The following is a 57,671-nucleotide window of genomic DNA, read 5'->3' as shown; positions in this document are numbered from 1 at the left end:
TCGAACCATAGAGATCACTTTTGCCATCTTCGTTCAAACACTGCCCTTCATTTGCCACCCCAACGGTAGGATCCTCAAGATTGAGGGTGTTAATCTTTTGTGGAATCATTGGATTGATATCGGCTGTGGAAGCACCCTCGGTAATCATCAGGACGTAGTTGTCCTGGCACCAGAACTGCACCGGATCCTCAAAGGTTGCATCCTCTCCAGCAGTTTTAAAATCGACCGGATCAATCCTGAAATTGGTGTTTTGCCCATAATAACCCAGGGCATTGAACATGGCCTCGGCAAGAGGCGTCCAGGCAGTAGCCCGGATATCGTTGATCGCCAGGGCCAGGTCCTCAACATGGGTTTTACCCGACGCTGTGGTTACTATGCCATCCCGGATTGGTGCGATAATCTTCGCTCCGTCTCGGTTGACATCCGGGCAATATTTAACGATGGTACTGTTGACAACTGTATCCTGGCATTCTGTATACGCGCCATTGCTGTTAAAAGCCATCGCGCCCATGCGCAGGTCTTTTTTCACCTCATGGAGCACGCCTTGCGGAGCAGTGGTTTGTTTGAGATAGCCCTTCATGACGATGAGCGGGCGATCGGTGCCAAACATTGCCACGACACCGGAGTCGATCATCGCACCAACCATTCCCCAAGTCTCGCCGGTATTGAAGATCTGATCGGAAGGATCAATAACCTCGGGTATCTTCAGAGAGCCGCAATAATCCCATAATGCCTCCTGAACACATTGTTCAGCGGTGTTGGGATTAACGTCGTTGGTCCAGGCGCCGGGCAAGACCAGTTGACTGGTGTCGCAAAGACCTGCGACAGCGGGGTCGTCCTCCAGCTTCAGCACCCATTTCTTATTACTCGGGCACTCGCCATCTTTATCGAGATTTCCTGTACAATCGTACAAATATCCGCCAAAACATCGCGGATCATTATTTGGCCCATACGCTGTATTGCAGGTTACTCCTAAACAACCAACGGGAGTGTTGCCAGACTCCCAGCACCGACCAATATACCCTGCCCGATCACTGCCCGTCCCAGTCGGGACGCGTGCGTCGGGAACGGTGCTGTTGTATATGCCATAACACATATACCCGCTATCATTGGGATCTATTGTTACTGGAGGGATCCCACTGTCATAGATATGCTGACAGGCGTTGTAAATATCACTGAGATTGCCGAGGTCGCTTGGTTTTGTGTAGCCTTTTTTGACAATAGACCAACAGGACTGGACTGAATGATTGTATGCCGCGTTAGATTCTGCCAGGACATTGTTGGTTCCACCATAGTCCAGGCAGGTCTTGACGTTTGTCTGGATTGTACCCAAACTGGCATTTTCGCCTTTGGCGACTTCATCAATAGCGGTCTGACAAGCAATCTGCCGTGGGCTGCCTATAAACCCGTCAGTGCTGACACCCAGGATGGAGATACGGGTGGTTTCATCGGTGCTGTCAATCCAGTCGTCATCTCCAGCACCCCCTATGGAGAAGGTGATCACGCTTGTCCCGCCGTTAACCGGCACCTCCTTGATAAAGCCGCGGGAGGAGCAACCGCGCCCCTGACTGACCAGCTCATCTTGCCAGTCATTGTACTTACCACCGGTCAGGATCTTCTTCTGAATGTCAAACTTTGATGCAGAGGCCCAGTTGAGGAAGTTACCGGTAGCCACGAAGGTGGTCACCCCCGATTGAACAGCGCCAACGGACTTGATTCTTACCAGCAGGCTATCCTGCTTATAATCGGCCTCGCCGGAGGCCGTTGCTGGCAGGGCGGCGGTCACGTCGCTTATCGTCTCATAGCTTGTCTCGTCATAATAGCCTTCATTCAACCTGACCCAGGTGACCCCCACGTCATCGGCCACACCGCTGCCATTTGATGTACCCCCTGCAACCGTACGGAACAACATTCCGTGATCACTGACAATGCTCTTTGCCGCATACAGCCGGTTATCGCGCCAGGTGGAATCAACTGGAACCCAGGGAGCAGGCAAATTATCGTCCTTAATAGATATGCCATCGGCCGTGTTCTGATCTTGGGCGGTCCTGGCTGCCACAGTATAGTAAAGCTGCTTGTCGTACTTGACAAAACTGCCGGCTGGATAGAAATTGCCGTTGGTCCAGGTTGGGATGTTGTAGACAACCGTCCAAGTGGCCGAGCCATCTTCATTAATGTTCGTACCAACCGAGGGTAAACCGCTCGCTGTTGTAGCTTGGTAAAATATACCTTCGGAGTATACATAACTATTCAGGGCATAGACCTTGCCGCTCTGCCACTGGGGAACCGCATCGGTCCATTTATACCATTTTTTCGGACTATAGAGCCCGGCATAGGTCTTCGTGGCGTCAAAGCTGTTATCGACACATTCGCCGACCTCCTCGACATAAGCCAAGTCAAGCATACTGCCAGAGTTGTCTAGAGCCAACAAAAGGTTGGGCTTTGCACCGGAGGACAAAAACGGCGGGACACCAGCTCCTTCCTGGCAAACCCCAGCGCTAGCGGTACTGCCGAGGCCCAATTGCATCATAAGCAATGCGCAAAGAAGCAGGAATGGCCGAAATTTTATTGATCTATTGCGAGTATTCATGTACGTCCTCCGGTACTTCAAATGTTGTGCACCTCTGCCAAAGGGTGAAAAAAATTAATCATATTTGCAGAAAGGATCTTCTCGACCAACCACATGACGGTATTCCACCCGGATCATGCTTTCGCTGTTTGACAGGCCAGTATGCCGGGCATCGATTTCGTATTCAAGAGTCACGCCACCGGCTGCCATGGATCGCCCAAGCCCCAGGTAACCACCAGCCTGAATGATTGATGAACCAGCAGTGAGATCGGCGATGCCTTCGACGGTAATATTGGTATGGGGGGCACCTGCCGCGTAGTTCACCGGCAGCCACATATCGCGAAAGGCGTCCGAGGGATAATTGTCGGCCACGGCAAACCCATCGTTGCTGTATTTCCCAATGGTATTTTGCCAAAGCTGCAGGCTGCCGTCATCAATAGCTATGCCGTTGTTGTTGGCTGCGGTGTAATCAAGGGCGATGTTGCCACCGCCTATGGCTTTGCTTCCCGCCGCATTGGCTGCAAAAAGAACGCAGGCGATATTTTGTTCAAGAACCTCCGCCGCCGCCTCCGTTGCCCCGTCTGCTTCATAAAAGGTCTGCTTATGCAATCTATCGTTGGCGGCGATCTGGATCTCAGTCGTGGTATTGCGATTCATGGCAATACCCATGACTGTCAGGATCATTAGAATCATCAGGGCAGCAACCAGGATGAAGCCCTCTTCGTTTCGATAATCTTGAGGTTTTGTCGTCATATTCCGTACTCCGAGACTTAATACAGCTTCTGTTTGAAATAATTCATCGTTACCTGCTTGTTAATCCCGTAATCGGTATGTTTGACGATAACCCGGATGGCCTTGACGGTTGACACCGTGGGGTCGTTTGGGTTGGGGCTAATGCGAGAGGCTATATTCCAGAATACCGTGTACCGCTGATCGGGGGACACCACCCTGCCATCGGGGGATTCCCCCGCGCCATCAGTGTGATTAAGGCCTGCGTCACCATTGGCTGCAGCAAGGGGAGCCAGATCGGTGGCGTCATCGTCGTCTCGTAGCAGCGGATCATCATAGTCGAGCGCCAATAGTTCCTCGATACGATCGGACGCCCAAGTCGAGGAAGTGGTCATGGCACTCGAAAAGGCATTGTATCTGATCGAAGTGGTTTGCATCGAATATAGGGCAAAGATACCGACCGTCAGAATGAAAATTGCGACAATCGTCTCAATAAGGGTAAACCCCTGCTCCCTCCCAATTAACAAACCATGTTGTTTCTCAAAGTTATCCTTCATAACCTAGATCCCCATATTTCGGCATTTTACAGTGGCTGTCAGCAGTCTCCGCCGGAAATTATCGTTAAACGGCCCCCATGCAACACCAGAATCAGTTGTATAAACAACTGCATCGGTATAGCCGGGGTCACGGTCTCCCACCCGGGCAAGTATCGAAATAGTCACGGAGCGAATATCGTCGGGAGTGCCTGGCGCTGTCGTTTTGGTGCCATCATCGAGGGTATAGTTGAATTCCATGGCATGAATATTTTCGGCAATCGACCGGGGCGTCACACCGACGATCATTGCCAGGGGTGCCGCACCGCTATCGGCAACACCATCTGCTGGCGCCACATCGACACCTGCCGGAAAACCAAAGGTAACATTCTCATTAGGACCGTCGAGAAGGCCGTCGCCATCGTCTGCGCCACCCAAGGTATCGGTTGTATCCTTAGTAATATGAAGAGCGGTTGCGGTCGCGGAGATAATTCCTGCATTGTTTGACCCTACCGGGTCGTAGCCGGCCATACGGATATCGTCCATCATAAAGTTGATCGCCGAGCGAATGTTTTGCTGCATCTCGACAACCTGCGTCTGGCTTGAATATTGCCGCTGATACGCAGCATAGGCTGTATAAACAACCCCCATGACGAACAACGATATACCCATGGTGATAATCAATTCGACCAGGGTAAAACCTTTATTTTCGGAAATTGATTTGAAGATATGGGAGGTAGCTCTTCTCATAATTGCAATCCTTTAATCAAGAGATACGCCGCCGGCGATACTGAGGGTTACGACACGGGTCCGGCCTTTATCGTTTTGCATGGTCACAGTGCCGCCAAGGAGGCCGATCGGGCGGCCGTTTGGGGTATAACCGGTGTAACCGGTCGCAAAACTATTAGCGCACACAGCTGCCCCCTGGGGCATGTTGATCTGTTTCAGCAAAGGCTCGGTACCATTCTGAATATTATCTCTAGCGACGCCTCCACCGCTACCATCATCGGCAAATATAGCGTAGCCTCCGCCAGGTGATGGGATACCTGGTACGCATACTTTGGTGTCTGGTCTCAAGACGACGTTTTTGTTACGCCGGATGGCCTCGGACTTGGCAAACTGAAAATCTGAGACGAGATCTTGCGCTGCATCCCGCAATCGAGCATTGGCAAGCCAGGTCAGAAAATTGGGGATTGCGATTCCCGTGATAATCGCGATGATCGTGATTACTACCATCACCTCGGTGAGAGTGAACCCACCTTTTGGGAACCTACACCCTAATGTTCTGCTGCTTGATTGCTCCATATTCATCATCAGGTCCTGTGTGAATTGGTTCATATATGTAAGCCTACCATCTTCTTGCATTTTTCGTGCCACCATTACATCAACTGCAGCGAGACGCCCCATACGGCATTGTATAATAAACCAACAACTTAATGCAATTTATTGTTGACGAAAAATATATTTAAACAGAGAGTGCTGAATTACAGTACCTTTTTTTGTCACCACCATGACAAAAATAGAAATATTTTTAATACCTGGTCGAGAAAATCCGTCATTTTTTGAAAAACTCACCCCGCAAAGCGCTTCCTCCTACCGGACTACTTTCATTCTCGCTCCTAACCATAACGTAATTGCTATGACCCAAATTTTCCTAATTGGGTATTTGCCTTGACCGGTATGGTTTTCAGAGATAAATCTCCATGTACACTTTGCATTACACCTCTCATTCAGGGCGGCAACTCAAAGCATGGAGACAACCTTTCCCTATGCTTTCCGTAAATTACAAAAGAAACAGGCTCCGTTTATCAGTTGACTTTGTCATAAAGAGAGTTTATGGTTGTTAACCATATCGTTAAATACTTTAACTGTTAACCCTTTCTATCCTTGGGGTATTGAAATGTAAGAGGACATGTGGTGATATCAAAGTGTTGTCATACCGATTCTACATTCTCAAAATAAAGACGATGAGACAGGAACAAGGAGCGTTATCTTTATGAAACTCAGACACGTAACCGCTTTTGTCAGCACCATGGCCCTCACTCTTTTCCTCGGCTGCCAGCAACAAGAACCTGGCAACGAGAAAATGACCGGCAAGCTCGAAACCGTCACGGTGAGCGTCGCCAAAGTGACAAAACAGATCGCTGGGAACCAAGCTGAGGTCGTCGGGACCATCCAGGCTGTTGATCGAGCCGAGATGTCCGCCAAGATCACCGGGAATATTATCACCCTGCCCGTCGATCTCGGCTCGCGGGTAAAACGCGGCGATCTCCTGGTTGAACTCAGTGCCGGCGAGATTTTTGCCCAGGCCCAGCAGGCCAGAGCCCAACTTGAACAGGCCAAACGAAATCTGGCCCGCGAAGAAAACCTCCTGAAGAAAAACGCCTCCTCTCTGGAAACAGTCAAGACCCATGAAGACAGTCTGCGAATTGCCGAAGCGGCATACAAGACGGCCCTGACAATGCTTGAATTCACCAAGATTACCGCGCCATTCAACGGCATAGTAACCCGCAAGCTCGTTGGTGTCGGCGATCTCGCTACGCCCGGCAAACCTCTCCTGCACATTGAGGAAGAAACCAACCTCCAGGTTTTAACCGATATACCGGAGGCAATGATTCTGAAAATCTCCAAAGGTGACAAGCTTCAGGTCTTTGTCCCGTCAGTGAAACTCGGGTTTGAGGGCACCGTTGCCGAGGTATCGCCTATTGCCGACCCATCATCGCGCACCTCACCGATCAAGCTGCGAATTCCCAACAATCCACAGCTCCGTTCAGGACAGTTCGCCCGAGTCACCCTGGCCCTATCCCAGGCCGAAACCCTGTCGGTTCCCATTGGTGCGGTTGTTCCCTTTGGCCAAATGGAGCGGGTCTTTGTTATTGAGGAAGGCAAGGCCAAACTGCGCCTTATCCGCAGCGGCGCCCAGGGCAACAACCATGTGGAGGTCCTGAGCGGCCTCATTGAAGGAGAAGTCGTGGCCATATCCGGCAATGGCAGCCTCCATGATGGTCAACCCGTCACCGTGCAATAATCTGCCTTCTTTCTGATATCTCAACCCAGTATCTGCCAATCATGCAAACGCCATCACCTACTACCCCCACCGGTTTTGCCGGCCGTCTGGCCCAGACCTTTGTCAATTCCAAGCTGACCCCGCTTGGCATCATTGCTTCGCTACTTCTCGGATTTTTGGCGATCGTCATGCTGCCAAGGGAAGAAGAACCGCAGATAAAGGTGCCGATGATCGACGTCATCGTCGCTATGCCCGGAGCGACCCCGAAAGAGGTTGAAGAGCGGATGACCATCCCCATGGAAAAGCTGCTCTACGAGTTACCGGGGGTTGAATACATCTACTCTACCTCAGCACCCGGCCAGAGCCTCCTGGTGGTGCGTTTTTTGGTCGGAGAGAATCTGGAGACCGCGATCGTCCGCCTCAACCAGAAGCTGGCCACCAATTTCGACCGCATTCCTCATACGGTGGAGATGCCGATCATCAAGCCCCATACCATCGACGACGTGCCGATCATGGCCCTGACCTTCCACGGCAAGGGATATGACCACTACACCCTGCGGCGCATGGCCGCTCAGGTCGATGACGCCATCAAGAGTATCATGGATGTGGCGGAAACAAAACTGATCGGCGGGACGAAACGCCAACTGACCCTGCGTTTTGACCCCCTGCTGCTCGCCTCACGCAACCTGACGGCCAATGAACTGGCGCCGAAAATCCAGGCGGTAAACAGCCAATCCCATTCCGGCACCCTCAAAGCCCTTGACCAGGAAATACAGCTGCAGACCGGAACATTCCTGAAGAACGCCGAAGAGATCGGCCGCATTGTCGTTGGTGTGTACGGCGGCAAACCGGTGTACTTGCATGAGGTGGCCGAGATCATCGACGGCCCTGCCGAACCCACTGACTACGTGCTGCATAGCAGCAGCGCCGCCAACAATCCCGAGGCGGCGGTCACCCTGTCGATTGCCAAGCGTCCAGGGGCCAATGCGGTGGCGGTGGTCAGTGACGTACTGAAAAAAGTCGACACCCTGAAGGGCAGCCTTATCCCTACCGACCTTGAGATCAGCGTCACCCGCGACTACGGCGCCACCGCCTCGGACAAATCGAACGAACTCTTGTTGCATATGGGGATTGCCGTCTTTGGTGTCGCCCTGCTCATTCTCTTTTTCCTCGGCTGGCGGGAATCGATAGTCGTCATGCTGGCCATTCCGTCGACGCTGGCCCTTACTCTGCTTGTCTTTTATCTCTACGGCTATACCCTCAACCGTATCACCCTCTTTGCCCTGATCTTTTCCATCGGCATCCTGGTTGATGACGCCATTGTCGTTGTTGAAAACATCGTCCGCCATCTGCGTCTGCCGAGCAACAGCGGCAGATCGAGCATCCAGGTGGCTATCGAAGCGGTCGGTGAAGTCGGCAACCCCACCATTCTTGCCACCTGGGCGGTCATAGCCGCCATCCTGCCGATGGCCTTTGTCGGCGGCTTGATGGGCCCCTATATGCGCCCAATCCCTATCGGATCTTCGGCGGCGATGGTCTTTTCTCTTGTTATCGCCTTTACCGTCACCCCATGGGCTGCGGTGCATATTCTCAAAAAATCATCTTCCGCCCACGGTCATCCGAGTGAAGACGAGATGCCCGATGACTGGTTTACCCGCATTTACCACCGGATCATGGACCCGCTCCTTGCTCATGGCGCCTGGCGGATGCTGTTTTTTGCGGTTATCACCGCCATGCTGCTCGGCGCCTGTTCCATGGTCTATTTGGGGTTGGTCAAGGTAAAGATGTTGCCTTTTGATAATAAAAGCGAATTCCAGGTCATCCTCAATATGCCGGAGGGTTCCACCCTCGAACATACCGCTAAGGTCGCCATGGAAATGGCCAGGGTGGTGGGTGAGGATGCGGCCGTCACCGATTACCAGATCTATGTCGGCACCGCCTCGCCCTATAATTTCAACGGTCTGGTCCGCCATTACTTTATGCGGTCTGGTCCGACCATTGCCGATATTCAGGTGAACCTCCAGCCGAAACACGCCCGCAGCCAGCAAAGCCACGAAATCGCCACCAGGATTCGTCCGCCGCTCGCAAAAATCGCCGCCAAATACGGGGCGAATGTGGCGGTCGCCGAGGTGCCGCCCGGCCCGCCGGTACTGCAGACCCTAGTGGCGGAGATCTACGGTCCGACCGACGAATCCAGGGTAAGACTGGCCAAAGAGGTGAAGGATATTCTTAGCGGATCAACCGGTGTGGTTGATGTCGATTGGTTCCGGGAGACTGAACGAAAGCGCCAGGTGTTTACCGTAGATAAAGAAAAAGCAGCCCTAAATGGCATTTCCGAAAAGCAGATCACTCGCGCAATTGAGATTGCCGTACAAGGATATTCGCTGGATCTCTATCACCAGCCAGTCGACAAGGAACACGTCGACATCGTTTTGGAACTGCCCCCTGAATATCGGGCGAGGATCGAATCAATCCTCAATATTTCCCTGCGCTCGGAGGACAATAAATCTGCCCTTCTCGTGCCCTTACGGGAGCTGGTCAAGGTCACTGAGCAAGCGGTGGAACAACCCCTTTACCGGAAAAACCTCAAGCCGGTGATTTACGTTACTGGCGATGTGGCCGATGTAGTTGAAAGCCCGGTCTATGCTATCTTTGAGATGAACAAGAAATTGACCGCTCTTGATGGCCGCAACTTCGGCGGAAACAAACAACAGGTTGAAATATTCAACCTTAATCAACCGTTCTCGGAAAACCAACCGGCGATGAAGTGGGACGGCGAGTGGCATATCACCCTTGAGGTCTTCCGCGATCTTGGGCTGGCCTTTTGCGTTGTCATGGTGCTTATTTATATGCTGATGGTCGGCTGGTTTAAAAATTACATCACCCCGCTGGTGGTGATGGCAGCCATCCCCTTTTCCCTTATTGGTATCCTCCCCGCCCATTGGGGCTTCGGGGCCTTTTTCACCGCTACCTCAATGATCGGTTTCATGGCCGGGGCAGGCATTGTGGTGCGTAACTCCATCATCCTGGTTGATTTTATCGAGCAGCGCATCCGCGAAGGACAGCCGCTGGCCAAGGCTGTGGTCGATGCCGGGGCAATACGCTTCCGGCCGATGTTGCTCACCGCTCTGGCCGTCGTTATTGGGGCCTCGGTTATTCTTGCCGATCCTATCTTCCAAGGTCTGGCTATCTCCTTGATGTTCGGAGAGATCGCCTCCCTGCTGGTCAGCCGTATGGCGGTGCCGGTACTGTATTTTGTAATAAAACGACATGAACACAAACACCAGGCGAACGGCAAAACCTCGCACAACCCAGCTTCATAACTGCCATGAGCAACCAAATCTTTGACCCATTCACTGACCGATTAAGCCGTGACCTGCGGAATGATCTTTCCACAGGACTCGCCCAGGCCCTCGATAACGGAGAATCAGGAGAGCTTGTCAATATCGTCGATTCCTACCGACAAAGGGCGCTCGCCGACTGCTACGGCAACTATCTCGAAGACCGGTACACCAGATATAAAAAGGCACTGTCGATCATAAAAGACGGAGGCATCACCGACCCGATCAAGCGCAGCTTGATACTCTGGGATCTCGGCCTTTTCTTTGAGGTGCACGAAGTCCTGGAAAATGCCTGGTATTCGGCAACAGGCTCCATGAAGCTTACCCTTCAGGCGCTGATCCGTGCGGCTGGGGTCTATATTAAAAGGGAGTACGGATATATGGATTCGGCGCGGCGAATCGGAGAAAAAGCGGTGCCGGTGTTGCAGGAAAATCGCGCCCTGCTCGCGGCCTATTTTGACCCGGACATACTAATAACCGCCTTGCGTGATCAAAAGTCCCAGCCACCGACGCTACAGCACTAACAAGAATTTTTTCAGCATTGGATCGGCAATTATTGCCTAGGTATTAAATGTCAGGCATACCAGCTCCGGCCGCAGATCCTTTTCTCCTTCTCGGTGCAGGGTTTTCTCGGTAAACTCTATTCTTCCCGATTCAGTGACGGTGATTACCGCGGAAGATCTGGTGCCGTAGTCGCTGCCATTTATGAAAATAGTGCCGAGCAGCCGTTCCCAGGCAAGCCCCACCCCGGTAGTCGGCAGCTGGTTATCCGGCGGTTGGTGGCGATCAGCCAGCAGCTCTAATAATTTCAAGTGATCAACGGGGTTCGCCTCGACCATATGGGGACGCAGCAACTCTTTGCCGCGGCGCACCTTGGGCCAGGGGGTGTCGAGCAGGTGATTGGAAAGACCGTAAAAGCCCGGAGCCAGTAGCTGGGGTGCATGCAGCCTGTTGGTATAGTAGTACAGCTCCCGGGAGTCGCCGACGATCAGGTTAAAGCCATTAAAAGCAGAGGCCTCCTGCGCCAAAATTTCCAGAAATTTTCCGGGGCTCTTTTTCCCCATCAAAAACTCCAGCAATATCCCGCCGCGTGAAGGTGCATCCGGCCGGTTGGCGACTGGATCGCGATAATTGGTTATGGCTGCAAAGCGCATCTCAGCGCTAATTCCGAGCCACGTCCCTCCGCACAGCTGGTCCCGGCCACCCAAAATGGTTTTTTCCGGGTCGAGATATCCCAAGGGAGCGGTCGACCGGGCCAAGAATTCATCGCGATTGGCCGCGACGACAAGTTCGTAGCCGGGAGTCGTCCGATATGAAAAAAACAGCAGGCACATGGAGTCCCTCGGCTTTAGTGCCTTTGCGGCCAGGCGACGTTATGTTCCTCTTCAATCAGATAGCAAAATGCCGCCCATTCAAATTCCCTTTTTGATACCGGGCATCTGAGGGTGATAGTATGCTCGCCAATTGCCGCAATTTCCCAATCACCCGCACGACGCGACCCCTCAATACGGATTTTTTGCCCAACTCGAAAAGGATATGGCCGGAATACTGTGACATCATGGCTCATGACTTGCTCCTTTGAAAGGTTTCCATAAATTCCTCGGTATCACGGATATAGTAAGTATACCACCTCCCACAAGGATTACTATGCGGAATACCGGTAAACCTGACGAGGCGACAAGGCCTTGCTTTTCATCTAAAAGAGGGTACTTTGTTGAAAGAGTACTTGAAGGCTGAACCTAAACCCTACAACCAGCAAAGAGCCGAATCCGCCATGCTAATCCCCCCCCAGGAAGGCAGTGCAGCCGTTGCCATCATCCGTTGTTGCACGCCTCGGGATAGTTATTTAATCCTCAGGCGAGCAGCACATCCCAAAGATCCTTGGTCAGGACATTTCTCCTTTCCCGGCGGCAGAAAGGATGCAGCAGATGCAGACCTCTTGGCCACCTGCATCAGGGAGACCGCCGAAGAAACCGGGATTATTCTCAAAAATGACCAATTGCAGCAAAGTCTGGTTCTCGAGCCCGCCGGCAGGTTAGTCCATCAGCCACTTTGGGTACAACCCTTCCTTTTCACCCTCGCCGAACCACCGTTGCTTCGCCTTAATCCCCGTGAAATCCAAGGTGCATTATGGCTGGACACCGCCCAGTTTCAAGAACCACAATTGCATCGTCAGGTGGAGATGCTGCCCGGTCGCTTTTTCCCGGCCTATCCGGTTGGCGATTATTTTCTCTGGGGTTTTACCTACCGCCTGCTCCGATCAATTCTTTTCATCAACGATCCTCTAGAAAAGGAATTGACGGTTTTTTCTCAATAAAGAATATAGACAGATCTGTCGCACCTCGCAGTTGAAGAGGCAGTGAGTGTACTTGCCGACCGCCCGAGCAATCTCGTGCCAGGCTCATGAATATAATAGAACAAGGAAGGATGTATGACCTCACAGAAAAACGTTCTCGGCACAGCACTGGAGATGTGCAGCATCGAACCGATGACCGGCTTTACCCGCGAAGGCAGCTGCAAGGTAACTGCCGATGATTACGGCGTGCATGGAGTTTGCGTCGAGGTTACCGAGGACTTCCTGGAATTCTCAAAAATACGAGGCAACGACCTCTCAACGGCAAATCCGCTCGGTGGCTTTCCCGGTCTGCGCCCCGGTGATCGCTGGTGTCTTTGTGCCGCAAGGTGGCGTGAAGCTTTGGAGCATGGAGTGGCGCCACGGGTGAATCTGGCGGCAACCCATGAGATTGCGTTGAATTATGTGTCTCTTGAGGATCTCCTCGCCTATTCGATCGAAAACGGATACAGCTGACACCAAGAAAATTGCCAGGAATCAAATTGCCATGCCCTTGGCCACTGCCTGTTTTTTCTCCGAACCCATGACCATACCGAGGAGGGCCAAGGAAAATTCAATAGAGGTGCCCGCTCCTCTTGAGGTGACACAATTTTTGTCGACTACCACCCTTTCGTCGGCATAAGCCTGCGAGCTGAGTTTCTCGACAAAGCCGGGATGACAGGTGGCATTCTTACCTGCCAAGAGCCCATGATGCTCAAGCACCAGGGCCGGTGCCGCGCAGATTGCCCCATACAGCCTGTTGGCACTCTCTTGATTTTTCAGGAGTTCCACGAGGAGCTCCGATTTTTGCAGGTTCTGCGCCCCGGGGATACCGCCGGGTAATACAATCAAGTCGTAGATTTCGTTACAACATTGAGCAAGAAATAGATCTGCCGTAACCGTAACGTGATGGGAAGAGGTTACCTGCAGATCTTCACCGACGGCGGCCAAGTCGACGTGAGCACCGGCCCGGCGAAAGACGTCGACAATACTCAGTGCCTCCAGCATCTCAAAGCCTTCGGCCAAGGGTACGAGAATTTTCTTATCCATGAGGGTCTCCAGAGGTAACGGGAATGTCATGCAATATTTGGCAAGGTCTACCGGGACAGTACTGCTGTCGTACATCGAATTGCTGGCATTAGGCCCCAGACAGTCTCCATTCACCTGTTATTGAAGAGCGGGACACTTGCACTAGAATACCCACTAATAGCTATCCTGGTCAAGATCGATCGGCGGCATCACATTGACCTCGCCATACAGTTCTTGACAAAAACGGCTGAACCGATATCATCTGCCACATTGAACAACCTGGCACTCTTACCCGCTTTTATCGCACATTTTTTGCGATGCTGACTGGCCGGCAATTCCAGCCAATTAAAGGCGCAAGGTGCAACAATTGCGACGACATGAGTGCGTCACTGGATAAATACCCACGGTGGTACGCTGTCACCCGGAGGTCTTCATGCCGAACGAATTCTCAGTTGAGATACATAAGCACCTCAGTCAAAAAATCCTCGCAGCGGAACAAGCCGCAAAAGCCGACGATGCAAAAACCGCTGCATACGCCCGGGGACAACTTGAGGAACTGCGGTGGATACGCAAATATCTTCAGGAAAACATTGATCTTAAAAACTTTATTTACTACTAACCGGCAACTCCACCATGGCCTATAATTATCTTCTCGATCTGTACCGGGTACTGGCGGAACGGCAGGCGGAAATTGAAAAATCTGCGGGCGCGCCTGAGGCATCTTTGACGGAGGAACCCTACAGGCAGGGCCGTCTCGCCGCCAATCAGGATTTCCTTGCCTTTCTTAAAGAAAATTATCACGCAAAACTGCCGCGGCGAATGCAAAAAGGGTAGTGTTCCTTTCTTCCTCCAACAGAAAAAATCCCAGCAACCACAGGAACAGTCCATGGCAAAGACCCAAGATCTCCTTAAGAAAATCAGCTACATCGAAGCAGACATAGAAATCCACAAGCAAATTCTTTTTTCCCTGCCCTCCGATCAACGGCAAGAGATGGAAAAAACCGTGCAGCTCATCGCCGCCAAAAAGAAGGAAATCGAGGAATTGCTTCAGGAAATCCGCGAGTCAGATCCGGAGGAGTTTAACCGGATCCTTGCCCTTGAGAAAACCATTGATCAGTTCAGGGAGCTTACCAAATCCCGCCAATTCACCGCCATCACCGGCCGGAATATCAACGAGCCCTGCGTTCTATCTCTGCAAAACGGAGATACTATTGAGTGTCTGGTGAAGGCTTGCGACAGTGAAGGCAACTGGACAGTCATTACCCTGGAAGGGCAGCTCCGCGAATACCCGGGGTCCGATGTTGCCGAGAAACCGGTAACGGTCCCCGTTCATTAAACAATTCCGGCGGCTTTCAGATGAAGTTCGGGTCGGTGACCTTGATCATGGCGAAGCCACCTTGGACGTTGCGGGTGTTAGTGATGCCCTGCGCGGTCAAAAACACCTGGGCTTCGTAGGATCTCGGCCCAGTGTCGCAAAGCAGGAAGAATGGCTCGTCTTTTGGTATTTCAATAAATCTGCGGCGCAGCTGATCCTGCGGGAAATTCAGCCACCTGGAGCCGTATTTCGCCTTGAACGGCGCCGCCTCCTTCTCCCCTCGAATGTCGATAACCCGGGTTGGCTTATGGGCGAACTCGTAAAGAAAATCAGCGGCATCGATCGGCCGATTGCCACCGGCCAAGATATTGTCGAGGGCATTACCAGCGTTATTGATCACGTCCATCGCCGAGGCAAAAGGTGGGGCATATCCGGTTTCCAGACTGCAAATCTCATCGACATCGACACCATGGCCGAGGAGTACGGCAACGGTATCCACCCGCGACTTCACGGCATCACCGTTTTTCCCCGCAGCCTCGATACCGATAATCTTCCGTGACTTTCGGTCGGCAAGCAGAGAGATATACATAAGCTCGGAACTCGGGTAAAAATGGGCATGATCGGCCTGGGATACGACGCCATACACCGGATCAAAGCCGGTTTCCCTTGCCTGCCGATAGGTGAGCCCTGCCTTGCTTATCCCCAACTCAAAGAGTTTTAAACAGAAGGTGCCAACCGTTCCCCTGAAATGGCTCTGCCCACCGCTTATATTGGTGGCGATAATCCGACCCTGCCGATTGGCCAGCGATCCAAGGGCCATGAGCATGTTTTCCCCACTGATCAGGTTGCGGATCTCCACGCAATCGCCACCGGCATAGATCGATGGATCGCTGGTTCGCAACCGCCGGTCGACGCTGATCCCTCCCGAAGCCCCCAGGGCCAATCCGGCCTCCCGCGCTAATGATGTATTCGGCCTTACACCTGCAGCCAGAACAACAATGTCAACCTCTAACGATTTCCTCGAGGTCCTGACTATCAAGCGTCCAGTCTCCTCGTTTTCCGAAACCGCCAGCACCTTCGCTTCAAGGAGCAGCTCAACACCGTGACGCTGCAGCTCTACGGCGGCCACCCTGGCAATACATTTACCGAGCAGGGTGGGCAACACCTGATCTTCCATTTCCACGAGCGTTGTCTCAATGCCCCATAAATCAGTCAGTGCTTCGGTAATTTCCAAGCCCACTGCACCCGCCCCGACAACGACAGCCTTATTGACCTTGCCTGCCGACATCAAGGTCTTCAAGGTCTTGGCATCGTGCAGATCTGATACGGTGAAGACCCTCGACAGATCAGCTCCGGGAAATGGCGGACGAACTGCTCTTGCCCCTGTAGCCAGCACCAACTTGTCATAATCAAGGAGATTTTCTTCGCCGGTTTCCAAATTGCATACGAGCACCTGTTTTTCCCGCCGCAAGATCGCCCTCGCCTCAACCCTGGTGAGAACCCTCAGCCCTTTACAGCTCTCAAAAAAGGCTTTATCCCTGATAGCATGCGACGTTGTCTTGCAGAGATCTTCAATATCATTGATATCACCGCCAACATAGTACGGAATCCCGCATCCTCCATAGGAAATAATATCATCCCGGTCGACAAGGGTGATCTCAGCCTCGGGATCAAGACGTCTCAATCTGCAGGCAACCTTAGGGCCCAGAGCCACCGCACCGATGATCACCACTTTCTTCGCCATAACCATTCCTCATCTTGGTGTATTGTATTGCTTCGTCACCACCAGACGGTGACGCGATACGCAAAACATTGTAGTAGGTTTGACGAAACAGGCAATACCACAATGTGTGTATTTCCGTATATTTCCATATTTTTCATAATTCCTGAACAGAACCTGTGAGGCGTTGTTTGATCAAGATATGCAAGAAGAATTGCCCTCCCAAAAAGTTCTCTGGCCGATAGCGGCCACGCTTTATTAATTCCCTTATGCAGTTTGCATCTTCTCTTTCGCCTGAACGTAAAGCTGTCCCAACGAGCCATCATCGGATATTTGAACTGTTTAGACTTCAGACACAAAAAGTACCCGCATCCTCCCGTTTTATTTCTCTGGTAACTTTTAAAAATTCTTACAAAACTCCCTTATTAAAACCGATTGATAATCGCAGCTGTTTATGGTACGAATTTCCTGTTATTTGGGCATCAAAGCGAACTGTCTTCACTAGCCCAGCAAGAAATTATTCGAGTTGTACCTTGAAAAATTGTGCCTTTTTGTCGGCTTGTTCCACCTACCTCCAGCACTGCGATGACTGGCGAGGATTTCGTGTCAAAGTGGCGGCATTTGTCACCTCATTACCAAAGAATACGCTGGAGACGCTGTAACTCTTTCACTGGCTCGAAGAGGGCCGCAATTTAACAAAGGAGTGTACCATGGTTTTAGATCCTACCAAGCATGCGGACTGGGAAATTGCACAAGATGCGGAAAAAACGATGTTAACGATCTATGAGATCGGCGAGAAACTCGGCTTGACCAAGGAAGAGTTGCTCCCCCAGGGTCACTACATTGCTAAAATTGACTTCCAAAAAGTACTCAAAAGATTGAAGGACAAACCGGACGGCAAATACATTGATGTTACAGCAATTACCCCAACCCCGCTTGGCGAGGGAAAATCTACCTCTTCCATGGGCCTGGTTCAAGGCTTAGGCAAAATAGGCAAGAGCGTTTGTGCCGCGATCCGTCAGCCATCCGGTGGCCCGACCATGAATATCAAGGGATCGGCAGCCGGTGGTGGTCTTGCCCAGTGCATTCCGCTCACCCCCTTCTCGCTCGGCTTCACCGGCGACATCAACGCCATCATGAACGCCCACAACTTAGCGATGGTTGCTTTGACCTCCCGTATGCAGCATGAAAGAAACTACAACGACGAACAGCTGGAAAGATTGTCCGGCATGAAGCGTCTTGACATCGATCCTACCAACGTTGCTATGGGTTGGATTATGGATTTCTGCTGCCAGGCCCTCCGCAACATCATTATCGGTATTGACGGGGTTAACGGCAAAACCGATGGCTTCATGATGAAATCCAAGTTCGGTATCGCCGTTTCTTCGGAAGTTATGGCGATCCTCGCCATGGCCACCGACCTGAAAGACATGCGTGAAAGAATGGGCAAGATCGTTGTTGCCTACTCGAAAACCGGCAAAGCAATCACCACTGAAGATCTGCAGGTTGCCGGAGCAATGACCGCATGGATGGTTGATGCCATCAACCCGTCCCTCATGCAGACCCTCGAAGGCCAGCCGGTTATCGTTCATGCCGGACCTTTCGCCAACATCGCTATCGGCCAGAGCTCTATTATCGCCGACCGCATTGGCCTTAAACTTGCCGATTACCATGTAACCGAGTCCGGATTTGGCGCCGATATCGGCTTCGAGAAATTCTGGAACCTGAAATGCCGCTACTCCGGCCTTATTCCCAATTGTGTAGTTATCGTTGCCACAATCCGGGCACTCAAATGCCACGGTGGTGCACCCGTTCCCGTTCCCGGCAAACCAATGCCGGCCGAATATAAAACCGAAAACGTTGACTGGGTTGCCAAAGGTTGCGCCAATCTCATCCATCATATCCGCAATGTCCGCAAGGCCGGTATTCCCTCGGTTGTCTGCATCAATGCCTTCTACACCGATACCGACGCGGAGATCGCCAAGGTTCGTGAGCTGTGTGAAGCGGAAGGCTCCCGCGTTGCACTGTCCAGGCATTGGGAGAAAGGCGGCGAAGGTGCCATCGAATTCGCCAAGACCGTTGTAGAAGCCTGCGAAGAGAAGTCCAACTTTAAGTTACTCTATAGTCTTGATATGCCGATCAAGGAAAGAATTGAGCTCATCGCCAAGGAAGTTTACGGCGCCGACGGTGTCGATTATTCCGGCGAGGCCAACAAGGCAATCGATAGGATTCAGGCCGATCCAAAACTTGCCGGCCTCGGCATGTGTATGGTTAAGACCCACCTGTCACTCTCCGACAACCCGGCCCTGAAGGGTGTGCCCAAGGGCTGGCGGTTAACCATCCGGGAAGTTCTCACCTACGGTGGTGCTGGATTTATCGTTCCCGTTGCCGGAACCATCAGCCTCATGCCCGGCACAAGCTCCAACCCGGCGTTCAAGCGCGTTGACGTCAATCTGGAAACCGGTAAGGTTGAGGGTGTATTCTAAACAATTATGTGCAGCACAAGGGCGGAAGAGACTGAACCTTCCGCCCCTCTTTTTCTTGATTGAATTGACCCAGGATTTTTATCCCCGTAAACGGGGTAAGTACCTTCACGAAATTCTTTTCAAAAAATGAATTTCTACTGTACTAAAAAGGAGCTCAAGCGATATGACTGCTGAAATTATTAGTGGAACCAAGATTCGAGAAGAAATTCTTGCCGAATTGAAACAGGAAGTCGAGGCGATGAAAGCCAAAACCGGCAAGGTCCCGGGCCTGGTGACCATCCTCGTCGGCAAAAGCCCCGCCTCCATCAGCTATGTCACCCTGAAAGTAAAAACCGCGATAGGCCTCGGATTCAATGAAATCCAGGACGATCAACCGGATACCATCTCCGAAGAGGCCCTGCTCGCCCTGATCGACAAATATAACAAAGATCCGAATATTCATGGCATTCTGGTGCAGTTACCCCTGCCGAAACACATCGATGACAAGAAAGTTCTTAACGCTATCGATCCCGACAAGGACGTTGACGCCTTCCATCCGGTCAACGTCGGCAGATTAATGATCGGCGGCGACGAGGTTCGCTTCCTGCCCTGCACGCCGGCCGGTATCCAGGAACTCATCGTTCGTTCCGGCACTGAAACCTCCGGCGCCGAGGTGGTGGTTGTCGGCCGTTCGAACATCGTCGGCAAGCCGATTGCCATGATGATGGCGCAAAAAGGCAAAGGTGCCAACAGCACCGTTACCATTGTTCACACACGCACCAAGGACCTTGCCTCCCACTGCAAACGCGCTGACATTCTCATCGTCGCAGCCGGTGTTCCGGATCTGGTAAAACCGGAATGGATCAAACCTGGGTCAACGGTTATTGATGTCGGTGTCAATCGTGTCGGCATGAATGAGAAAACCGGAAAAGCCATTCTCAAGGGCGATGTTGACTTTGAGAAAGCTAAGGAAATTGCCGGAAAAATCACACCGGTACCTGGTGGAGTCGGCCCAATGACCATCACCATGTTGATGAAAAACACCCTCGCCTCAGCCAAGAAGAGCCTCGGACTGTAAACATCTCCTCTCCAACGATCAATAGAAGCAAAAAAGGCGGAAGAATCGAGGGATCGATTCTTCCGCCTTTAATCTTTCTACTTTAAGAAACTCAACACTCCATGAAGCCGTTCGCAGTCGGCCAGAAGCGTTTTAGTGATGGTGATGACCACCGTCATGGTGGTGATGATGGTGGTCATCATCGTGCTTTGTACCTCCGGCCTCTTGAAGCGCCTGTCCAAGTTCGACATTGACCGAGGCCATAAGTTCCATAGTTCGCTGTATATGACCGGCAAGCGACTTCCGTCCTTCATCGCTCATGGTTGTCCGCCATTTTTCGAACTCATCCATGTGACCTTTATTGTGCTCTATCCAGTGCTGCAGCATGACCCGCAGCTTTTCGACATTGTCCATTCCATCTCCAATTCTTTGAACCTAAAAATATTTTTCAGGTCATCACTTTCGGTATAGATACACCTTACCGGCAGAAAAGTCGATACGACGAATCGCCACCCCCGGCCATGAAGTCGTACCCTCAAACAAGGTGGTAATACTTAAACTGTCACTTAACACTTCAAGGTTTGTGACATTTTCCAAAAGCAACTCCACGCCACCATCTTTTTCCATCATTACGCTTGTCTGACACATACCAACCTCTCTGCCTTACTGCACCGAACTCTACTCAACGACCGGTCGTGGATACAGACCAGATCTTTCAACTATCTCGGGTACTTTGTCTTCCCACTCAATAGCCATAATATGGAAGCCACTGACTCCTTTGCATTCCTTCAAACGCTGAATAGACTCAACAGCGATAGTGATTCCCTCTTCCGCCTGCTTTTCTTTGGGAACTCCCGAGAGTCGCTTGATAAGCTCCTCGGGTACATCCATTCCCGGTACGGCGCGGGCCATGTATTTTGCCATACCCACTGACCGCATGGGGGTGATACCAGGCATAATATACACCTGCTCATGCAAGCCCCTTTCGACAACACCCTTCATCCACAGTTCAAACTTGTCGAGGTTGTAGACACACTGGGTTTGAATGAATTCGGCACCAGCGGCGATTTTTTTAGCCAGACGCGGAACCCTGATCTTGAAGGGATCAGCGAAAGGATTAGCCGCCGCACCAACGAAGAGGCTGGGGGGGCGCTTGATTTCCTCGCCACTGAGGAACTTGCCCTCATCGCGCATATGCCGGACAGTCTGAACAAGCTGCATGGAATCCAGATCAAAGACATTCTGCGACTTTGGATGATCACCGAAACTCTGATGGTCGCCGGAAAGGCATAGCACGTTATTAATACCAAAAGACGCAGCACCGAGTATGTCGGCCTGCAGGGCAATCCGATTCCGGTCACGCACAACCATTTGCAAAACCGGCTCCATTCCCTGCAACTTTAGATGGATACAGGCTGCAAGGCTGCATAGCCTGGTAACCGCTGTCTGATTGTCAGTGATATTAATAGCATCGACATGATTTTTTATTATATGACCCTTGGCGATGATATGGGCAGGGTCACTTGAACGGGGCGGACCGCACTCGCTGGTAACCGCCATAACACCACTCTTAAAGATTTTCTCAAGTTTGCTGTTGGTTTTGGTTTCCACGATTAAAAGCCCTCCAATTTAAATGACCGAGGCCCGCCTGCACGATCTTTCGACCAATCTTTAATAGGGGTTATCTTCTCATAATCATTAAGTTTGCCAAGGGCTTCGAGGCGATCGACAACCAACTGCCAGGCACAATCCAATTCCTTGGAAATCTCGCATTTGCCCTTGGAAGACCCTCCACACGGACCGTTGAAGAGTCGCTTACAACAACGGCTGACCGGACAGACACCGCCGGTGATACCGAGGATGCAATCGCCACAGGCTTGGCATTTTTCAGTAAAATGCCAGTCGGTCTTTACATCACCGAGAAACGTGGTGTTCAAAGCCGGATACACTGGGGTACTCATATATTTTTCAGCGACAAACTGCACACCGATACCACAGGCCATGCTGAGGATCGCCTCTGAACTATCCAGAAGATCTTTGGCTGACTCGAAGAACGGATGTTCGCACTGTCTCTCAATACCGCCGTTCTTAATTTCAATCTCGACACCTTCCTGGGTAGCCCGCATCCGCAACAGGGAGGCGAGAATCTCCGCCTCTTTGTTGCCACCTTGGTGGCACACGGCAACGCAGGTATTACACCCGAATACGGTGAGCTGTTTATGGTCCTTAACCATCCCCCATATTTCATCAAACGGTTTTTGCTGTCCTACTATCATAGCCTCTCCACTCCTTCGTCAGTAAAACGGTAGTTCCGCCACAGGACATATCAGGCGGCCTGTTTTTCATTCTCCGTGGACACTTTTTTCTTTTGAAGGGCAAACCATATGGGCGATGGTCCCATTGCACTGATTTTTTTACTAAACTCAGTGCAGATCTCGGCCCACCTTGGTCCCTGCGCAGCAGAAAGGTTAAAAAACTCCAACCGGGCCGGATCAATGCCGATCATATGCAACATGTCTTTGACCTTCTTAACTCTTTTGGCAGCATTCAAATTTCCTTCCAGGAAATGACATTGTCCCTCAAGTCAGCCGGCGGTAAAGACACCGTCGATGCCACGCTCAAAGGCTCGCAAGATATAAACCTGGTCGAGCTTGCCAGTGCAGGGCAGGCGAACCACTTTGACATTGGGTGGATACGACAAGCGCATGACCCCTGCCAGATCAGCGGCTGCAAAAGCGCAATAATGACAAGCAAAAGCAATTATGTTGGCTTTCCAGTCGGAGGGAATATCCTGTTGTTTTTCCGGACTTTTCGGTTCTTCAATTTTTTCTGCGTCAATCCCCATTATCCATTCCTTCTTGTTGACTTGACCTTCTGAATAATTGTCTTCCCCAAACTCCGCTATCTCTCGTAAAAGCTACTGAATATCAATGCATCTCGGTAACCGATTCGATCATAGCAAGAAGCTGATCGTCCCGGAAATAATTTACCTGATAGGCCTTGGCAGGACACACTCCAGCACAAATCCCGCAGCCGGTGCATTTCACCTCGTTGTGACTGACCCGGCCATCGGTATCGATAAACGGCGCACCGAACGGACATTTCTTTACGCAGGCCAGACAGGACATGCATATATTGCGGTTATGCTTGGAAATGACACCGGAAACGGTCAGACTCTCGTGCGACAGCAAGGCCCCGGTACGACCAGCGGCGGCCAAAGCCTGACTCACCGTCTCCTCGAGATTCTTCGGTGCGTGCGCCAGTCCGGCCAGGAAAAATCCTTCGCTGGGGAAATCGACCGGGCGCAGCTTGACGTGAGCCTCAAGGAGAAAACCATCAATATTGCAAGTAAGCTTGAACTTTTTGGCAAACTCATCGCCATCCGGCTGCGGCCTAAGTCCTGTTGAAAGGATCACGTGGTCGGCATCGATGACCATCTCCCGGCCAAGCACCTTGCCTGCCAAGGTCACCCTGACCTTATCACCGGCCGGCTCAACCTGTGGTTTTTCCTCCGGAACATAAAGAAAGAACAGCACACCAAGATCGCGTGCCTTACGGTAATATTCTTCTTTGAGGCCATACGACCGCATATCCCGATAAAGCACCACGACCTGAGCATCAGGAGCCTTTTCCTTAATAGCAATGCTGTTTTTCAGTGCATCCTGGCAGCAGATCCGCGAACAGTAATTATTGGGTTCCTCGCGTGAGCCAACACACTGAATCATCACATAGGTCTTCTGGTTGTCCGGTCCCTTTTCAGCCAGCAGGGTTTCGAGTTCCCGCTGGGTGATAATCTTTTCGGAATCCTTGTAGCCGTATTCTTCCGGACTGTACTCCGTTCCACCGGTAGCAATGAGAATGGCCCCATGGTTGACGGTCTGACCATTGGTCAACGTTGTCACAAAATTTCCGACAAAACCATCGACCTTGTCTACTGTCGCCGACAAGTGAACGGTTATCGCCGGGCTACTCTCGACTTTCTTAATGGTATCGGCAAGAAATGCCTTGACATCATCGCCCTCAAGATTGGCACGCACATTCCGCAACAGTCCTCCCAATGTCTCGGACCGCTCAACCAGATGTACCCCATAGCCCTGGTCAACAAGAGAAAGGGCCGAGGTCATGCCGGCAATCCCACCACCGATGATCAAGGCGGTGTGGGTGACACCAACCGACGCTGAGGTCACCGGTAAAAGTCGCTTGGTTTTGGCAACGATCATATTGACGATTTCAATCGCCTTTTTGGTGGCATTCTCGTTGTCGTGCATATGACACCAGGAACACTGCTCACGAATATCCGCCAATTCAAACAGAAACCTATTGAGGCCAACCTCGCGGATGGTATCCTGAAAAAGCGGCGAATGGGTTCGTGGCGTGCACGATGCAACAACAACCCGGTTCAAACCCTTATCCTTGATGAGATCCCGAATCTTCTGCTGACCGTCCGGGGCACAGGCGTAAATGATTGTCTCGGCATGAACAACGCCCGGCTCCTTTGCCGCCGTCTCTGCCACCCGCTTTACATCGACAGTACCGGCAATGTTCGTGCCGCAATGGCAGACAATGACGCCGACCCGTGGTTCTTCCGAGGTAATGTCCCGTTCATCAGGCAGTACTACCTTTGTTACCTCGGTCCCCCGGCGATCTCCGAGTAAAGCCATGGCCCCTGCCGCAGCGCCGCTGCCCTGGATGACCGTCTCCGGGATGTCCTTTGGTCCCTGGTAGGTACCCGCCACATACACCCCGTTCCTGGAGGTCTCGACCGGCCGTAGTTTCGACGTCTGGGCAAAACCGTAGGTATCCGTATCGATACCAAAGATCTTTGAGAACTCGGCGGCGTCGTTGCGAGGTTCAAAGCCGATGGAAAGAATGACCATATCAAATTCTTCGTGTACCACCTTGCCGTCTTCGCCGACCGAGTGGATGAGAAGATTACCGGTCTTTGGGTCTTCTATAATCTCGGAGATCATAGCTCGTTTGTAAATGACCCCGGCATCCCTCTTGGCCTTTTCAATATACTTGTCAAAATCCTTGCCAAAGGCTCGCAGTTCCATATAAAAAACGGTGGACTGAACCTCTTTATCATGCTCCTTGGCAATAATCGATTGTTTGGCGGCGTACATGCAGCACACCGAAGAGCACCAGGGGTTGGCGTTGTGGGAGTTTCGAGAACCCACGCACTGCACCCAAGCCAGCCGTTTGGGATGGCGGCCGTCCGAAGGCCTGGCAACAACGCCACTGCACGGACCGGAGGCAGAAAGAAGCCTTTCAAACTGCAGCGAGGTGACGATATTTTTTGCCTTGCCATAGCCGAGTTCCTGACGGATCTCCGGCTGGTAGGTTTTCAGACCGGGGGTAAGGACAATCGAACCGACCTTTACGTCGAACTGTTTGTCCTTGTCTTCGTAATTAATAGCCTTAGCATCGCAGACCTTCTCACATTTACGGCAGACGCCCTTGGTGAGATATAAACAATGAGCGGCATCAATCGCCCGGGTATTGGGCACCGCCTGGGGGAACAAGGCGTATATAGCCTTTCGTTTATCGAGGCCCTGATTGAAGAAATTGGATACCTTTGAAGGACATTCCGGCTCGCAGGCACCACAGCCGGTGCAACGGTCGGGATCAACATACCGGGCTTTCTGTTCGAGGGTCACGGTAAAATTACCTTCCTCGCCGGAAACCTTCAAAACCCGAGTCATGGTGTGCATTTTAATATTGGCGTGGCGACTTGATTCAACCATGCGCGGTGAAATCATACACATGGCACAGTCGCCGGTGGGAAAGGTTTTGTCCAGCCGGGACATCGTCCCGCCGATCGAGGGCTCATCATTGATCATGTGAACCATCAGGCCGCTGTTGGCAAGATCCAGGGAGGCCTGCATACCTCCAATACCTGAACCAACCACCAAAACTGCACCTATCCTGTCCTTGTTGTCTTGCTGCGGAGTAATCCTGGTCACTGCAAAAACCTCCATGGGAAGAGCCCTGATTGGTAATCGCCAGCCATTCAACCTGCACCAGCAATTCAACACACATGCATCAAGGCAATAGGGTGAGATAATGCATCAGTAAAGGATTCGATCGTCTGGCATTATAATAGATAAATATTGTTATCATAGCTTTTTTTCTCTTTTTTGAGCTTTTCGCCCGTTTCCCTGCCCCGGTACACTTTCTCAACATTTCAAGTTGACTATTTCGCTAAAGAAGGACTACAAGACCCTTTCGCGCCATAATTCCGATCACCAGCCATGACCATCGATTCTCTTAAAGTATTTTATTAAAATTCAATACGATCGAATCAACATAGGATTGTCGGTCAGAATCCATGATGGATAGCCAGCTTCTCTAGCATCTGCGCAATCCCGGTTCCAAGCGAAAAGGCCAGGTCGGCACCAATATTTGCTCCGGCACTTCTATCGAAGAAGATATTGAGGCTCGAAGCCAACCCTTCATCGGCCCGCCAATAACATATCATTATAGGAACCAGTGGCAGGGGATGCAGAACAACGGAAACGTCCGACTCAAATTGTTTTTCCACCTCCCGACCATCAAACATGTGTAAAATGTCGTCGAAAAAATCAGTATATCTATCGGCAAGTTGCAGAAGCACCTCTTCTCCACGCTTTTTAAATAGGGCATATTTTTCCTTGCCGCCGGGAAGTTCTCTATAGGAAAGCCATTCACCAGACACCTCACTCCCCTGGCAGTTTAAGACATAATGAAGCAGAGGGACAACTACCCATGGAAGCAGATGCAAGTCCGTTTTAAAACTGCCGTCCTTCAGAATAGAGAAATACTTCCCGAGCATTTTTACATGCAGGGCATCGTCCTTGACATGAGCTCCGATGCGTTGGGCAGTAGCCACGAAGTCCAACTGGCATATCTGTTTTTTTAATCCCGCGACCATCCCTTCGAGGTCGTTTTCCAAGCCATACTGGCTTTCTCCCCCTGAAGCAAAATGCTCAAGGGCCGGGCCAAGCAACCTGGGGCATTCGGCTATCCTTCGCGTTCCACAAAATACTGCTCCCGCAAATGCTAAACAGGTTTTTTCTCCACATTCCCGGCAATTGCTTTTTTCAAGTACCGTGAAAATTTCCATAACATTCTTGGCAACCGCCATATTTTCTCTAACCTCCACTTTTTCGAGTAAATCAGACTTTTAAGAGCAAGCCAAGTTCCTCTCCAGTGAACTTTTTCGACGGAAAAATCGCTCCTGGCCATTTCCCGCAACCAACTCTTGACGAAAACTTATCAACTATAGTATCACTGCGACGTTATGTCATAAGATAATAGTGAACAAAGGGTTCTTAAGCATCTTCCTTTGTTCTCCAAATATCATCACTTCAACCGTCAACTCGCTATGAACCTTAATACCCTGATACGTAAAACTGCAGTTCCCCTTCTTGCCCTCTCTTTGTTCAACCCATTTCCGGCATTTTCACAAACCGGCCTGCCGGTGGAAGATACTGGCGTTCCTGCCCCCCCGCCAAACGCCCCCGGCCCGACAGCGGAGGATGGCTGGTGGACCAGACAGCCCAAGGAAACAAAGATGCTCTATACCAATCTCACCGCGGCAGCTCTTATCGGCGTATGGGGCTTGATTGAGTGGGACTATGGGTCGGAAGGTTGGGTTGACGCCGACGAGGGTTGGTTTGAAAAAGATTCCAAATATGGTGGTGCCGATAAGGTGGGCCATTTTTGGTCAACCTATGCCTTCTCCGACGCCCTGACCGGTCTGTATAAAAGCTGGGGCTACTCATCCGACAGGGCAAATTTATATGCCGCACTTTCTGCCTGGACTGTCCAGATGGCCATGGAAATCGGCGATGGCACCAGTGACTCGCAAGGTTTTTCCTATGAAGATGTAATTGCCAACAGCCTGGGTGCTTTGACCAGCGTTGTCATGGAGCAATTCCCCGAACTTGACCGAAAAATCGACTTCAGGGTCGAATATGTTTTTGAAAATGATGTCAACGGCATCTTTGACGATTATTCAAACCACTACTATTCCATGGTCTTGAAATTTTCCGGATTTGATACCTTTGAAGACAATTTCCTGCAATACCTTGAGGTGCATGGTGGATACTACACCCGTGGATATGGTGAACCTGATGAAGAGGACAGCAGGTCCTTCTATGGAGGTATCAGCATCAATTTCTCCAGGATTTTACAGCAGAATGGGTGGGAGAAGACAGGCAAGACCCTTGAATATCTCCAACTTCCCTATACCGTGCTGAAAGCATCTCATGATCTCGACTGAGATGGACGCTAACAGCCAACGAAAAGCCCAACTTTTTATAGTGTTTTCATTCGTTGAGGCGAGGACCCGACACAACACACCGATACAGTCAACTACAACAGGAGACATCAATGAAAGCAACGATTTCTAAGGAATGCATGGGTGACAGAAATTGCAATAAACTTTGTCCGGAGGTATTTGCCTACGATGAGGACCAGCTGCTCTCCATAGTTAAATTCGATGTTATTCCGCAACATCTCGAAGGCATAGTCCGAAGAGCGGCCGCCGAATGCGGCGCTAACGCCATCACCGTTGAAGAATAGCGGAGATGGCTATGGCCGGATTCCGTACCAGCAGAACCGCACACAACCTTCTTCTGTCTTACTCAGCGGAAGCACAGGCAAGGACTCGGTACAACTTCTTTGCGGAACAGGCCAGAAGTGAGGACCTTATCCATATTTCTAGGATTTTCGACGAAACCGCCGAACAGGAATATGCCCATGGATTACGGTTTTTCAAGTTTTTTAACGGTGGCGAACTGGAAATAACCGGGACCTTTCCCGCCGGAGTCATCAAGGACACTGTTGCCAATCTTATAGCCGCTGCTGATTTGGAACGGTTTGTCCATGACACTATGTACAAGGTGTTTGCAGAGGTGGCGGCAGAGGAAGGATTTCTTCGAGCCGCGGAGACCTTTACCGCAATTAATGTTGCCGAAAAGCACCACGAGTTGCTGTTTCGTCAGCTGGCCGATGACCTGACCACCGGCCGCGCCTTTAAACGCAGTAAAAAAGTCATCTGGCGTTGCCTCAACTGCGGTTACCTGCATGAGGACTATTCGCCGCCTGACAAGTGCCCTGCCTGTGTCAAGCCACCGGGGTATTTTGCGGTGCTATAGGAGAAATGGTAAAAAAAATAGGCCAACGCCCTGCGGTGTTGGCCTATTTTTCTACCCAGCAACTTGCCAAATATCCTTATTCAATCCTCTGCTGTCTCCAGGACAGAGAGCACCTTGTCGATTGCCTTTTGCAATTCCTTGCTATGGATTTTTCCAGCGAAATGTACAGGGCTTTTTCCATATATTGGATCCCAGCCACTCGGGTCGGCTGAACAGAAAAACTGGGTTTCCAAACCAATCTTCCGCACCGCATCATCCACGGGATGGCCAATCAACCTTTTCACCGCGGCCCAAGTCGCACCGCAAGGAGCCCCGCGTACCACCACTACCTCGGTGATTCTTCCATCCTTGATTGCCACGGTAAATTCCGGTGCACCAAAGTGTTCACCATAGCTTCCAAGGCCGACCTGCCTTGGCAAACCACATCAGGTTGGCGGGGTAAAGAGACCTTGACAGGTTATCTTTTTCCCCGAGGCAATAACCGGAATGTTCTTTTTGGCGCACAGCGCAGCAAGATCTGTCGACAGATCGTTATGCTTCAAGAAATCCAACACCAGATCGCCGTCAATATCTTTGGGCAGATACGCGTCGGTATTATCAAGAATTGGCGGCAAAATCCCATTGATATTGTAGACACGGAGGTCGAACAGATCACCGCCATACTCCTTCAGCCCGGCGATCTTCTGTTCACCACTACCGTTTTGCTGAAAAACAATCAGTCTTTGTTGAGTGGACAAGCCTGGATCTTTCACTATCAACCCCATTATCCCAAAATCAATCGTTTCATATATCGAGCCGAACCCATCTGGTACAATATCGATAGGCGGCTTCAATGAGCTTCTTATGGTTTTGTCCGCACTGGGCCAAAACGCCCATATCACCGTTTTGGTTGAGATAGAGTATCAGTCCGCCCTGTAATTCAGTGCAATCTGAGGCGTAACAAATAGTCACAGGGGAGTCTATTGCAGTGATCTCCATGTCCCCATCCTGAAGGCGAAAATACACCATCTGGGCCAGGGCATGAAACTCGTGTTTAGCGTTGCCGACCTCTTTTCTAGAAAAGGTTTTTATATAACCGGCTTCTGTAGCGGCAATCTCCGGGACAACAATAACGGTTTCGCAATCGCTGATTGTTTGTTCAATTCCTTTAATTACAACAAAATCAGACATATTCTCAAAATATCCAATGATCATCAACGAACTTGCCTCCCCAGTCCCGGCGAAAGGAATGGGGAGGCAGAGTTGAATTGAGCAGCGTGTCAGCTCAAATGAAACCAATACCCTTACAGTCCAAGTTTTTGATCTATCTCGCCTCCAGCTTGACTGCGCAGACCTTGGCCTCCATGATCTTGCATACCGGATCCATTGCGTCGCTGGTCAATAGATTAGCGGCGGCCTCCCGGTAGTGGAAGGGGATAAAGACCACCTGCGGCGGAACGATATCGCTCACCTTGGCCTTGAGGCGAATCATCCCCCGCCTTGAGCTGACCGTCATCTGCTGCCCGTCGCTCACCCCCATCGCCTCGGCATCGACCGGATTGACCTCAACAAAGGCCTCCGGCGCCACCGCATTCAGGCCCGCTGATCTGCGGGTCATTGTGCCGGTATGGTAATGAAACAGCTCTCGACCGGTTGTGAGAACAAACGGATATTCTTTATCCGGGAGTTCGCTCGAAGCAACATGTGGTACGGCGGTAAACAGCGCCTTCCCTCCTGGCCGGTTGAAGCCTTCTTTAAAAAGATATTCCGTTCCCGGATGATCCTTTGTCGGACAAGGCCACAAAAGGCTTTCTGTCTCTAAACGCTCATAACTGATACCGGCGATACCAGGCCAAAGACCTGTAACCTCTGTAAATATTTCCGCAGGCGACGGCGTCGTATCAAGATCGGTACGGCCATCGATGCGTTTATAGATCTGATCAATAATAGCAAGATCAGCCTTCGCTTCGCCAGGGGCGTTGACCGCTTTTCTGACCCGCTGGACACGCCTTTCCGAACTGGTAAATGTGCCTTCCTTTTCAGCAAATGATACACCCGGAAGCACTACATCGGCCAACTGCGCCGTTTCGGTCATGAAGATATCCTGGACAACCAGGAACTCAAGGTTGGCAAAGGCCTTCACCGAATGGCTGGTATTAGGATCAGACAAGGCAGGATTTTCGCCGAAGACATACAGTCCCTTCAATTGTCCGGAGAGCATTGCCCCGGTCATCTCAGTTGCCGGCAAACCAGGTTTTCCGGACAAGGTTTTTCCCCATGCCTTCTCAAATTTCTCTCGAACAGTTGGGTCGTCAACCTTCTGATAGCCAGGATACACATTGGGTAGGCCACCCATGTCGCAGGCCCCCTGGACATTGTTCTGTCCACGCAACGGATTGACACCGGCTGCGCGTTTACCAACATTGCCGGTAAGGAGCGCCAGATTGCCGACGGCATGCACATTATTGGTCCCCATGACATGCTGGGTGATGCCCATGGCGTAGTAGATCCCTGCATTTTTTGCCGAACCATAGATACGTGCGGCCTTACGGATATCCCCGGCCGGGACCCCGGTGATTTCTTCACCGAACTCAGGGGTAAAGGAAGCAAGAGACTTTACAAAATCGGCATATCCTTCCGTTTTTGTGTCGATGAATTCTTTGTCTTCCAACCCTTCGGCAAGAATGGCATTCATAATGGCATTAAGGAGAACCGAGTCGGTTCCCGGCCGATGCCGCAGCCAGAGAGTGGCAAACTTCACCAGTGGTATCCGCCGGGGATCGGCGACAATCAGCTTTGCTCCCTTTGCCACCGCCTCTTTCATCCGCAAAGCAATTATCGGATGATTCTCCGTGGTGTTGGAGCCGATAACGAGTAACGCCTCGTTCTCAGCAATTTCGGCAACCGAGTTGGTCATTGCTCCTGATCCAAACTTTGCGGCCAGACCGGCCACAGTTGCACTGTGTCAGTAGCGTGCGCAGTGATCGACATTGTTGGTGCCGATCCCAGCGCGCATGAGTTTTTGAAAGAGATAATTTTCTTCATTGGTACATCGCGCTGAACACAGTCCACCAAGGGCATCGGCACCGTGTTTCGCCTTGATCTCAGTCATCCGTTTGGCAACATAATCAAGGGCCTCATCCCATGTTGCCTTCTCAAACTGGCCACCCTTTTCCCGCCGGATAAGCGGGCTCTTGAGTCGGTCGGGATTGCCGATAAAGTCAAAACCAAAGCGGCCTTTGACGCAGAGCCAGCCACGATTATGGTTTTGAGGATTGGAGTCTACTCTGATAACCTGATCCGCATGGCTGCGCAGGGTCAGGTTACAGCCGCAACCGCAGTAGGTGCACGTGGTATCGGTGAGCTGAACCCCTTCCATTCGCGGTTTACCGGCCCAAAGCCGTCCCGACAATGCCCCGGTCGGACAAACGGAAACGCATTGGCCACAAAACTCACAATCCAGATCGGCACCAAAGGGCGGTGTCACCTTCGCCCCAAAACCCCTTTCCGCATAGCCGATGGCACCAACCCCCTGCACCTCTTCGCAGACCCGGACACAAAGTCCACACATAACACACTTGTTTTGCTCCCTGGTAATAAAGGGATTGGCATCAACACGGTTATGATCGCGCATCGCACCGTCAAAACGGTTTTCACGAATTCCATACGAGTAGGCCAACTCCTGCAACTTGCAGTCACCGGTACCAATACAAACCATGCAGTCATTCGGGTGATCTGAGAGGAGCAGTTCCACCGTCGTCTTGCGCAAACGATACAGCCTCTCGCTCTCGGTTTTCACCACCATGCCGTTGGTTGCCGGCGTGGTACAGGAAGTTACCGGTTTGGCCATCCCGGCTATCTCTACGATACACAGACGACAGGCTCCGTAAGGCTTGAGCCGGGGGTCGTGGCAGAGTGTTGGAACATCAATATTGAGCTGTCGAGCGGCCTCAAGGACGGTGGTACCCTCGGCAACTGCCACCTGTTGATCATTTATTGTCAAATTAATCATGGCTGCGTTACTCCTTTAATACCGCGCTGAATTTACAGGCATCGAAACAGGATCCACACTGAACACACAGGGAATGATCTATCTTATGGGCTTGCTTTTTCTCTCCGGTAATGGCACCAACCGCGCAAGCCCTGGCGCACATGCCACAGCCGACACACATATCGGCCCGGATAAAGAAGGTCAACAGCTTATTGCACACCTTCGCCGGACATTTCTTGTGCTTGATATGCGCTTCATATTCATGGCGGAAATAACGAATGGTGCTGAGAACCGGGTTTGGCGCCGACATGCCGAGACCACAGAGACTCGAATCGCGTACATCTTCGGCAAGTGTCTGGAGGAGCTCAATATCCCCTTCCTTACCATTGCCTTCGGTTATCCGGGTAAGAATCTCAAGCAAACGCTTGGTGCCGATCCGACAGGGAACACATTTGCCGCATGATTCGGCCTGGGTAAATTCAAGGAAGAACTTAGAGATGTTGACCATACAGTCGGTTTCGTCAAGGACTACCATACCACCGGAGCCCATCATCGAGCCAACCGAGGCGAGCCCTTCATAATCGACAGGCAGGTCAATGTACTGTTGGGGGATACAGCCGCCGGATGGTCCACCGGTCTGCACTGCCTTGAACAAACGATCCCCCTCGATTCCGCCGCCGATCTTGAAGATGATATCGTTGAGCGGCATACCCATGGGAATTTCGATAAGTCCGGTATTCCTAATCTTACCGGTCAGGGCAATAACCTTCGTTCCTTTGCTCTTTCCGGAGCCAACCGAGGCGTACCATTCCGCACCCTTGTTGATAATCTGCGGAACATTGGCAAAGGTCTCGACGTTATTGATGATCGTCGGTTTCCCCCATAGGCCTTTATTGGCAGGGAACGGTGGCTTGGCCCTGGGCATACCCCTCTCACCTTCAATAGAGGCGATCAAGGCCGTTTCCTCACCGCAGACGAAGGCACCTGCCCCCAATTTGACCTTTATCTTCAGATTAAAGTTGCTGCCGAAAAGCTTTTCGCCGAGATATCCACGCTCCTCCGCATGTTTTAAGGCAAGACGCAGGCGATCGACCGCCAAAGGATATTCGGCACGAATATAGACATAGCCAATGGAGGCACCGATTGCATAGGCGCCGATAATCATTCCTTCAATAACTGCGTGGGGATTGCCCTCAATAACGGAACGGTCCATGAATGCCCCTGGATCGCCCTCGTCGGCATTACAGATGATATAGCGTTGATCAGCTTGATTGGCAGCGCAGAAACTCCATTTTAAGCCGGTTGGGAAACCACCGCCGCCCCTGCCGCGCAAACCGGAATCCTTGACCACTTGAATGACTTCCTCCGGTCTCATGGTGGTGAGGGTTTTTTCAGCAGCTTTATACCCGCCAACAGCGAGATATTCGTCAATCGATTCCGGATCGATTTTGCCAAGATCGGCAAGAACCCGTTTTGTCTGGTTATCGTGGAAGGTGTGATAATCATCGCCGACCAGCCATTCCTTTATCGGCCTTGCCCCGATAACATGCTCCTTTATCAATCTCGGGACCATATCTTGCTGGATATATTGATATGTGGAAACAACGCCGTCCACAGCAATATCAACCAAAACATCCCGGGCACAGAAACCCCGGCAGCCGACTTTATGAAGCCGACATTTTTCCTTGACGGTGGCGTTTTCGATACCAGCTGCCGCGAATTCTTTGATAAAGGCGGCCATCACCAAGTCACCGCCGGCAGCGATGCCACCGGTACCCATGCACACATTGACCACTATTTCGCTGACCATTGTTTATCCTTTGTATTCACTGAGATTAGTAACGATTTAGTCTGACATCATTGTGTCAAACACCTTGTCGTTCAACCGAATCGGCGGGGTGGTACAGGACCCTGCACTGTCACCACCCGACAGTTACATACCTTACCACTCCGCTGCTATCATGATTACCCTGCGCTCTTGAAACGCCCGGACCGGAGAAGCATCTCGGCACACATTTTCCCGGCGATTTACTCCTCATACATAATCCGGGATTACCTTTGCTGCAAGAAACAATGAAGATTTACGAAGACGTCTTTTTATAACAACCCGACTGTCTCCCTGTTACGAGGAAACGACCCTTGTTCCTCATTTAAAAGACGTCAAAAAAGTGTTGCATCAGCACCGGATGAGCAAAATCCACCCAGCGCTCGCCATGTTACCATAGTTCCAGAATAATCAGAAAATAATTTATTAATTTCTGCCATATTTTGGAGCAATTTGACAAACCTGGGACTATCCTGTAAGTAATCCAAATCCAATCCCTCGACTCTGTTTTCCCAGGCCTGGCGCTGGAGCAGCCTTTGAGCTCCCTTCAACCATAGTCCATATCCCGATGAACAGCCCTCTACTTGCCAGCCCCTATCGAATAACCCTCGAGAAAAAAGGAAGTACCCGTTATACAAAACTGAGTTATCCGACACACTGCGGCATTTTCACGGAAATCGTCTCGAAAAGCTTTGTGCTTCATTTCAACCTCAACGGTGAAATAATCCGGGCCCAAAGAAAAGGCAAGGGTTGGGACCATCCACATGAATGGCTAAAAAGAACCAATGGAAATGACTGGATTTATTACTCTACTGGAGGTTATACCGGAGTTTTTGAAGCCATTGGGGAGTATTACCTACCAAACTTCACCTACCCAACGAACAACCTTTTAGGTGGACATCCATTTACCCACAGGGAAATTAATTCTTTAGCAGATTCATGGCACCAGATACTCAGCCAACTGACTGAAGATATAAAACATCCACCAGAGACGATCCAGCGCTTTCTAACGCAGGCCTTGGCCAATACCCCTGAGCGGCTGGAGGCAAAGGCCGAACGGTTTCGAACAATCGTCGGTGGACGCATCTCCGTCCTCCCTCCAGATGCCCGCCATGTCGACTACAACCTCATCCCCCTGACCATCGCCGATGGCTGTCTTTATAAATGCTCGTTTTGTAAAGTGAAAACCGCGAAACCTTTCACTGTTAAAACAACCGACGCAATTAAACAGCAAGTTGCCGACCTGAAAAATCTTTATGCTGCAGATCTACCTAACTTCAATGCGCTTTTCCTCGGAGAACACGACGCCTTGCAAGCGGGCACTGATCGTATCTGCTACAGCATTGAGGAGGCCTTTCGGCAATTCGGCTTTATTGATTCCTATATTGAATTACACAATACCTTTCTTTTTGGTTCCGTATCCTCACTGCTCGAATCACCAGAGCGTCTCTTTACCGATTTGCATGGACTGCCTGGTATGTTTTATATCAATATCGGTCTCGAATCCGCCGATCAGGCCACCCTCGACAGACTCGGCAAACCTATTTCCGCTCAATTAGTTCGAGAGGCATTTCGCCGCATTCAGGAGATCAACAATCGCTATAAAAATATTGAGATAACCGCTAATTTCATCATGGATGAAAATCTTCCAGCCAATCATTATCCGGCGATTCTCGAATTGATCAGGGAAACCCAGACGCACATGCACCCAAAAGGCGCGATTTATTTCTCACCAATTACCTTCAATCAGCCGTCCCGGGCGCGGCTCTTTGAGTTTCACCGCTTGAAGCTTCTCAGTAGATTCCCGACTTTTCTTTATATAATTCAACGGTTATAAACACAAACGGAGAAATACACATGACCAATGCCGCCATACTCAGAAAAACCATATTGACCACCCGCAACGGACTTTCCGATACAGAAATCACCAAGAGATCATTGGCAATTCAGCAAAGCCTTCTCACACTCGACCACATACGAAGCAGTCAGTCAATTTTCATTTATGTCAGTTTTCGCAGTGAAGTCAGGACACTAGACCTTATCAACAAGCTCCTCGAGATGGGCAAGATGATTACGGTACCGATTACACGGGTGCAAGAAAGAAGACTCGATGTCATCCGAATAACCAACCCAGCAGCAGACCTTCAGCCGGGTTATTGCAACATCCCCGAACCAAAGGAAGAACTCTGTCACACTAACCGAATTGCCCCGGAAGCCATCGAGACGATTATTTTACCGGGCTCGGTATTTGATGAACGAGGTGGTCGTTTTGGCTATGGTGGCGGTTACTATGACCGTCTACTTGCTGCAATTCCAAAGGCCACGCGCATCGGACTCGCCTTTGACCTGCAAATAGTTGAAAGAGCACCACTGAGTGCCCACGACCAGATTCTTGATCTGGTCGTGACCGAAAGCAGAATTATATCTGGGAGAAATCTCTGCAGATAACTACAGAATAATATATATATCAGGTGATTACCTGATATGCAGAAACGGAGACACCGTTTTTTATGGTGAGATTTTCGATCCTCCGGCATTCAAACATGCCGCCGAGGCGGGAGAAGGTTTCTTCGGATATGTAAATCATATCCCCTGGGCACACCGATTCAAGACTCGATGCCAGATTAACACCACTGCCGAGAACGGTATAGTCACAGAACTCTGTAGACCCGATGGTTCCAGCTACCACCTCATCGGTATTGATACCAATACCCATCATTATCTCGACACCGATCTTCTGCGCCCATTTCTTTTTCAACACCTGCATCATCGCCTGCATCTCGATCGCCGATTCGACCGCTTTTTCCGCATGATTTTCAAGTGCTACCGGATTACCCCAGACAACCATCATTGAGTCGCCGATAAGTTTATCGACAGTCCCGCCGTTCATCCTGACGATGGAAATAAATTTGCCAAAACAATCCCGCAACATTGCGATGACTTGTTCCGGATCAATAATCTCGCATAATCGAGTAAACCCCCGAAGGTCAGCGAACATGATAGTGACTGTTGTTCGCACCCCGTCTTGGTTGATGATATCTGGATTATTCAGCAGAATATCGGCTATTTGGGGCTCAACGAAAGAGCTGAAAGTTTTCCGCAATCCCTCTTGTTCTTTTTTCAGAAAGAAGTGCTCCCAGCCAATAACTCGCAGTGACGACAGAACACAGCCAATAAGCGGAGCAGCAAGCGGGATATAAAATGACAGACTGGAGCTATACGAATGGATGAGAACGGCGTAGAAAAACCAGATTACCATCGTGTAGATAAAACCCTTCGTAAGGCCTTCTTCCAAAATGAGAATGCCGGGTAAAAGGGTGTGAAACATGACAATCAGGACCATCAGCCCCGTCGGCAAAGTGGTGTAGCGTGTCCCAGGATTGAGAGACAATAACAGCGCGTCAAATTTAAAAAACACACCGGAAAACTGCAGGAAACAAAGGGTAAGGCCAACCAAGACAAAGGCCAACAGCAGCATCGGCAGTCCGAAGCTATTGTCTCTAAGGTGAGAATGAGTAGAAATGCCTTTTTTCAAGAGATTTGCAAGAATACCTTTTCGTTTGCCCAGATGGTCGGGAAATTCGGTTCTTGGAACGTTACAACTTGCAATAGTCATTGTCTACACATCCACTTGATTTGAATTACTTCAGGCCCCCATTTCTACTGCATGCGGGCAATGTTTTCAAGCGGAAAGAATTTCCCTACTTTGGGGAGTTATTGCGATTTCAAATCAAAAGGGAAAAGCGTGGCCAGCCAACCAATGGCGGCACGGTATATTGATGCTCAATAGGAAATGGCCTTTCATCTCTTCGCTCAATGCTTCTTGTTCGTTAAGATGGTGTACAGCTTAAACTACCGTCTGAAAATTTGGATCCACTATAATTACACAAAAGCATGGTTATCCTCCCCCTAATGACACCATAAAATCACTACTCCACCCCAAAAAAAAGGACCTGCAGACAATATCTGCAGGTCCTGAAATATGCTGGAGCCAGCAACCAGAATCGAACTGGTGGCCTGCGCTTTACGAGAGCGTTATTTAGTTTTTACCTGTTCTTACCGGATTGTTGTTTAATGTCATATATTCATTTACTTACAGAGCATATCTTTTACCTTGACTTACCGGGAAATACCCCTATATTGTCCCAATGTGTGGGGAATAGTGTGGGGAATAGATTTTCAGCTTAGGTGGAAACATGGCAACTAAAGAACGATTTAAAACAAATTATCCAGGAGTTTTTTTCATCGAAGGAAAAGCAGTGGGCAGGACCGGCACCGAGAAAATTTATTATATCCGCTACAGACATGACGGCAAGCTCACCGAAGAGAAAGCCGGTAGGCAGTATGCCGATGATATGACCCCTGCACGTGCTGCCGGACTCCGCGCGCAACGTGTTGAGGGCAAGCAGTTGAGCAACCAAGGGAAGCGAGATGAAGCGGTACAGCTTGCCAATAAGCATAACATCGCCTGGTTGTATTCAGAGTATCGCAAGATGCTCGCGAATCCGGAAAAAGCAGATGATGGCAGATTTCGTTTGTATCTGCAGAATGGTTTTGGCGAGAAAGAACCGCATGAGCTGATTCAGTTGGATATAGACCGAGTTGTCAGGAGACTTCTAAAAAGACTTGCCCCGCATACTGTATCCACAGCTATTACCCTCCTGAAACGAACTATCAATTATGGTGTTCGCCGCGATCTCTGCAAGCCATTGTCATTCAGTATTGATCTTCCCAAAGTTGTAAAGAAGATTGATAATAAACGGAATCGATATCTCAGCGTAGAAGAAGCAGGTACTCTGCTAGAAACACTCCGACGACATTCAGAACAGACTTACCGCATGGCTCTTGTTTCCCTCAATACTGGTATGAGATTTGGAGAAATCGCTTCTCTGAGGTGGCAGCACATCGACATCAAGTCCAGGACGATAAAGGTGATGGACCCGAAGAACTCAGAAAACAGAATGGTGTTTATGACAGATGCTATTTTTGAAATGTTCGAAGGATTGGAAAAAGAAAAACCTGATAAGCTGGTTTTTCCTTCTCGAGTTGGAGGTATACAGTCTGATGCGTCCCATTCATTCCACAGGTCAGTGGATGAGCTTGGATTGAATGACGGTATCGATGACAGGCGTCTGAAAGTTGTTTTCCATACTCTTCGACATACGGCTGCATCTTGGCTTGTGAATCAGGGGATAACATTACCTGTAATTGCAAAAATCCTTGGTCACAAAACACTACAAATGACCGAGCGTTACAGCCATGTTAATGACGAATCGGTCAAGAAGGCTATGGCAACCTTTGACCAGCAGCAAACGAAAAAAGACAACGAAGAAACAAAATATAAACAGTATTCTTGATGGGTGAAGACAAAGCGGCAGCCGGACTACCCGCCGACTTCCGGCCCCTTCATGGTTTGCGGCACGTTTACGCAACAATGTTGGCAAGCTCCGGTAAAGTGGACATGTTTACCCTGCAAAAACTTTTGACCCACAAAAGCCCCCAGATGACGCAACGCTATATACATTACCGCGATGAGGCTTTACGCCGGGCCTCTGATACTGTTGACGATATTTTGTCGGATGCGATGAAGGCCGAAGGGGGGAATTCGAGCAATAAAATAATTTCCTTCCCGAGTGACAGTAGCTCCTGAAGAACTTCGAACCCTTGCAGCCTGCCTGGCAATTATTTTCAGGGTTCTTTTTATGGTGAATAATGAAGTGGAAAAAGATTCGTACCGACAAACACGGAGTAGAACATGGCTGAGAAATGACCGTTTCAGCCGAAAAGGAATTTCCTATTCGAAATTGCTAGGCTGGTGACATACCGGGTTGAAGATGTTGTCGGCTACAATCTTGGAGAACTGAAGAGTTTTTCATGACATGATTAAGAATCAACATGACACCCGAGGCAGAAAAGCCCCGAATGGTTTGCAGACTGTCCGTGGCTCATAACCCGAAGGTCACAGGTTCAAATCCTGTCCCAGCTACCATTGGAAATTCAATGGGTTAAGATTAAATCTTATCCCCTTTTTTTATACCTAAATTTTCTTTCCCCCATGCTCTCCCCCACACCGAACACCAAAGCAGCCCCCTGAAAAAATCCAATCAATATTTTGTGATAATTATTTTACCCGGTTGATCTTGGAAGGACGGTCTCATCTGATCAACTCTCGTTCTGCCGGCCGGGCTCTGCCGTCCGCACTCCAGCGACAAGGGGCGTCGATACCGATGACCTTGACCTGCATCTCGTTGCAACTCCCGCTGACGATTTCAGTCACATTCGTCGCTTGAAACCTGTCGCCATATAATCCATCACGAACACAACTGCATGAGACCCCTGACTGATGCCTCCTACGTCAATGCCGGCGACGATGATGGGGTGAGATCAGCCAACGGCCATTATTCACTGTAGTCGCGGTGAACTCAGCGACGGCTTCCATGACCCTTGTTGAGGTGACGCGGAATAGCAAGACGTATCCTGCCTTCACTTTACCACCTGAGCGGCCAGGCCCTATCTTTTCCTCGAATCAGTCCTGCAGCAGTAAGATATTTGTAAGGTTTCAAAGCTTATTATAGTCGGACATGGAGGGACATCAAGATGACTGCTGAAAGACAACGTTCCTTTTAAAAAAACAACCCTAACTTGAAAAAATTACACACCATGACTCAGAATCAACAACAGGATCTCTTGATTGAATGGGACCTCTACCAACCGCAACAACAGCAAGCCATTCTCTCCGAATTCCGTAGACGGTTTCGGGGCAACTACTCTAAAAACGACCTCTTTGAATTTCTCAAACAGAAGCTTGAAATTGAGGGGTACTGGAAAAAAATCGGATTGGTTTGAGCCGAGGTGTTTTTTTAGAGGCGAATGGCAAATGTACAGATCTGTCATTGAGTCCTATGCAAATCCGCGACACAACTATATGCGCGGCAAAATTATCGGAGAGGAGTAAATGAAACAACGAAATCATCCGCGACTAGAGATAAAGAACCTCTCTGTTGATGCTTCCGATGGAGTCGGCTTTTTTCAAGGGGGTGATTTCTGACGTGTCCAGATTCGGCGTATGCTTGACAGATCTGCCGAAGAAACTGAATGGGAAAGCAAAAATAATGACGGTTGTCGTCAGTGGCCAAGGGAAAAACTTTAAAATGAGTGTGAGGCCCAGATGGTCAAACATTGATGGCAACGGACGATCCGTTGGGGTTGAGATCTTGAATCCACCATGGGGTTGGACTGAGTTTATAATGCAATATGAACCGAAACTGCAGGACGATGTTTGGGCCACCGTTAGTCTCTGAGGCAGTCAGATGTTCTATGAAAACAAAAGATTCCTGCGTACAAGAGCACACTCAAGTTCGGTGAACATCAATGGCCTAGTCCTCCGGGATGTATGATTATTTGTGGAAGTCCTGCATTCTCACACAAATTGCAGAAGCGTTCTGATCTTCTCTATGGTTCGAGGTGCAGAACCCTCGTAATGATTGTTTACGTTTAAAAAGACCTGGTGTCGCCGTTCCCGCAGATCGATCACAATATTTCTCAGGTGTAAGAGTTCATCATCCCTTGGATCGACAATATTATCCCAGACATTTTTTGTCCGTTCTTCGATTCCCTGTCGATCCAAACCATGAAGTCTCAGCACTACCGGATCACTCAGTCTATCCTTGAACTTCCCGTACACTTCAAAAATCGAAGGCATGTAATACCCCTGCAGAAATACAGGACCCAGGTGATGCTCGGCGAGAAAATCAAAATACTCATCCTTTAGATAATTCGGATTTCGGATCTCGATGCAATACTTATATCCCGCCGGCAGACCCTGAAGGAAGACTTTAAACATTTCTGTGAAATGACCCAGGCTGGCCATTTTGTTTTTATTCAAGTACTCGAACTGAAACATCAATGGGCCGATATGATCGCCAAGCGGCTCCAAGGTCTGCAGGAATTTCCCCATTAATTCAGTGGAAAGGAAATGTGGGTTGGGGATCAGGGGTGCGTTTTTCTTTTTGTTGTAGTGGTGGGTCAAGGTGATGCTGTTCGGGACTTTGATGCTGAAGATAAATCCCGGTGGTACTGATTCCGCATATTCTCGGACAACTTCAGGTTTCGGAAGAACCACGGTATTTCCTTTGAACAGGGACCAGAACCATTGATCAACTTCGACGGTTGAAAAATGACTACTGTATTCCTTGAGGTAATTTATTTCTTTACCGCGAGGATAGACCAGCCCCTCCCAGGAGTCATACTTCCAGCTGCAGGTACCAATTCTGAGAAAGTCTTCTGTCGCCATAGTCAGAATGATAATATCTTTTTCAGCCAGAACAACAGAACTGCAATGTTGGAGGACACATCCCTGTAAAGAATTTGCCGATGATTCAAGTTTTGAGCGATCCTAATGAGAGGAAAAGATGGACCTGTGCTCTCTGTGTGTGGTTCAGCTGGAGAGAGTGGTCTTGTCAGATCGGAATTTCAAGGATAATTTCATACCGTTTTTTTGATTATCGAGTTAGGATAATTTGGAATTATGTGGACCTTGTCCGAAACAGGTTCAGAGAGCGTCCCCGATGAAAAAACAGAGATTTGGGTCTCTGGCATTCAGGTTCGTTTTGAGTCCCGGCCAGAAAGTTGATATGAGAACCTGCAAAATAGTAAGACAAATCGATCAAACGGATGATAACAAGCTTCTAGATATCACCAAAAAATACGTGTAACCAGTTAGAAACAGGCCTTCCATCAGCATTTTGATTTGTTAAGGCATGCTGGTCTTTGGAGATAGCTGGAAAACTAGACAATAACTTGTTGGGCCTAAAAAAACATGCCAATACAATACCTAATTGATCTTAAAAACAGGATTGAAACAACCTATAGCCTTATAGATGATGATTCTATTTATCACATAAATGGTATCATTCCATTATTGGAGTATGAATCACAATTGCTTGCAATTGTTGATTTACTAATCAGACAATATGAAGCAGATGAAGAATTAAGGGGGAAAATTGAAAAAGCTGACAAAGCAGCAAGGGAAGTTAATGGAGATAATGACGACTATGCTCAGTATTTGAGCGATAATAGAAGTGAATTAATACAAAAGTCAATATTTCAAGATGCTGCACATAGTATGTCAGCAATTGGCATGCTAGCTCCTTTCACAGAATCTTTATTCTTTCATCTATTTCATGGGGTAAAAGAAAATATATACACTATTTTAAATATAGTTCCTAGTAGTAAGAGGTTAGAGCGTACAGGTAAAAAAGTTTGGGACTGCCACTTTTTTTTTCAAAATGACAAATTTGAAAAAAATTTAGTAAGTGGAATAATTCAAATGAATACTGAGCTTGGAGTATCCAGGTATATACCAAATGATTTGGAACCCGCCTTAAAAATTCTGTTTTCATTCAGAAACTCTATGTTTCACTGTGGATTCGAATGGCCAATTAGCGAAAGAAAAAAATTTCAAACAAAGATTGTAGAAGAAAAATGGCCAGAAGAATGGTTAACCTGTTCTACTACCAATGACGAACCTTGGATATATTACTTAACAAATAAATTCATAAATAATTATTTAAAGTTAATTGTAGAGACATTAATCGGCATTTCAAAATACATTGAGATGCTGATCGAATTTAATTTAGATAATAATAAAAGCCCAACAAAACATTAAACAAGGACTCGCTGAAGCTCGCCGGTTAATTTCGCGTTCGGTGTAAAAAATACTGTAGTAGTAAGTATAAACGCTTTGATGAGGGGGATATCAAAGCCAGAAAAATCAATTTAAAGAAAACAATCAAAGCCTTCTTAATAATAATAAAGAGTGTTGAAAACCTGAAAAAGGAATGCATTGCTGTATTGTACATGCATTTTGCCAATACCAACATTTGTCCAGATTCGATAGAGGCATAGAAAAATGAGCATTCTGATAAAAACAGTTCGCATTTCAGGTTTTCGTGGCTTAGAAAATATTGAGGTTCCGCTTGAAGAAACCACAGTTCTGACAGGAATGAACAATACCGGAAAAACATCCTTTCTTAAGGCACTGCAATTATCATTGGGAAGTAGGCAGTTTGTTTCCCAGGATGATTTCTTTATCCATGGAAGCTTGATTTCCGATAAAATTATAATCGACCTATTGATTGTTCCGTTAAGCGACGATGGCACTCAAATGGAAGAATTTCCAGAGGAATGGGAGATACTTTTCACTACCGATAGAGTCCGTAATAATGCTGAAGGAGCAGCTTTCGTTCCGCTTCGAACAGTCATCACATTTGATATAATAAAAAACAATTACAATACTCAACAATATATCCTGCAAGATTGGCCTGAATTCGAACAGGATGATGGTTCTAAATGGTTTGAAGCTGAAGACGCTAAAAGAACAAATTTCCGTTTCGATGAAATACCGTTCTATTATATGGACGCCCAGCGGGACATCCTAGAGGACACAAAACTTAAAAATTCCTACCTTGGCAGGATGTTATCCAAGATTGAATACTCCCCTGGTGATCTCCAGGAAATCGAGGATCAGATAAAAATACTGAATGAAAAGGCCGTCAGTAGCAGCGATATACTGTCGAATATCAAGACGAATTTAAAAGAACTTAATACCGCAATGGATAGCCATGGTGACGGGATAGAAATAACACCATTCACGAAAAAGGTCCGTGATTTGAACAAAGGGTTGACAATTTATTACACTGACAACCGGGACAGCTTTTCGATGGAATATCACGGTATGGGGACAAGAAGTTGGTCATCTCTTTTAACGCTGAAATCGTTTATTACTCTGCTATCTAATAATGCCCAAAAAGATAAGTCTGTGTTCTTCCCTGTTCTTGCAATAGAAGAACCGGAAGCCCATTTGCATCCCAATGCCCAGAAGAAGCTTTTTAGGCAGATAGAAGCCATCGCAGGCCAAAAAATCATCTCAACACATTCGCCCTATATATCGGCTACTGCAACCCTTGCCCAGTTGCGTAATTTTTATAAGGATAGAACAGTGACATGTGGCAGGATGTTGGTGGATATCCTCTCTCCTGAAGACATCAGAAAAATTAATCGACAGGTCATCAACACCAGGGGTGAAATATTTTTCTCAAAACTGATCATATTCTTCGAAGGAGAGACAGAGGAGCAAGCACTGCCCATTCTTGCCCAAAAATATTTCGGAAAGACCCCTGTTGAACTTGCGCTCGACTTTGTGGGCGTAGGGGGGCATGGAGGTTATCTGCCTTTTATACGATTTGCTGAATCCTTTAATATCCCGTGGTTAATTTTCAGTGATGCAGAAAATACACCAGACAAAAATATCAAAGCGAGTGTTAAGGATCAATTCTCGAAATGCGGAAGCAAGAAAGACGAGACAGAGTGTGTTGTATTCCTAGATGACGGTAAGGACTTCGAAAGGCAACTTCTAGATGATGGTTATGGTGATGAAATCAAAAAGGCGATCATATCTTTAGATAATTATGCAAATAAGAAACACAAAGCGGCAAAAGTAAAAGAAATAGCAGATTACAATAATGAAAAATTATATGAGATCATTACTGGAACCAAGACTCAATATGGTCCCGCAATCGCAGAACAGATAATAGGCAGCGAAAAGGCACTGCCACCAAAGGTTGTTGATCTGTTTAGTAGAATATCTGCCATTTTACATTTAGAGGAGGCATAAGCATGACAATCGAAATCAATCTGTCTGAAAAGCAGAAAAAAATTGTCCATGCTGAAGACGGCCCAATTTATGTGAAGGCCAGTGCCGGAAGTGGCAAGACGAGAGTTTTAACGGAAAGGGTCCGTTATCTGATTAATAAATCGAAAAAAAAGATTCTTGCTCTTACTTTTACCAACAAGGCTGGCGAAGAAATCAAGGAACGATTAAGCGATATTTCTGAAATAGAGACACGGACGTTCATTGGGACATTTCATAGCTTTTGCCAGCATATATTGGAAAATCATGGCAATTTAATAGGTTTTTCGAAAATGCCTCATATTTTTGAAGACGAAGCAGATAGGATAGAGTTGGTCAGCCAGGCGATCCAACAGACCCCTTCTTATGCCATTAAATATAAGAAACAAGATGAAAAACAAAAAAAAGATTTCCGATATCGTGTCTTGAGTTTTATATCAGAGGTAAAACGAAAATTGATAGCTGAAAATGAACTCTATAAGCATACCGATGATGAAGATATCGTTTTATTGTATCAAAACTATCAGGATATCCTGCATGCTCAAAATGGGATTGATTTTGACGACTTATTGCTGTTCGCTCATAGCTTGCTCGTAAATTTTCCCAAAACTGCCGCTCTATATCGTCGGAGTTTCTATGCTATCTGTGTGGATGAGGCACAAGATTTAAATAATGCCCAATATCAACTATTGCTTGCTTTGGCTAATAATGAATTCACTAATATAATGATGGTTGGTGACCCGAATCAATCCATTTATCACTTTAATGGTTCTTCTCCTGACTATATGGATAAAATGTTTGTTCGTTTTTTTAAGCCCGTCATTTATGAGTTGAATGAAAATTTCCGGTCTTCAAAAGCTGTTTTGTCAGCAGCAGGCAAAGTTGTACCTGATGCAGAATATATTACTGGAACTGTAAAAGAAGGAATTTTTGATTTAAATGCTTTTTCAGATGAAGAAGAGGAGTCGCTATGGGTTGTTGACAAAGTAAATGAATTAATAGGCATGAAAAAGCATAACGATATTGAAGGGGATATTACCTCAGAGAGAATAGCAGTTCTTGCACGAAACAAGTATATTTTTAAGCCATTAGAAGCTCAATTACGTGACAGATCATTACCATTTTACTACAAGATGACGCCAGGAGCGATTCTGTTTGAGTCAGATTTAATGAAGATATTTGATCTTGCATTACGAGTAAGACTGAATCCACAAGATATCTTGCATAAGCAACGATTGTTTGCCCGTTTGAATATAGGAACTAATGAGAGCACCATTTTAGAAGATATAATTCCGCAAATATCTGATGAGTCGAATAAAGACCTAATAAAATCGGTCATAAAGTTGAATGATGATGGTAACAACCTAAAAAGAATCCTGGAGAAATTTAAGGAAAATTTGTTCATTGAGAACGAAAACGATAGGTTCATGATCTACAATGATATTGATGAGTTGCTGAAACACTGGCATAACTATGCCAAGAAGACAGACACCAAATCATTGCATCAGTTCAAAAACGCTATGGCTCTGGGGCAAACTCATCCATTGTCACAACATACTGGCATAACATTGAGCACCGTACACACGATGAAAGGTCAGGAATTCGATATTGTCTTTCTCATTGGAATGGATGATGAGACTTTCCCTGATTATCGTGCGGTGCGAAGCGGAGGCGTTGAGATGTCGCAGGAGAAAAACAACCTTTACGTCGCCTTCACCCGCGCAAAGCGATTTTTGTTCGTTTCCTGGCCACAAAAAAGAATGATGCCATGGGGCGATTATAAGGCTCGAAAGATTTCTCGATTTTTGAAGGACTTCGATAAAGATTGAAAACTTAGAATAAAAGTAATTTCACCGAACCAGTAAATTCAGCGGAAACCGCAAAAGGCGCGATTCACGCTAAACTTACGATTCTCGGCGACTGCGTCGCCGAGAATCGTGCCGCTGACTTCGTCAAGCACCTTGCCCTTGCGCCTTGCGCCAGAACAAGGTGCTTGGCCGGACACCGCACACCGATCATTCAAACGGGAATGGGGTCGGATCTTTGCTTGGCTGATCTCATATTTAAAATGACTTTAGATGGCAATTTTACAAAAGTTAAGATATCTCCTATCAATCCAGAGATAGTGGAAAGATGTTGTCTAGCGATTACTGATCAACCTTCAGTTTCATCATATTTCACAAAAAACACGCTGACAGCAGTTGTGTTGAATATTTCGAGGAACAGATCAGTGGATTTTGCTTTGAGAGATTGTAGGGCTATTCGAACGTTATTTTGTTGATCTGACCTGTTGAATTGATAATCACTCGATACCTCTACCAAGTAATTTTGTCATCAGGATAACTTAATGGAACCAAAGAATGAAAAAGCCATACAGGTTACTCAGAAACCAGTCAGGCGAACACTGACCTTTCCGCGAGGGTTGAGTGGTAAAGGCCACTTTTCTTTTAATGATAAAGAGAAGTCAGCAATTATATTGATTCTCGGCGAAGACCACTTTCAGGGAGTTGAAGTTGAGTCGATTAGTTATCTTTTACACAAACAATACGATAGTTTTAATCCTGTAGGGTTAAGAAATAAAGAGCTATTGAAAATCAAACACCATGTCGAGGCTTTGGTTGAACTTTTAGAAGATCAAGGAAATGCTAATCACTTATTGAACAATACTGTTGAACTGTTTGGTGATGATATTTGTAGGAAAATTGCAAAAGGTCCATGGACCCAGAAAACATCACTTGAAATCACCGATCACCTAAAACTTATCAAAATGGTATGTACAATTTTTGATTTAAGGTTGAAAGATCAACCTGGTAGACCAAAAGGTACAAAGAATAAAGCCGAATATTGGCTGCTAAATCAATTGTACTATAGATGCCAATTGGTTAACGGGGGGCATCTCACCACGAAACCAAACAACTTGCTTGAGAGGGTAGTAAAAATATTGAGCCAGCCTTTAGGATTTGGAGGTTATTTACCAGGAATAACCAGAAAGGTGATTGAGCAGCGTTCCTCAAAAGGATGAATGTGGGTAACTACCTGGAATAAAAACTGATATTAACGAGATCAGGCATATTTAATGATCCTGGCTAGAATGTCATGAATAATTAAACACTTATGTCTTTTTTGACCTCCTTGTAATTAATATCACATGATATGGATGCGTCAATTCAGCTATTGTCAAAGCATATGAGGCATTTTGGCTAGCAACAATTGACACTTGATTGGAGGCTTTCATGAACATCGAAATAATAAATCTTATAAAAGAACATTGGCATTACATGCTAATATTAGGAAGTGTATTGATATTGTTACGGTATCGAATCGAAATCAAGTATTCAAAGAATAATACAAAATTTGAGTTGAAGTTAAGTAAATGAACAAATTACACACAATGCTTTCATAGCAAATGGTTCGAATAAAACTGAGTCAGGCTTGGCTTATTGACAATCCTTCGTAAGTCAAGATATATCCTCTATGTCAAAACTTCACATGGCGAAACAATATAGCCCAGCCGGGATTCTTTCACCCTCCCTGGTATCTCCGATAGCAGATCCAGCTGAGACCGATAAGAGAAAGTACTATCAATCATCGACTACGGCAAAAATAGAGCAATGAGTAACCACCGGCAAAGCCGGTGGTATTAATATGTGAACCGCTCAAAGCGTTATGTTTAAAAGACTAACTGACCACCATTCGGTGGTCGCCTATTTAAATACCGACAGTTGTTCAACTCGATGGTCTTCCTTCTCTTGGTCTCTGATATAAATTCGTACAGTTTCTTCATCTGCTCCAACTGTGGTAACAAAGTAGCCCCTCGCCCAAAAACTCATCCCACTGTAGTTCTTTCTCTGGCCCAAGTAGGTCCGTGCAATATGTATCGCACTCTTTCCCTTCATATATCCTATCACTTGTGCAACAGAATATTTCGGAGGTATCGAGATCAGCATATGGATATGATCGGGCTGTAGATGACCCTCAATAATCTTGCTTTCTTTTTGCCTTGCCAGTTCATGGAATACCTCGACCAAATTGCTGCGAAACTCACCAAATAACGTCTTGCGCCTGTATTTTGGTATCCACACAACATGGTACTTGCATTCCATTTCGTGTGGCTTAAACATTGTATGTCGTTCATGAAGCCTCATTTTCCGTGACTTTGATCGGTTCACGGTCTCGGAGGCTTCATTATTTTGCTGGAACCGTCAAACTTTTATTGTCCCCCGGCAAAGCCGGGGGTTTACCTAAAGGAAATTATCTTAATTGGTTTTCTGGAAGAAGCTGTGATCTTGAAAATGCATCCTTCTTGTCAGGATATTTTTATTCCCTAATGGTCAAAAACCCTTTCTTGTGTTGCTAGGATCTTGAATCAACTCGTTGATTCCATACAGTAGTTATGACAAATTGAAGCGCTGATAGAATATGAAGACCTTCGAGATGGCAAGATTAACGTGGTAATCACTGGTTTATCCGTTATATTTTCTGGTTATTTACGAGATGGAAATTGATCCCATACTTGGCCTTCAAGTAAGCGACCAGCTTTCTTTTTATTTCTTCCGCCCCATTGCTTGAAGAAAAAAGGCACATTGCTATTCACGCATTTGTCCCTTACGGCGAGTGGCCACTCTTTTTCAATAGCTCTTGCCTGTGGTCCAGACTCACCTCCGACTATGACCCAATCAATGTCAACCAGTGAAAGTTCGGTAAATGGTCCAATCATTGGTTCGATGGACAAGAACTTGATTTTTGCTGAAGACTTACGTAGATTATCTGCTCTATAACAATATTTTGCTGATTCGATTGTAACACCTAGCCAAACATTTTTCGGCCATGGAAGGTGTTGGGCAAGTTCGATCATGCGTGAAGATCGTTTGGTGAGAACTTGGAAGATATGCCTTTCTGCTCTTACCATAGTTTGGAAGACGTGCTGGATGTACTCTAGTGGTATTTTCTCATGAAACATGTCGCCCATTGAATTGACAAACACCATCCTAGGCTTCTTCCACTTCATAGGTTCATCAAGCAGGTCAGGGTGAAGTGTCACTTGGAACCCATTTTGGTAGCGCTTCTGTCCCATAGCTTGCAGCCTGCGAGCCATCTTCGAGGCGTAGCAATTTTTACATCCGTCGCTTATCGGTGTGCACCCTGTCATGGGATTCCAAGTTACATCAGTCCATTCTATTTTTGAAATGCTCATGATTCTCAAGTATTATCATAATTTTTCTTTCGTAGTTATCATCTTTATTCCTGCTAGATATATAATAACCTTTAGCGTCCTTTTGGTCGAGGGAATAGGTTGATATTGGATATCCATCTGCGACTAAGCTTTGTAATGATTGAGTAGTGTGTTTTGGTAGATATTTATTAGTTAGGCCGAAGTGATAAAGGTCGATATTTGTTACTGCTCCAGCTTCAACAAGGTAATTGAGTAATATTTTAGGGTATGGAGAAAATGTTTCTTGTGAAAATAAGGATTTTTGCTTGCCAAGTTTGAAGCCTTTTCCTTGTTCTGCGTCTAGTTCCCATTTTGCCTCTAGCATTTTTTCGTATCCAATATCATTCTGTGAAAAAAGGAACATACAATATTGATTTACTCGATCTCTCTGAAGGGTAAAGGTGTCTACGTATAATTTAGGGAGGTGCAAATAGTTTGCAAACTGTAATCTTAGCGATTCAATGAAATTTGCAACAGATGTGAAACATTGTTGTCCGTCGCAGTATAATTTCTCAAGGAATAATTTTAAATGCTCATGTTGACCATTGTCTTTCTCTTGAGCAGGTCCAACAAAGCGGTACATTGTAGAAATAGGGAGAAATAAAATTAATTCTGATTTGTAATCGCTGAGTATTGATTTAATGATTTGTGGTTGTATTTCCTTATAGCCATAGGGATCGACAAAAAATAGGGATCTGGAAGTTTTGTCTTCTTTTGCTATTGGGAGGGATTTTTCAAGGGCAATAGCAAATTCTTCTTCTGAGAAATTTATGTAAATGTTTCTATGGTACTTTCTTAGGCGAACAATTTGTCTTAAACGTTCAATCTTTGATATGTTCTTCTCAATTTTTGATTTTCCCAAATCGTTAAAATAGAAATGAATATATGGGGTGAAGGTCGGTGGTTTATAAAGAAACTCATCAGCTCTGCTGAGTGCAGCAAGGGGGCTACCCTCATTATTATCTTTGTAAAGACCTTCACCGCAAAACAAATCAAAAACCTTTATGTGGTCAATGAATTTGACATTTCCTAGTACAGCAAAATAGTATTTCAAATAAGTGGAGTAGAGTTCTACTTTAGCTATACTATGTTCTAGGAGTATGGTTTTGCTGCTTTTTTCTAGGGACATGAGCTCTCACCTATAAAAATGGTATATATATGTCACATATAAAGATTTGATCCCTGTTATTATAACGGTGGGCATTACGGGTCGGGCGACGTTTTATCGCCCGGTCACTGTAGATGCCTCGGTTTTGTTTATCTGTATTTACTTAAATCTCCTAAGCCAATAAGACCACCCAATATTGGTTTTGAAGAATCAGATTTTACGCCAATAGTTCTATTATTACTTGCCGATTTCAACTTCTCTATCTCAGTCTCCAGTTCTGATATTTTTAAAGCCAATTGAGTATTTTTCAAATTTAATTCTTTTACGCCTGATCTGTAGGTTGGAATTATTGATCTTTTAATCTTGTCCGAAAGTTCTAATATATCAGAAAAATACGCTGGGTTGTGTCTATTTGTAACTATTTTTCTAAATCGATCGAATAAGTTACGTTTCTTTTTATATGTTGGTTCAATAATGTCATCGTGACCATATGAATCATGGCCTCTCATATTTTTGAAATAAGCTATAATGGGCTTACCAAATTTGCGAGCGTTATTGTATTCCCACCAAGTGATACTTAGTGAATCGCTGCCCGTCATTCTCGGTAGAATTGAACCGTATCTATCGCCTATTAACAATATAGCGAAGTCGCTCTCTCGGATACCGTTCAGGATCTCATTTTTCGATGAATCAGTCGATGCAGGCTTAATATCCAATGCATTTACGTTTAAGCCCATATCGCTAAGTGCATTCGCAACTGATTTCCGTTCTTCTTGCAAATCGATAAATGTCGAACTGATGAAAGCGGAGGGATGAGACGTATGCATATTAACTTTCATTTTTTATCCTTGCTAGAAATCTAACTTTGACTCGATTTAAAAACATAACGTGCTGGTCAGCCGCACCGGGCAGCTGACCTTTAAAAAACAATCCGCAGCCTTCCCGGTATCGGCTGGAATGGCTGTTGGAATTTAACCTCCTAACCCTTTTGATCATTCAACTTCCAATTCATTACGTGACCCCATTCTTCCCTGAATATGCCTTGTTTAACATCTAAACAACGTCCCCTCGTCCCCACATTTAATCAAAGCGACCTCCAAATGAATGAAGTAACATCACTAGGTTTAAAAGTAGTTTCAGCATGTTCAAAATAATCGAACCCACCATATAATTGAAACTCATCCATTTCATGTTCAAATAAAATACAAAAAGGTTCGCAATAAGTTGCATTAGCCCTTAAAGTATCACCGATAAATACTTCATCAGAATAGTCAATATGTTCATTTTTGATCGGATGAGGCGTACAAAAATATTTAGTTTTGTATAAGTTAAATAAGCTTAAATTATCCAGCACAGGAATAGACCTATGTGTTTTACTAGCTATAAAACTTAAATAATGAGAAAGTTGATATAACTTTAACAAATAGCTTGATAGTTTTTCTTCTATTTCTAGAAACCCCTGCTCATCTAAAAAGTTATATCCAGAATGCGGTATTTGGTACGATGTTACCTCTCTAAGGTCTCTCAAAGTTTTTGAAAATTGTTTAAATTCGTCCATCTCAAAAACCTTTCTTCCCCCCTGACAATAGTTATTCATAAACATTTTAATGGATTGACTGTGGCCTAATCTAGGATCAAATTTTTCTATGGGCGTTAAATATAGAACTGATTTAACAGCATGTAAGAACGAATAATATTTGGCAAAAAATACGGATGCGATACAATATTGTTTTTCAGACACTTTAGATTCTATATACATAAGCGAAGAATGAAAAACTTCACGCAGGGCTCTAAAACTCCTAAAATGCCAGTCCATAGAATTTTCATCTATAGAAAAATCTACTTTAGTCTTGAAGAACTCAACATTTGAAGAATGAAATTTATTAATAGCCTTCGGGTTTTTTAATGTCTGGTTCAATAAATTGAAGTTTGCGTGGTATTCAAAAAATTGCTCTAATCGTTCATTCATTTATACGTCCGTATCAAAAAATATAACCGCGGTATTAGTTGGACGGAATTGGTCCAGCTAGTAAGAGTAATTGCTGTGATATTTATAAAAGCAAAAAATATGCCTGATTTGCCAATATTTTCATACGATACCAACAGTTCAAAAATCATGAGGCTTTTTGCTACTTTCGCTGTTTTGCTGCGATCCACAGTTAGTAAAGATACTTCCTCATTATCATAAAAAACGCAATAATATACTTGCGGACTATAGATGTTCGCTGGCAAGCATGAGTTGCAGCTGAATTTTAGAAGTTAAGACTTCCTGATCATTTTGATCTTGACCATGACCAAATATCACGATAAAAATGGAGTATTCTAGCACCTCCGAAAATTCAAGAATATTTCCATAAAATTTCGCCAAATGGAGCGGTTTCAATTATTGATTTTTCCAGAATCTCTATTATTGGGGTTAGCCCAAGTAATAGAGAGCATGCAAACCAGGGGAGGCAATATCGATTTTTTAAAAAACCGGTTGTAATATTAATTGTTTCCAGTCACCTTACAGGCTGACGGCACCTTCAGTTCCGGATGCCTCCCCCAGGTTTTGCATGCTCTCCAGACAGGAGTAAAAATCCGACCCCGGAGGGGCCGGCATTGGGTTAAGCCCATAGGGCATGGTTTACTTGCTTCATTTTTAGTGTCGAGCAATTATGAGTAACCAAGTACGTAGTAACAATTTCGATAACATTTTCATCTTTAAAAATTCCTTCTTGGTGACAATTAACGTCCATATTTTGAAGCAATAGCAAAACCGAATACTAATCAACATTGTTGGAATGGTTTACGGCTGAGCCATTCATCTCTGACCTAGTCCAGAGGACCAGGATTTAATCTTTGATTAAATCAACAGGGATGAAAAATCAGGTGGAGGTTCTGTGGTGGTGGAGGGCACAGGAAAAAATGGGATTCCATAGGTGATTTTGGCGGGATCGTTCTGTCACTTGATGAGGCTTTGGAGTATGTTGTGATGGATGATCCTATGGAATGCCCTTTAGCCATATTGAGGCTTGAACAAAGAATTATTAACGGCGATACTCATGTGGATTATTGATATTCGACACTGGCTCAATGATGAACAAACAGGGCCAGGTGCGCCTCAGTTAAGATTAAAGGTCGAGAAACTGGCCGAGATTATCACCTATGCCACTGCACGAGACCGTGATCTTGTGACCGGGGATCCGCCAAAATGCTGGCGACGCCCAAACCGCAGACCATGCACTGGCAGGTTGAATGTCCAATGTACCGAAGACGATCGGATTTACTGGATTTGTCCGACATGCGGCGATGATGGCATTATTGATGGCTGGCATGGGCTTATCTGGGATGTCAGCTTCTACGTTGAGGACGGCCGTGTTGTGCATTGACACTATCGATTGCCCCGATTGTCAGATCCTGGGGAATCCTGTTTGAAAATCCACAATAGCAGTGAAATATTAGTTCGGTGCGGCACGGGTCTGTATGAGAGACTGGTAAGCATCATAAACCCAGCCTCCCATTCCACAGTCACTTTGTCGAGAGATCATCTTTCTTTCTGTCTGTAACTTGCTGAATCTCCTCAAGCTCCTGAGGCACAAAATACTTGAACCTGACCTGCCTGCTCAACTGACCGGTGAACTCAGAGAAGGCCATGGTTATCTTCCGCGCCTCATCCATGAGGGCAGCTCCTTTTTCATGGGAAATCCCCCCTGGCTCTCCCAATTGCCCCTTGAAATTTGCATACGCCTGGTCGAATTGCCGCAGAACGTTGAACATGATGCTGCCCAATGGTGAGTTGATTTTCATGACTCTTGAGCCACGCTCCTTGACCATGGAGATTTTTCTCTCAAGAATCTCTTCCTTGGTATATCTCTTTTTCTCAGTCGACGTTTCCTGAATTTCTTTCTCCAATTTTCTCTCCCTATAGATTGATAGATTTGATTGATAGATTTTTAAGATTTACCAGTAATCCTGGCATGGTTGCGTTTGATTTTACTTCTCCGCCACATATCTATTAAAAAGACTATCCCGTAAGGCAGTATGGCTGCCACCATGACAAGTAACGAACACCTGGTGGCTATCGGCATGATATTGGGAAGCATGGTCATATAGCCATAATAGATTGCTTCGGCATTTTTGTTCGAATATTGAGCAAGTTGCCAGACCCTTTCCGGGGTGCTCAAGCCGGAGAGTAAGGTGTAGAAAATGTAGATCATAAAACTTTTAAATATCAGTACGAGCATCCTGCCGGTGAAGAAAGCATTGATGGCCTTTCGGGTAACTACACCAATAAAGTATTGACTGATATAGGCGCAAAGGAAGGTGTTGGCGATGACCGGCAGAAAAGGAAAAGAGCCGATCATGATTTTCAAAAACAAACTTGGTGATTTCAAGACAAAAGGCACCAGATAAAAATCAACCGCTGGGAGAAGCAAGAGGAGGAAGAGTCCTTCTGTCAGACCACTTTTCGCCCCGACACCGAAAAACCCCAGAGAGTTTTCCAGTGTCAAATACTCTGCGGGCAAGGCTTTACCCAATTTTTCAGCCATGCAATAATGCTGAATATCCGAAATTACATTAATGATACTCCGTGGCTTTACATATTGACGAGAGTCTGTATTGATGAATGTGGCATTCGGGCTATATG

49 protein-coding genes and 3 pseudogenes (1 of these 52 running past the window's edge) are annotated in these 57,671 nt (G+C 47.4%); 22 read left to right on the top strand and 30 right to left on the bottom strand.

What is annotated here, in order from left to right:
• The 5 genes from OEL83_18585 to OEL83_18565 form a co-directional block, all read right to left on the bottom strand.
• Positions 1 to 2,404 carry the 5' end (the start) of a hypothetical protein gene (locus OEL83_18585; GenBank protein ID MDK9709054.1) on the bottom strand. 3,401 nt of this gene lie to the left of the window's left edge, so the window shows 2,404 of its 5,805 coding nt (coding positions 1–2,404); it begins with the start codon at positions 2,402 to 2,404; its stop codon lies beyond the left edge, outside the window.
• Between the two features lie 240 nt (positions 2,405 to 2,644).
• Positions 2,645 to 3,322 (bottom strand): pilus assembly PilX N-terminal domain-containing protein, encoded by a 678-nt coding sequence (locus OEL83_18580; protein MDK9709053.1) that lies wholly within the window; start codon positions 3,320 to 3,322, stop codon positions 2,645 to 2,647.
• Between the two features lie 17 nt (positions 3,323 to 3,339).
• On the bottom strand, positions 3,340 to 3,855 hold the full coding sequence (locus OEL83_18575) for a prepilin-type N-terminal cleavage/methylation domain-containing protein (GenBank protein ID MDK9709052.1): 516 nt from the start codon (positions 3,853 to 3,855) through the stop codon (positions 3,340 to 3,342).
• A gap of 3 nt (positions 3,856 to 3,858) precedes the next feature.
• On the bottom strand, positions 3,859 to 4,581 hold the full coding sequence (locus OEL83_18570) for a PilW family protein (protein ID MDK9709051.1): 723 nt from the start codon (positions 4,579 to 4,581) through the stop codon (positions 3,859 to 3,861).
• A gap of 12 nt (positions 4,582 to 4,593) precedes the next feature.
• On the bottom strand, positions 4,594 to 5,169 hold the full coding sequence (locus OEL83_18565; protein MDK9709050.1) for a GspH/FimT family pseudopilin: 576 nt from the start codon (positions 5,167 to 5,169) through the stop codon (positions 4,594 to 4,596).
• Positions 5,170 to 5,827: 658 nt separating this feature from the next.
• On the opposite strand from OEL83_18565, the gene OEL83_18560 reads away from it, so the two are divergent.
• The 3 genes from OEL83_18560 to OEL83_18550 are packed head-to-tail and all read left to right on the top strand — an operon-like array spanning position 5,828 to position 10,703.
• A complete protein-coding gene (locus tag OEL83_18560; protein MDK9709049.1) occupies positions 5,828 to 6,859 on the top strand; it encodes an efflux RND transporter periplasmic adaptor subunit in 1,032 nt (343 codons plus the stop codon).
• Positions 6,860 to 6,900: 41 nt separating this feature from the next.
• Positions 6,901 to 10,161, top strand: a complete 3,261-nt coding sequence (locus tag OEL83_18555; GenBank protein ID MDK9709048.1) for an efflux RND transporter permease subunit — start codon at positions 6,901 to 6,903, stop codon at positions 10,159 to 10,161.
• A 5-nt stretch (positions 10,162 to 10,166) separates the two neighbouring features.
• The gene (locus OEL83_18550) at positions 10,167 to 10,703 is read left to right on the top strand and encodes a DUF309 domain-containing protein (GenBank protein ID MDK9709047.1); all 537 of its coding nucleotides are present in this window, start codon (positions 10,167 to 10,169) and stop codon (positions 10,701 to 10,703) included.
• 36 nt (positions 10,704 to 10,739) lie between these two features.
• Here the strand turns inward: OEL83_18550 and OEL83_18545 are convergent, their stop codons facing one another.
• On the bottom strand, positions 10,740 to 11,513 hold the full coding sequence (locus OEL83_18545; GenBank protein ID MDK9709046.1) for an NRDE family protein: 774 nt from the start codon (positions 11,511 to 11,513) through the stop codon (positions 10,740 to 10,742).
• Between the two features lie 440 nt (positions 11,514 to 11,953).
• On the opposite strand from OEL83_18545, the gene OEL83_18540 reads away from it, so the two are divergent.
• Positions 11,954 to 12,496, top strand: a complete 543-nt coding sequence (locus tag OEL83_18540; GenBank protein MDK9709045.1) for a CoA pyrophosphatase — start codon at positions 11,954 to 11,956, stop codon at positions 12,494 to 12,496.
• Positions 12,497 to 12,610: 114 nt separating this feature from the next.
• Positions 12,611 to 12,988, top strand: coding sequence for a DUF2237 domain-containing protein (locus OEL83_18535; protein ID MDK9709044.1), 378 nt, complete (start codon positions 12,611 to 12,613; stop codon positions 12,986 to 12,988).
• Between the two features lie 21 nt (positions 12,989 to 13,009).
• Here the strand turns inward: OEL83_18535 and OEL83_18530 are convergent, their stop codons facing one another.
• On the bottom strand, positions 13,010 to 13,561 hold the full coding sequence (locus tag OEL83_18530; protein MDK9709043.1) for a DJ-1/PfpI family protein: 552 nt from the start codon (positions 13,559 to 13,561) through the stop codon (positions 13,010 to 13,012).
• 412 nt (positions 13,562 to 13,973) lie between these two features.
• Between OEL83_18530 and OEL83_18525 the strand changes: the two genes are divergently transcribed.
• The 3 genes from OEL83_18525 to OEL83_18515 are packed head-to-tail and all read left to right on the top strand — an operon-like array spanning position 13,974 to position 14,876.
• Positions 13,974 to 14,159: a hypothetical protein gene (locus OEL83_18525; protein MDK9709042.1), complete on the top strand. Its 186-nt coding sequence runs from the start codon at positions 13,974 to 13,976 to the stop codon at positions 14,157 to 14,159.
• 14 nt (positions 14,160 to 14,173) lie between these two features.
• Positions 14,174 to 14,374 carry a hypothetical protein gene (locus tag OEL83_18520; protein ID MDK9709041.1) on the top strand — a complete coding sequence of 67 codons (201 nt, stop codon included), beginning with the start codon at positions 14,174 to 14,176 and terminating at the stop codon, positions 14,372 to 14,374.
• A gap of 52 nt (positions 14,375 to 14,426) precedes the next feature.
• The gene (locus tag OEL83_18515; GenBank protein MDK9709040.1) at positions 14,427 to 14,876 is read left to right on the top strand and encodes a hypothetical protein; all 450 of its coding nucleotides are present in this window, start codon (positions 14,427 to 14,429) and stop codon (positions 14,874 to 14,876) included.
• Between the two features lie 16 nt (positions 14,877 to 14,892).
• On the opposite strand, the gene OEL83_18510 is transcribed toward OEL83_18515, so the two are convergent.
• Positions 14,893 to 16,599, bottom strand: a complete 1,707-nt coding sequence (locus tag OEL83_18510) for an FAD-dependent oxidoreductase (GenBank protein ID MDK9709039.1) — start codon at positions 16,597 to 16,599, stop codon at positions 14,893 to 14,895.
• 686 nt (positions 16,600 to 17,285) lie between these two features.
• On the opposite strand from OEL83_18510, the gene OEL83_18505 reads away from it, so the two are divergent.
• Together OEL83_18505 and folD are read left to right on the top strand one after the other, a co-directional pair.
• Positions 17,286 to 19,061, top strand: coding sequence for a formate--tetrahydrofolate ligase (locus OEL83_18505; GenBank protein ID MDK9709038.1), 1,776 nt, complete (start codon positions 17,286 to 17,288; stop codon positions 19,059 to 19,061).
• Between the two features lie 163 nt (positions 19,062 to 19,224).
• On the top strand, positions 19,225 to 20,118 hold the full coding sequence (gene folD / locus OEL83_18500; protein ID MDK9709037.1) for a bifunctional methylenetetrahydrofolate dehydrogenase/methenyltetrahydrofolate cyclohydrolase FolD: 894 nt from the start codon (positions 19,225 to 19,227) through the stop codon (positions 20,116 to 20,118).
• A 132-nt stretch (positions 20,119 to 20,250) separates the two neighbouring features.
• Here the strand turns inward: folD and OEL83_18495 are convergent, their stop codons facing one another.
• The 8 genes and pseudogenes from OEL83_18495 to OEL83_18460 all read right to left on the bottom strand — a co-directional run bounded on the left by OEL83_18495 (position 20,251) and on the right by OEL83_18460 (position 27,199).
• On the bottom strand, positions 20,251 to 20,511 hold the full coding sequence (locus OEL83_18495) for a hypothetical protein (GenBank protein ID MDK9709036.1): 261 nt from the start codon (positions 20,509 to 20,511) through the stop codon (positions 20,251 to 20,253).
• 42 nt (positions 20,512 to 20,553) lie between these two features.
• Positions 20,554 to 20,745, bottom strand: a complete 192-nt coding sequence (locus tag OEL83_18490; protein MDK9709035.1) for a CooT family nickel-binding protein — start codon at positions 20,743 to 20,745, stop codon at positions 20,554 to 20,556.
• A gap of 30 nt (positions 20,746 to 20,775) precedes the next feature.
• Complete coding sequence (locus OEL83_18485; GenBank protein ID MDK9709034.1) at positions 20,776 to 21,708, bottom strand: methylenetetrahydrofolate reductase; 933 nt, start codon at positions 21,706 to 21,708, stop codon at positions 20,776 to 20,778.
• 2 nt (positions 21,709 to 21,710) lie between these two features.
• Positions 21,711 to 22,373 carry a methylenetetrahydrofolate reductase C-terminal domain-containing protein gene (locus OEL83_18480; GenBank protein MDK9709033.1) on the bottom strand — a complete coding sequence of 221 codons (663 nt, stop codon included), beginning with the start codon at positions 22,371 to 22,373 and terminating at the stop codon, positions 21,711 to 21,713.
• 50 nt (positions 22,374 to 22,423) lie between these two features.
• Entirely contained in the window at positions 22,424 to 22,942 is a 519-nt protein-coding gene (locus OEL83_18475) for a hydrogenase iron-sulfur subunit (protein MDK9709032.1), read from the bottom strand.
• A gap of 82 nt (positions 22,943 to 23,024) precedes the next feature.
• Entirely contained in the window at positions 23,025 to 26,060 is a 3,036-nt protein-coding gene (locus OEL83_18470) for an FAD-dependent oxidoreductase (GenBank protein MDK9709031.1), read from the bottom strand.
• A gap of 356 nt (positions 26,061 to 26,416) precedes the next feature.
• Positions 26,417 to 27,028, bottom strand: coding sequence for a DUF3786 domain-containing protein (locus OEL83_18465; GenBank protein ID MDK9709030.1), 612 nt, complete (start codon positions 27,026 to 27,028; stop codon positions 26,417 to 26,419).
• A 69-nt stretch (positions 27,029 to 27,097) separates the two neighbouring features.
• Positions 27,098 to 27,199 (bottom strand): annotated as a pseudogene (locus tag OEL83_18460) (Fe-S cluster protein).
• 261 nt (positions 27,200 to 27,460) lie between these two features.
• On the opposite strand from OEL83_18460, the gene OEL83_18455 reads away from it, so the two are divergent.
• The 3 genes from OEL83_18455 to OEL83_18445 all read left to right on the top strand — a co-directional run bounded on the left by OEL83_18455 (position 27,461) and on the right by OEL83_18445 (position 29,237).
• A complete protein-coding gene (locus OEL83_18455) occupies positions 27,461 to 28,360 on the top strand; it encodes a YfiM family protein (protein MDK9709029.1) in 900 nt (299 codons plus the stop codon).
• 110 nt (positions 28,361 to 28,470) lie between these two features.
• The gene (locus tag OEL83_18450) at positions 28,471 to 28,662 is read left to right on the top strand and encodes a ferredoxin (GenBank protein MDK9709028.1); all 192 of its coding nucleotides are present in this window, start codon (positions 28,471 to 28,473) and stop codon (positions 28,660 to 28,662) included.
• An 11-nt stretch (positions 28,663 to 28,673) separates the two neighbouring features.
• Positions 28,674 to 29,237: a rubrerythrin family protein gene (locus OEL83_18445; protein MDK9709027.1), complete on the top strand. Its 564-nt coding sequence runs from the start codon at positions 28,674 to 28,676 to the stop codon at positions 29,235 to 29,237.
• 80 nt (positions 29,238 to 29,317) lie between these two features.
• Here OEL83_18445 and OEL83_18440 read toward each other — a convergent pair.
• The 4 genes and pseudogenes from OEL83_18440 to nuoF form a co-directional block, all read right to left on the bottom strand.
• Positions 29,318 to 30,001, bottom strand: a pseudogene (locus OEL83_18440) (DUF166 domain-containing protein).
• A gap of 19 nt (positions 30,002 to 30,020) precedes the next feature.
• Positions 30,021 to 30,407, bottom strand: coding sequence for a hypothetical protein (locus OEL83_18435; protein ID MDK9709026.1), 387 nt, complete (start codon positions 30,405 to 30,407; stop codon positions 30,021 to 30,023).
• Between the two features lie 133 nt (positions 30,408 to 30,540).
• Positions 30,541 to 33,228: a formate dehydrogenase subunit alpha gene (gene fdhF, locus OEL83_18430; protein ID MDK9709025.1), complete on the bottom strand. Its 2,688-nt coding sequence runs from the start codon at positions 33,226 to 33,228 to the stop codon at positions 30,541 to 30,543.
• A 7-nt stretch (positions 33,229 to 33,235) separates the two neighbouring features.
• Complete coding sequence (nuoF, locus tag OEL83_18425) at positions 33,236 to 35,017, bottom strand: NADH-quinone oxidoreductase subunit NuoF (GenBank protein MDK9709024.1); 1,782 nt, start codon at positions 35,015 to 35,017, stop codon at positions 33,236 to 33,238.
• 583 nt (positions 35,018 to 35,600) lie between these two features.
• Here nuoF and OEL83_18420 point away from each other — a divergent pair.
• Complete coding sequence (locus OEL83_18420; protein ID MDK9709023.1) at positions 35,601 to 36,869, top strand: radical SAM domain-containing protein; 1,269 nt, start codon at positions 35,601 to 35,603, stop codon at positions 36,867 to 36,869.
• A gap of 20 nt (positions 36,870 to 36,889) precedes the next feature.
• Positions 36,890 to 37,480, top strand: a complete 591-nt coding sequence (locus OEL83_18415; GenBank protein ID MDK9709022.1) for a 5-formyltetrahydrofolate cyclo-ligase — start codon at positions 36,890 to 36,892, stop codon at positions 37,478 to 37,480.
• A 19-nt stretch (positions 37,481 to 37,499) separates the two neighbouring features.
• Here the strand turns inward: OEL83_18415 and OEL83_18410 are convergent, their stop codons facing one another.
• Positions 37,500 to 38,648: an adenylate/guanylate cyclase domain-containing protein gene (locus tag OEL83_18410; protein MDK9709021.1), complete on the bottom strand. Its 1,149-nt coding sequence runs from the start codon at positions 38,646 to 38,648 to the stop codon at positions 37,500 to 37,502.
• Between the two features lie 580 nt (positions 38,649 to 39,228).
• On the opposite strand from OEL83_18410, the gene OEL83_18405 reads away from it, so the two are divergent.
• Both OEL83_18405 and OEL83_18400 read left to right on the top strand, forming a co-directional pair.
• Entirely contained in the window at positions 39,229 to 40,389 is a 1,161-nt protein-coding gene (locus OEL83_18405; protein MDK9709020.1) for a site-specific integrase, read from the top strand.
• A complete protein-coding gene (locus OEL83_18400; protein ID MDK9709019.1) occupies positions 40,389 to 40,682 on the top strand; it encodes a tyrosine-type recombinase/integrase in 294 nt (97 codons plus the stop codon). The genes OEL83_18405 and OEL83_18400 overlap by 1 nt, the downstream gene beginning before the upstream one ends.
• A gap of 504 nt (positions 40,683 to 41,186) precedes the next feature.
• Here the strand turns inward: OEL83_18400 and OEL83_18395 are convergent.
• Together OEL83_18395 and OEL83_18390 are read right to left on the bottom strand one after the other, a co-directional pair.
• Entirely contained in the window at positions 41,187 to 41,309 is a 123-nt protein-coding gene (locus OEL83_18395; protein ID MDK9709018.1) for a DUF429 domain-containing protein, read from the bottom strand.
• A 1,143-nt stretch (positions 41,310 to 42,452) separates the two neighbouring features.
• Positions 42,453 to 43,325, bottom strand: coding sequence for a DUF72 domain-containing protein (locus tag OEL83_18390; protein MDK9709017.1), 873 nt, complete (start codon positions 43,323 to 43,325; stop codon positions 42,453 to 42,455).
• A 525-nt stretch (positions 43,326 to 43,850) separates the two neighbouring features.
• Here OEL83_18390 and OEL83_18385 point away from each other — a divergent pair.
• The 4 genes from OEL83_18385 to OEL83_18370 all read left to right on the top strand — a co-directional run bounded on the left by OEL83_18385 (position 43,851) and on the right by OEL83_18370 (position 49,743).
• On the top strand, positions 43,851 to 44,699 hold the full coding sequence (locus tag OEL83_18385) for a hypothetical protein (GenBank protein ID MDK9709016.1): 849 nt from the start codon (positions 43,851 to 43,853) through the stop codon (positions 44,697 to 44,699).
• A gap of 243 nt (positions 44,700 to 44,942) precedes the next feature.
• A complete protein-coding gene (locus tag OEL83_18380; GenBank protein ID MDK9709015.1) occupies positions 44,943 to 46,706 on the top strand; it encodes an AAA family ATPase in 1,764 nt (587 codons plus the stop codon).
• Between the two features lie 2 nt (positions 46,707 to 46,708).
• The gene (locus OEL83_18375) at positions 46,709 to 48,550 is read left to right on the top strand and encodes an ATP-dependent helicase (protein ID MDK9709014.1); all 1,842 of its coding nucleotides are present in this window, start codon (positions 46,709 to 46,711) and stop codon (positions 48,548 to 48,550) included.
• A 518-nt stretch (positions 48,551 to 49,068) separates the two neighbouring features.
• Entirely contained in the window at positions 49,069 to 49,743 is a 675-nt protein-coding gene (locus OEL83_18370) for a hypothetical protein (protein MDK9709013.1), read from the top strand.
• A gap of 682 nt (positions 49,744 to 50,425) precedes the next feature.
• On the opposite strand, the pseudogene tnpA reads toward OEL83_18370, so the two are convergent.
• The 5 genes and pseudogenes from tnpA to OEL83_18345 all read right to left on the bottom strand — a co-directional run bounded on the left by tnpA (position 50,426) and on the right by OEL83_18345 (position 55,010).
• A pseudogene (gene tnpA / locus OEL83_18365) lies at positions 50,426 to 50,856 on the bottom strand (IS200/IS605 family transposase).
• A 348-nt stretch (positions 50,857 to 51,204) separates the two neighbouring features.
• The gene (locus tag OEL83_18360) at positions 51,205 to 51,870 is read right to left on the bottom strand and encodes a phage Gp37/Gp68 family protein (GenBank protein MDK9709012.1); all 666 of its coding nucleotides are present in this window, start codon (positions 51,868 to 51,870) and stop codon (positions 51,205 to 51,207) included.
• 16 nt (positions 51,871 to 51,886) lie between these two features.
• Positions 51,887 to 53,062 (bottom strand): three-Cys-motif partner protein TcmP, encoded by a 1,176-nt coding sequence (gene tcmP / locus OEL83_18355; protein MDK9709011.1) that lies wholly within the window; start codon positions 53,060 to 53,062, stop codon positions 51,887 to 51,889.
• A 128-nt stretch (positions 53,063 to 53,190) separates the two neighbouring features.
• Positions 53,191 to 53,880: a DUF4062 domain-containing protein gene (locus tag OEL83_18350; GenBank protein MDK9709010.1), complete on the bottom strand. Its 690-nt coding sequence runs from the start codon at positions 53,878 to 53,880 to the stop codon at positions 53,191 to 53,193.
• A gap of 245 nt (positions 53,881 to 54,125) precedes the next feature.
• On the bottom strand, positions 54,126 to 55,010 hold the full coding sequence (locus OEL83_18345) for a hypothetical protein (GenBank protein ID MDK9709009.1): 885 nt from the start codon (positions 55,008 to 55,010) through the stop codon (positions 54,126 to 54,128).
• 1,075 nt (positions 55,011 to 56,085) lie between these two features.
• Here OEL83_18345 and OEL83_18340 point away from each other — a divergent pair.
• Positions 56,086 to 56,412 carry a hypothetical protein gene (locus OEL83_18340; protein MDK9709008.1) on the top strand — a complete coding sequence of 109 codons (327 nt, stop codon included), beginning with the start codon at positions 56,086 to 56,088 and terminating at the stop codon, positions 56,410 to 56,412.
• A 139-nt stretch (positions 56,413 to 56,551) separates the two neighbouring features.
• On the opposite strand, the gene OEL83_18335 is transcribed toward OEL83_18340, so the two are convergent.
• Positions 56,552 to 56,935, bottom strand: a complete 384-nt coding sequence (locus OEL83_18335) for a recombinase (GenBank protein MDK9709007.1) — start codon at positions 56,933 to 56,935, stop codon at positions 56,552 to 56,554.
• Positions 56,936 to 56,976: 41 nt separating this feature from the next.
• Positions 56,977 to 57,573, bottom strand: a complete 597-nt coding sequence (locus tag OEL83_18330; GenBank protein MDK9709006.1) for a hypothetical protein — start codon at positions 57,571 to 57,573, stop codon at positions 56,977 to 56,979.
• Between the last annotated feature and the right edge of the window lie 98 nt (positions 57,574 to 57,671).

The organism is Desulforhopalus sp. (genome assembly GCA_030247675.1).
In the GTDB taxonomy this organism is placed as follows: Bacteria; Desulfobacterota; Desulfobulbia; order Desulfobulbales; family Desulfocapsaceae; genus Desulforhopalus_A.
The sequence above is the reverse complement of the archived record's forward strand: the minus strand, read 5'-3'. Positions and strand labels throughout refer to the sequence as shown.

What these genes read in the sequence shown, in the direction of transcription:
- OEL83_18580 (MDK9709053.1), bottom strand. Translation starts at nt 3,322, where the DNA reads ATGACGACAAAACCTCAAGATTATCGAAACGAAGAGGGCTTCATCCTG.
- OEL83_18575 (MDK9709052.1), bottom strand. Translation starts at nt 3,855, where the DNA reads ATGAAGGATAACTTTGAGAAACAACATGGTTTGTTAATTGGGAGGGAG.
- OEL83_18570 (MDK9709051.1), bottom strand. Translation starts at nt 4,581, where the DNA reads ATGAGAAGAGCTACCTCCCATATCTTCAAATCAATTTCCGAAAATAAA.
- OEL83_18565 (MDK9709050.1), bottom strand. Translation starts at nt 5,169, where the DNA reads ATGAACCAATTCACACAGGACCTGATGATGAATATGGAGCAATCAAGC.
- OEL83_18560 (MDK9709049.1), top strand. Translation starts at nt 5,828, where the DNA reads ATGAAACTCAGACACGTAACCGCTTTTGTCAGCACCATGGCCCTCACT.
- OEL83_18555 (MDK9709048.1), top strand. Translation starts at nt 6,901, where the DNA reads ATGCAAACGCCATCACCTACTACCCCCACCGGTTTTGCCGGCCGTCTG.
- OEL83_18550 (MDK9709047.1), top strand. Translation starts at nt 10,167, where the DNA reads ATGAGCAACCAAATCTTTGACCCATTCACTGACCGATTAAGCCGTGAC.
- OEL83_18545 (MDK9709046.1), bottom strand. Translation starts at nt 11,513, where the DNA reads ATGTGCCTGCTGTTTTTTTCATATCGGACGACTCCCGGCTACGAACTT.
- OEL83_18540 (MDK9709045.1), top strand. Translation starts at nt 11,954, where the DNA reads ATGCTAATCCCCCCCCAGGAAGGCAGTGCAGCCGTTGCCATCATCCGT.
- OEL83_18535 (MDK9709044.1), top strand. Translation starts at nt 12,611, where the DNA reads ATGACCTCACAGAAAAACGTTCTCGGCACAGCACTGGAGATGTGCAGC.
- OEL83_18530 (MDK9709043.1), bottom strand. Translation starts at nt 13,561, where the DNA reads ATGGATAAGAAAATTCTCGTACCCTTGGCCGAAGGCTTTGAGATGCTG.
- OEL83_18525 (MDK9709042.1), top strand. Translation starts at nt 13,974, where the DNA reads ATGCCGAACGAATTCTCAGTTGAGATACATAAGCACCTCAGTCAAAAA.
- OEL83_18520 (MDK9709041.1), top strand. Translation starts at nt 14,174, where the DNA reads ATGGCCTATAATTATCTTCTCGATCTGTACCGGGTACTGGCGGAACGG.
- OEL83_18515 (MDK9709040.1), top strand. Translation starts at nt 14,427, where the DNA reads ATGGCAAAGACCCAAGATCTCCTTAAGAAAATCAGCTACATCGAAGCA.
- OEL83_18510 (MDK9709039.1), bottom strand. Translation starts at nt 16,599, where the DNA reads ATGGCGAAGAAAGTGGTGATCATCGGTGCGGTGGCTCTGGGCCCTAAG.
- OEL83_18505 (MDK9709038.1), top strand. Translation starts at nt 17,286, where the DNA reads ATGGTTTTAGATCCTACCAAGCATGCGGACTGGGAAATTGCACAAGAT.
- folD (MDK9709037.1), top strand. Translation starts at nt 19,225, where the DNA reads ATGACTGCTGAAATTATTAGTGGAACCAAGATTCGAGAAGAAATTCTT.
- OEL83_18495 (MDK9709036.1), bottom strand. Translation starts at nt 20,511, where the DNA reads ATGGACAATGTCGAAAAGCTGCGGGTCATGCTGCAGCACTGGATAGAG.
- OEL83_18490 (MDK9709035.1), bottom strand. Translation starts at nt 20,745, where the DNA reads ATGTGTCAGACAAGCGTAATGATGGAAAAAGATGGTGGCGTGGAGTTG.
- OEL83_18480 (MDK9709033.1), bottom strand. Translation starts at nt 22,373, where the DNA reads ATGATAGTAGGACAGCAAAAACCGTTTGATGAAATATGGGGGATGGTT.
- OEL83_18455 (MDK9709029.1), top strand. Translation starts at nt 27,461, where the DNA reads ATGAACCTTAATACCCTGATACGTAAAACTGCAGTTCCCCTTCTTGCC.
- OEL83_18450 (MDK9709028.1), top strand. Translation starts at nt 28,471, where the DNA reads ATGAAAGCAACGATTTCTAAGGAATGCATGGGTGACAGAAATTGCAAT.
- OEL83_18445 (MDK9709027.1), top strand. Translation starts at nt 28,674, where the DNA reads ATGGCCGGATTCCGTACCAGCAGAACCGCACACAACCTTCTTCTGTCT.
- OEL83_18435 (MDK9709026.1), bottom strand. Translation starts at nt 30,407, where the DNA reads ATGTCTGATTTTGTTGTAATTAAAGGAATTGAACAAACAATCAGCGAT.
- nuoF (MDK9709024.1), bottom strand. Translation starts at nt 35,017, where the DNA reads ATGGTCAGCGAAATAGTGGTCAATGTGTGCATGGGTACCGGTGGCATC.
- OEL83_18420 (MDK9709023.1), top strand. Translation starts at nt 35,601, where the DNA reads ATGAACAGCCCTCTACTTGCCAGCCCCTATCGAATAACCCTCGAGAAA.
- OEL83_18415 (MDK9709022.1), top strand. Translation starts at nt 36,890, where the DNA reads ATGACCAATGCCGCCATACTCAGAAAAACCATATTGACCACCCGCAAC.
- OEL83_18410 (MDK9709021.1), bottom strand. Translation starts at nt 38,648, where the DNA reads ATGACTATTGCAAGTTGTAACGTTCCAAGAACCGAATTTCCCGACCAT.
- OEL83_18405 (MDK9709020.1), top strand. Translation starts at nt 39,229, where the DNA reads ATGGCAACTAAAGAACGATTTAAAACAAATTATCCAGGAGTTTTTTTC.
- OEL83_18400 (MDK9709019.1), top strand. Translation starts at nt 40,389, where the DNA reads ATGGGTGAAGACAAAGCGGCAGCCGGACTACCCGCCGACTTCCGGCCC.
- OEL83_18390 (MDK9709017.1), bottom strand. Translation starts at nt 43,325, where the DNA reads ATGGCGACAGAAGACTTTCTCAGAATTGGTACCTGCAGCTGGAAGTAT.
- OEL83_18385 (MDK9709016.1), top strand. Translation starts at nt 43,851, where the DNA reads ATGCCAATACAATACCTAATTGATCTTAAAAACAGGATTGAAACAACC.
- OEL83_18380 (MDK9709015.1), top strand. Translation starts at nt 44,943, where the DNA reads ATGAGCATTCTGATAAAAACAGTTCGCATTTCAGGTTTTCGTGGCTTA.
- OEL83_18375 (MDK9709014.1), top strand. Translation starts at nt 46,709, where the DNA reads ATGACAATCGAAATCAATCTGTCTGAAAAGCAGAAAAAAATTGTCCAT.
- OEL83_18370 (MDK9709013.1), top strand. Translation starts at nt 49,069, where the DNA reads ATGGAACCAAAGAATGAAAAAGCCATACAGGTTACTCAGAAACCAGTC.
- OEL83_18360 (MDK9709012.1), bottom strand. Translation starts at nt 51,870, where the DNA reads ATGACAGGGTGCACACCGATAAGCGACGGATGTAAAAATTGCTACGCC.
- tcmP (MDK9709011.1), bottom strand. Translation starts at nt 53,062, where the DNA reads ATGTCCCTAGAAAAAAGCAGCAAAACCATACTCCTAGAACATAGTATA.
- OEL83_18350 (MDK9709010.1), bottom strand. Translation starts at nt 53,880, where the DNA reads ATGAAAGTTAATATGCATACGTCTCATCCCTCCGCTTTCATCAGTTCG.
- OEL83_18345 (MDK9709009.1), bottom strand. Translation starts at nt 55,010, where the DNA reads ATGAATGAACGATTAGAGCAATTTTTTGAATACCACGCAAACTTCAAT.
- OEL83_18340 (MDK9709008.1), top strand. Translation starts at nt 56,086, where the DNA reads ATGTGGATTATTGATATTCGACACTGGCTCAATGATGAACAAACAGGG.
- OEL83_18330 (MDK9709006.1), bottom strand. Translation starts at nt 57,573, where the DNA reads ATGGCTGAAAAATTGGGTAAAGCCTTGCCCGCAGAGTATTTGACACTG.